This window comes from Burkholderia sp. AU15512 (assembly GCF_002223325.1).
GTDB lineage: Bacteria > Pseudomonadota > Gammaproteobacteria > Burkholderiales > Burkholderiaceae > Burkholderia.
Map to the genome: position 1 here is coordinate 288,358 of NZ_NKEX01000006.1, position 56,431 is coordinate 344,788.

Consider the following 56,431-nt stretch of genomic DNA (forward strand, 5'->3'; position numbering starts at 1 on the left):
TACGCGGACCGCTTCGGCGGCAAGATCTACGGGATCGAGCCCGGCGCGCCCGCGAACCAGAACATCAAGCGGATGCTGTCCGACCATGCACTCGGCGCGGCGAACTGGTCGCTCGTTGAATCGAGCGAGACGGGCATGCTCACGCAGGTCGAGCGCGCGGTGCGCGACAAGCGCTGGATCGTGTTTCTCGCATGGGAGCCGCATCTGATGAACACGAAGTTCCATCTGACGTATCTGTCGGGCGGCGATGCGTACTTCGGTCCGAACTACGGCGGCGCGACGGTCAACACGGTCACGCGTGCCGGGTTCGCCGGCCAGTGCGCGAACCTCGCGCGGCTGTTCCGGCAGATGACGTTCTCGGTCGACGTCGAGAACCGGATGATCGCCGACATGCTCGACCACAAGACGTCGCCCGTGCTCGCGGCGCAGCATGCGCTGAAGGCCGACCCGGCGCTGGTCGCCGGCTGGCTCGACGGCGTGACGACGGCGGCCGGCGCACCGGGCCTGCCGGCCGTGCGCGCGGCCCTCGACGGTCGCTGATTCCCTCCCTTCCGGCGGCCGGTTTTTGCCGTGCCGCCTGTCTACGTGTTTTCCCGATCCGTCGCATCGTGACCATTTAGTGTCGCCTTCAGACGGGTGACCCGAAATATGGGTTTGTATTTTTCGCCAATGGCTGCGTTATTGCGGAAAACGAAATACCAAAGCCAGCGGGCGTACCGAATTCGAATCCACCGGCGCATCGCGGCACGCGCCGGGACGAGATTCTATCCATCGAACGGTTCAGGGAGGGTGGTCGACAATGAAGCAAAAGAAAGTTGCCGTAGCCGCCGCGCTTGCATGCGCGGCCTGTATTCCCGCCATCGGGCATGCGCAAAGCAGCGTGACGCTGTACGGGATTCTCGACGCGGGCATCACGTACGTGAACAACACGGGCGGTTCGCACGTGGTCAAGTTCGATGACGGCGTCGCCTACGGAAACCGCTTCGGCCTCAAGGGCACCGAAGACCTGGGTGGCGGCCTGAAGGCCGTGTTCACCCTCGAGAGCGGCTTCCACCTCGGCAACGGGCAACTCGGCTTCGGCGGCGCGGAGTTCGGCCGCCAGGCGTATGTCGGCCTGCAGAACGACTGGGGCACGCTGTCGTTCGGCAACCAGCTCGACATCACGAACGAGCTCGTATCGATCTACAACATCTCCGCGTGGGGCAGCGGCTATGCGATCCACCAGGGCGACTTCGACCGCTTCAACGGCGACCGCCTGCCGAACTCGGTGAAGTTCCTGTCGAACGACCTGAGCGGCTTCAAGTTCGGCGCGATGTACTCGTTCGGCAACGTCGCAGGCAACTTCCATCGCAACAGCGCCTGGAGCGCGGGCGCGAGCTTCACGAAGGGCGACTTCTCGATCGGCGCCGCGTATACGCGCCTGAACAACCCGAACGGCATCTATGCGTTCGACCCGTACGCGATGATCGGCACGCACACGTTCCTCGGCCAGCAGACCGTCACCGTCGATCCGGCGACCGGTGCCCGCACCGACCTGTTCGCGAACACCGCGATGGACGTCGACAGCCAGGGCACGTTCGGCATCGGCACCAGCTACACGATCGGCAAGCTGACGCTCGACGCCAACTACTCGTACACGACGATCAAGGGCTTCGGCCAGTCGTCGCACATGCAGGTGTACGAAGGCGGCGGCCTGTACCAGTTCACGCCGGCGCTGAGCCTCATCGCGGGCTACCAGCACACGCGCTTCGAAGGCCACCACTGGAACCAGGGCACGGCCGGCCTGCACTACCTGCTGTCGAAGCGCACCGACATCTACATCTCCGGCGATTACCTGCGCGCGTCGCAAGGCGTCGATGCGGTGATCGGCTACAGCTTCACGCCGTCGACGACGCAGACGCAGGCCGACGTGCGGATCGGGATGCGGCATTCGTTCTGAGCGGGATGGGGTGGGGCAGCGACGTCTTCAGCGAGCGGTCTCTCTTTGGCGCGAACCTCGGTTCGCGCTTTTTTTTGCCGGCGTGAGCGGGCACGAAAGCCGTCCGTCCCGTGCCGGCAGCCTGGCCCCCACCGGGGGAGCAGCGCTCAGATGGTATTGACCATTGCCGTCTATAGGCGCTAGCATCGTCCGCATGCTGAATCGCGCCATTTCCCCCTCCTCGTTCATCGGTGCATGTTGTCAGAACATGCCAGGGGGAAGTTGCGTCTAGCGAATTCGCTAAACATTCAAGCAATCGCCTTCCGGCCGCCTGTGATGCAAGACAGGCGGCCTTTTTGTTTTTGGGCCGACACTTTCCAGACGGAGAAACTCGATGCCGCTTGCGCTGTATGACACCTGGTCGCGTACCGTGCGCTCCTTCACGCCTATCCGGGCCGGGCAGGTCGGCATGTATTGCTGCGGCCCGACGGTCTACGACGATGCCCACATCGGCAACCTGAGAACCTACGTGTTCGAGGACCTCCTGCGCCGCGTACTGGAGCGCAACGGCTACGCGGTCCGGCACGTCGTCAATATCACCGACGTCGGCCACCTGACGTCGGATGCGGACGAAGGCGAAGACAAGATGGAGAAGGGCAGCCGTCGGACCGGCGAATCGGCATGGGCCATCGCGCGGCGCTACACCGACGCGTTCGTCCGGGACTGGCACGCGCTCAACCTGCTCGAGCCGACGGTGTGGTGCCGCGCCACCGATCACATCGCCGAACAGATCGCGTTCATCGATACGCTCGACCGGGCCGGCTACGTCTATCGGACGGACGACGGCCTCTACTTCGACACCAGTCGGCAGGACGACTACGGGTATCTCGCGCGGCTGGACCGCGCGGGGTTGCAGGCGGGCAAGCGGGTGGCATTGGGCGGAAAGCGAAGCATCACGGATTTTGCGTTGTGGAAGTTCAGCCCGGCCGGCGTCAAGCGGCAAATGGAATGGGACAGCCCGTGGGGGCGCGGCTTTCCGGGCTGGCATATCGAATGCTCGGCGATGTCGGCGAAGTATCTTGGGACGTTGTTCGATATCCATTGCGGCGGCGAGGATCATATCGCCGTGCATCACAGCAACGAGATCGCGCAGACGCGGGCGGCCCACGGCACGCAGCTCGCGAACTACTGGATGCACGGGCACTTCCTGACGCTCGACGCCGATACGAAGATGTCGAAGTCGAGCGGCGACTTCGTTCGTCTGCAGACCTTGCAGAGCCGCGGTGTCGATCCGCTCGCGTACCGCTACCTGTGCCTGACGGCCCATTATCGAAGCAAGCTGCATTTCACGTGGGCGTCGCTCGACGCGGCGCACACCGCGCTGAATCGACTGCGGCACCTCCATGCCGGCTGGCCGGACGGCGGCCGCGTCGATGCGGATTTCGCCGCGCGCTTCGATGCCGAAGTGAACGAGGACCTGAACCTGCCGAGGGCGCTCGCGGTGCTGTGGGATCTGGTCAGGAGCAACCTGCCGCCTACCACCCTGAAAGCGACCGTCGACAGCTTCGACGCGGTTCTGGGCCTCGGGTTGCGCGAATGGCGGCCGGTTGCGTTCGACGTTCCGGAACATGTCCGCGGGTTGCTCGGTGAGCGCGAGCGCGCGAGGGCGGACAAGGACTGGGCGCAAGCCGACCGGATTCGGGCAGCGTTGAGCGCCGAGGGCTGGAGAGTCGAGGACACGCCGGAAGGGCAACGTCTGTTCGGCATCGCGATGGGTTCGAGCGATACGGGTGGCCTGCCGCGGTAAAGCGCGCGGGCCGCCTTCATCGGAAGATCCTGTAGCCCGGCATCGACCCGGCGGCCGCGATCAGCGTGGCCGCCGGAATCGTCGGCACCCACACCTGCGGCCCGTTTTTCGCGGTTGGCATATCATCGCGCTTTGGCCGCGTCGGCACCGTTGTCGCGCGCACGCGTCGGCGTGCGCCGTCGTTTCTCGAACGGTACCGGCGCGCAGCGCCGCCTGCCGAGACCTCGATGACCGACTCCGTGCCCGACCCCAGCCCTTTATCCCCGTTACCCGCCAACCTGTTCCGCCATGTCCCGTTCCAGCGTTTCTGGGGCACGCGCGTCATGTCTTCCCTGGCTTTCCAGATCCTGTCGGTTGCCATCGGTTGGTACGTCTACGCGCTCACGCACAGCGCATTCGCGCTCGGTCTCGTCGGCCTCGCGCAGTTCGTGCCGATGTTCGCGCTGACGCTCGTCGTCGGGCAGGTGGCCGACCGCTACGATCGCCGGCGCATCGCGACGATCTGCCAGGGCGTCGAGGCGCTGGCCGCCGGCGTGTTCCTGCTCGGTGCCACGCAAGGGTGGCTGGCCGCACCGGCCGTGTATGCGCTCGCGGCGATCGTCGGCACGGCCCGCGCGTTCGAGTCGCCGTCGGTGTCGTCGCTGCTGCCGGCCGTCGTGCCGCGCACCGACCTGCCGCGCGCAACCGCGCTGTCGACGTCCGCGAACCAGGCCGCGCAGATCCTCGGGCCCGCGTTCGGCGGGCTGCTGTATGGCGTGGGCGCGCCCGCCGCGTTCGGCACGAGCGTCGTTGCATTCGCGATCGCGGCGGTGCTGAGCGGCACGATTCCGCTGCGCAGTGCGCCGCCCGCCCGCGAGCCGGTCACGCTGCGCTCGGTGTTTTCGGGGATCGCGTTCATCCGGCGCGAGCCGGCGATTCTCGGCGCGCTGTCGCTCGACCTGTTCGCGGTGCTGTTCGGCGGCGCGACCGCGCTGCTGCCGATCTACGCGCGCGACATCCTGCAGGTCGGCCCGTGGGGGCTCGGCGCGCTGCGTGCGGCGCCTGCGGTCGGCGCGCTCGCGGGCACGCTGTGGCTCACGCGGTTCCCGCTGAAGGGGCGGCCGGGCCGCGCGATGTTCGGCGGCGTAATCGCATTTGGCATCGCGACGATCGTGTTCGGGTTGTCGCGGCACTTCGCGCTGTCGCTCGTGGCGCTGGCCGCGCTCGGCGCGTCGGACGTCGTCAGCGTCGTCGTGCGGCTGTCGCTCGTGCAACTGCGCACGCCCGACGACATGCTCGGGCGCGTGAGCGCGGTCAATTCGCTGTTCATCGGTACGTCGAACCAGCTCGGCGAATTCGAGTCGGGCGTGACGGCCGCATGGTGGGGCGCGCCCGCGGCAATAGTCGTGGGTGGCGCCGCGACGATTGCGGTCGCGCTTACGTGGATGCGGTTGTTTCCCCAGCTCACGAACATGAAGTCGCTCGAGCGCGACGCGTGACGTGGGATGCGTCCTGTGTCACGCGTACGGTCGCGTCGAAGCAATCAGAAGATCCGGTGCCCGAGCCACCATCCGCCGGCCGCGAACAACGCGGCCGCGGGCAGCGTCAGCACCCATGCCCACACGATGTTGCCGGCTACCCCCCAGCGCACGGCCGACAGCTTCTGCGTCGCGCCGACACCGACGATCGCTCCGGTGATCGTGTGCGTGGTCGACACCGGGATGCCGAGGAACGACGCGAGGAACAGCGTCATCGCGCCACCGGTTTCCGCACAGAAGCCGCCGACCGGTTTGAGCTTCGTGATCTTCTGGCCCATCGTGCGCACGATGCGCCAGCCGCCGAACAGCGTGCCGAGGCCCATCGACAGGTAGCACGCGCCGATTACCCACGCCGGCGGCGCATCGGCGGTCGCCGACGCATAGCCCGACGCGATCAGCAGCATCCAGATGATGCCGATCGTCTTCTGCGCGTCGTTGCCGCCGTGGCCAAGGCTGTACAGCCCGGCCGACAGCAATTGCAGCCGGCGGAAGCGCCGGTCGACCTTGCTGGGCGCGGTACGGAAATACAGCCACGACACACCGAGCATGAACAGCGAGCCGAGGATGAAGCCAAGCAGCGGCGAGATGAAGATGAACGCGATCGTCTTCAGCAGCCCGTCGATGTTCAGCGAGCTCCAGCCCGACTTGGCGAGCGCCGCGCCGACGAGGCCGCCGATCAGCGCGTGCGACGAGCTCGACGGAATCCCGTAGTACCACGTGATCACGTTCCAGCCGATCGCACCGACCAGCGCGCCGAAGATGACGTAGTGGTCGACGATCTCGGGGTCGATCGTGCCTTTACCGACGGTCTGGGCGACTTTCAGGTGGAAGATGAAGTACGCGATCACGTTGAACGCGGCCGCGAACACGACGGCCTGCTGGGGCTTCAGCACCCCGGTCGACACGACGGTGGCGATCGAGTTCGCCGCGTCGTGAAAGCCGTTCATGAAGTCGAATAAGAGCGCGACGAGCACGAGTGCCGCGACCATCCATAGGGCGAGTTGTATCGAATGCATCTTGTTGATTCGCTCACGCGTTTTCCAGAACGATGCCTTCGACGATGTTCGCGACATCCTCGAATTTGTCGGTGATCCGTTCGAGCAGGTCGTAGACGCCCTTCAGCTTGATGAGCGTCTTCACGTCGATGTCGTCGCGAAAGAGTTTCGAGATCGCCGATCGCAGCACGCGGTCGGCGCGGGTCTCGAGCGTGTCGATCTCTTCGCATGCCTTGAGGATCTGCGCCGATTCTTTCATGTCGGACAGCAGGTTGACCGCGATCTGCGCCTGCAGCGCCGACTGCACGACGATGTCGGCGAGTTCGCTGGCCTCCTCGGTGACCGACTTCAGGTCGTAGACCACGACGGTGGTCGCGACGTCCTCCATCAGGTCGAGGATGTCGTCCATCGTCGTGACGAGCTTGTGGATCTCGTCGCGATCGAGCGGTGTGATGAACGTCTTGTGCAGCAGGTCGATCGCATCGTGTGCGAGCTTGTCGCCGGTTCGTTCGGTGGTCTGGACGTTGGCCATGGCCAGCTCGGCATCGTCGAGATTGTCGAGGAGCATCTGAACCTCGCACGCGGCGAGGACGATGTGCTGCGCATGCGTGTCGAACAGGTCGAAGAAACGGTTTTCGACGGGGAGGAAACGTCCAAGCATGGATTCTCCGGAGAAAAGATGGGCGGGATGACGCGGGTCAGGCCGCGCACGGGCGGCGCAGCGCGCGGTTGCCGAACGCGACGTGCCGGCCTTCGGCGAGTGAGCGCAAGTCCAGCGGCCGCTGGTTGACGATCGTGCTGGCGTGCCCGGCCGACAGGTCCGGATTGACGAAGTACATCAGCGACTTGCGCGGTGTGCGTGTGCGCGGGCGTTCGACGGCGTGCTGCATCGCCGGCACTTCGCCGTCGGTGAGCGCCTCGAGCAGTGAACCGGCCAGCACGATCATTTCGTCGGGCCGCGGCAGCGCGGAAAGCGGCGACGAGTCGGGGAGCAGGACCAGGCCGGGTGCGGTCGGCCGGATGAACGACAGCAGGTGGCCGTCCTCGTGCGGATCCTGCAGGTACGCGCGGTCGTGGCTGCCGGGATGCCGCTCGTACGCGCAGAACTGCAGGTACGAGCTGTGCCGGACCGGCGGCTGCGGCGTACCGCCGAGGTTGTCGCATACCGCATCGAGCAGGTCTTGCGCGATCGTGTGGATGCAGGCCTCGTAGGCAGCGATCTCGCGGTAGAACGCGGATTTGGCCAGCGCAAAGCCGTGATGCGCGTCGCGCCGTGCAACCCAGTAGCAGAACCGGTCGCACAGATCAGGGCGCTCGGGCGTAAGCGAGTACTCGAGCCCGAACGGCAGGAAGCCGTCGGTCTGGTCGGGAAACGAGAACGCGTGCTTTTGCTTGCGATCCAGCTGGTCATAGGCGGCCGCGAGGCGGTCGAAATGCGTGAGCAGTGCGCGCGGCATCTTGAAGTAGACGTAGCTGTCGCGGATCAGTCGGGTGGCTTGGAGTTTCATACGGTTGTACATGGTGTTCTCCCGGTACATCGGACATGGCGTGGTGCCGAACGGCGGGCATTGCCGCATTGCCGGCGCATGAGAAGGCGGGGCGTGGTGGCGCGACCCGGTCGGCGTCATCGCGTCGTGCGTGACGAAGCCGCCGTGGATCGACGTAAATGACCGGCAGGGTGGCGACGCGGGAGAGTGTCCGGGCGGCCGTCGTGTGCGAACCGGTGCTGTCGGTTCGGCTGAACGGAGAGATCGAGTCGTTTCATGCGTGCTCCAGGCGCCGGACTGCACACGGCGGGAGCGTCATGACGTCAACGACGGACGAGCGCTTCCCGCCGCGCCGCGTCGGGCGCGATCGGCTGATAAGAGGCTGGGAGTCGAGGGTTCGCCGGGAGGGCGTGCGAACGCGTGCCGGCGCAGCTTAATCGGCTAGGGTCGTCGTCCATTTCGAACTCCTGTCTATTGGCGTAGCGCGTGCGTGAACCTGGGCCGTGCACGCGCGGGCATGCAGCCGGACACACGCACGCGACGCGGGTCACGTACGGATGCCGCTCGCGTGTCGAGCGGCGACTGAATTGTCGAGTACGGGAATTTCGGATCGACGGTAGGCCGATCCTGAAAGACGCCGCATCCTGCTATCCCGGGATGCGGCAGAAGACAAGGCTCTGCGAAGCTTCCTCAGGCGGCAGTCAGGTTGGTGCAGGACCAACTACAACTCGCATCGGTAGGCACAGAAGCCTCCATGAATGAAAACGAGTGCGATGGTAAGAGGGAACCGCGCGGCGCGTCAATCGAAAACTTCGCGTGGTTTTCGCGCGGGGTTCGCCTGCCCGTGGCGTCGGCGCGGGCGGGCAGCGTTGCCGATGCACCGGGCCGATTTCGGCATATCGGGCAAGGCCCGTCGGGCCGTGACGGCGGCGCGGTTTTCGTGCTCCGCGCCGGCGCCAGCGCCGGGCCTCACGCGGGTTCGACGATGACGGCCGTGCCGTAGCAAATCACTTCGGTCACACCCGAACCGATCTCGGTCGAGTCGTAGCGCATCGCGACGATCGCATTCGCGCCGAGCTTGCGCGCATCGGCGAGCATCTTGTCGAACGCATGCTCGCGCGCCTTCTCGCACAGCGACGTATAGAGCGTGATGTTGCCGCCGAAGATCGTCTGCAGCGACGCACCGAACGAGCCGACGATCGAGCGCGAGCGCACGATGATGCCTTGCGCGACGCCGAGCGAGCGGACGGTCGTGTGGCCGGGCAGGTCGAACGCCGTCGTCACGCGAGCGGGCGAAAGATCGTCGAGGGAGCGGGGGGTATCGGTCATGGCGGGACGTGGGGAGCGGAGTGGTCGAACGACGATTCTATCCGGACGCGGACGCGAAGCCGGCAGCGAGACGTGAGCGATATCGCGATGTCGCCGGTTGTCCGCTCAGGCGGCGGCATTCTTTAACAAATGTATCGGCGAGCGCCGGCAGCGGCCATTGCAGCTGCGACGAGCATGCGTCGTTACCCGATCCTGACGGCGCGCGTTCGACCGAAGTCGCCGGGAAGGAAGCGCGCATGCCCCACCTTCCCGGCAGCACGCCGTCAGGGCTTCACGGACGTCCCGCCATCGCCACCGAGATCGACCGCGTAGGCGAGCGCCAGCTTGCCGAACTTCAGCGCATGATTCGCCTGCCGATCCGAATTCTCCAGCGTGTCGTTCACGGTATGGATATACGGACTGTCGTTCTGGTCGGCCTCGAACGGGAACGACGCCGGATACCCTTGCGCATTCCACGACGCATGATCCGAGCACGCATACCCGCACTGCGACGTGCCGATCGCGAGTTCCGGCAGGTAGGTCTTCGCCAGGTTCGTCAGGTAGGTGTTCTGCGACGCGTTCGTGTAGTCGGTGATCAGGTAGATATCCTTTGGATCTCCTTTGTAGTTCGTCATGTCGAGCTGCAGCACGCCGACCACGTTCGCATTTTGCGTGCGGAACTGCTTCGCGATCGCTTTCGAGCCGAGCAGCCCGGCTTCCTCGGCTGCGTACCCGACGAACTTGATCGTGCGCTTCGGCTTGTAGTGGTTCGCCAGCAGCACGCGCAGCGCTTCGGTGAGGCTGGCGATGCCCGACGCATCGTCGTCCGCGCCGGGCGAGCGCGTGTTCTCCGTCGTGCGGCCGACCGTCGAATCGAGGTGGCCGCCCAGCACGACGGTACCCGCGGCCGGATCGCTACCGCGAATCGTCAGGATTACGGATTTCTGCGGAAAGCCGGTGTGCGCGAACTGTTCGACGGTGATGTCGGCGCGCGAGCCCGCCAGCTGCTTCCACTGCAGTGCGAGCCAGTCCGATGCGGCGACGCCGTGCGACGTCGTGTAGTAGCGGTTCGTGAAACCGGACAGCGACGTGATGGTGCCGACGATGTTGCTGGCCTGCAGCTGCTGGATCCACGTGCCGATCTGCGGCGCGTTCGATACCTTGTACACGGAGGCGGCGGCCTGTTTCGCGAGCGTCGGCGGCAACGGCTGCAGTGCCTGGCGCGCGTCGTCGAACGAGTCGTGCACGACATAGCCGGGCCCGTGGCCGCGCGTATGGTGGATGGCATGGGCCAGCTCGCCCAGCCGTGAATCGTCGATTTCGACGACGTGAACGACTTCGCGGCGCGCGGCGCCGTCGGCCGTCTTGCCCGCGTCGAGGGTCGTGCTGTACCGCGCGGTGGCGCCGGCGTCGATGCGTTGCAACTGGCGGAACGCCGCGTCGCCGAGTGTGATCCACACCGGCGTCGCATGCGCGGCGGCGGTCAGCAGCATGCCGCCCAGCGCGGCGCTCAGGCGGGTCAGTTTCAGAGTAGGCATGTTCGATCTCGTGAGGATGGCGATGTCGAGGAAAGGGGGCGCACCGCAGGTCGTGCGACACGCCCACGCCTGCTGCGGAATTACGACTTCTTCGGTACGGTCACGCCGTACGTGCAACTCTGGTTGTACGCATTGCCGATCGCGGTGAGCTGCGCGCTGCTGTAGCCGAGCGCGGACGCTGCCGTCAGCACGGCCTGCGCGGCAGCCTTCTGGTTGGTCGAGCTGTTGGTCATCGACAACCCTTTCAGGAACGCCTTGTCCATCGCCTGCGCGCCGATCGCGTCGCGTGCGACGAGGTTGCACGACGCCCAGTACTGGCCGGCCGTATGGATCTCCGCGCCGCGTGCCTGCGCGTAAGTGCGCCCGACATTCCAGTTGGTCACGCGGCCGCCCCAGAACTCGTTGTGGCCGTCCCAGTTGTAGACCCAGTGGTATTGTGCGTCCGACGGGCTCCACTGGTTGAAGTCGCGGCTGTACGCGGCGGCGAGATAGTCGCCGGTGCCTTCCGACAGCCCTTCCTGTTGCGACAGGCCGCCGTTCGTCACCCAGTCATGGATGCCGTGGCCGAGCTCGTGGATCACGACATCCGCATCCTCGGCATCGTCGACGCCGCCTTGCCCGAAGGTCAACCGGCCGCTGCTCGACGAATACGACGAGTTGTCGTCGCCCGATTCGCCGTGCGGGTCGTACTGCACGCCGCCGGTGTACTGGTACGGCAGCGCCTTGATGCCGAGCGTCTGGTTCACGTAACGCAGGAACGTGTCGATGTGGTAGTACGCGTTCACGGCCTCGAAATACAGGTTGCCGCGCGTGAACTCGAACGCGGGCGTCGACTGCACGGGGCACGCCTTGTCGAGCGGCGCGTCGAAATCGATGCACGACGCGTACGGGCCCGACAGCGTGTAGCGCCCGCCCGACTGCGCGAGATCCTTCAGGGTCACGCGCACGCGTGCGGCGGTGAGCTGCGACGAATCGGCGTCGTTGTTGTCCTTGAATCCCGTGCTGCCGTAGCTGCTCTTGGTCGGCGACAGCGGGTCGGGCCGGAATACGAAGCCCGTGCCGTCGGTCGCATAGAACGCCTTGTCCTCGGCGCGCAGCACGTCGCCGCTGCCCGAGTCGATCAGCAGTTCCCAGTCGCCTTTCGGGCCGTCGTTCGGGCGGCCGCGCACTTTCCACACGGTATGCGTGCCGGTCTTGTCGACGAACGCGACGAGCTGCGCATCGAGGTTCGTGAAGCCGCTCACGCCGAGATACGCGCGGGCGCGGTCGAGCGCCTGCTGCTGGTCGACGGCCTGCGACTTGCGCGACGTCGCGACCACGCCGTTGATCGTGTTGCTCGCGACGTACAGGATGCGGCCGTCCTTTGCGACCGTCACCGCGATATCGCTGCCGTACACGGGCAAGCCGGCCGCCTGCTGCTGCAGGCGCACGACGGTGAAGTCGGCATCGCTGCGTTCCGACGTGACGACGAGGCTCGCAAGCGCGGTCGCGTCGAGCCCGAGCTGCGTGGCTTGCGACGCGACGAAGTCGCGCGCGGTGGCGGCGGGCGTCGTGGCGGTTTTCTTCGCGCGATACGCGGGGTTGTAGAGCGTGACGGCGACGCCGTCCGCGCGGAACTGCCCGGCGGCCGTATCGGCCTTGGCGGCCGGCGGCGCGACGCCGCGCGTCAGGCTTTCGCGCAGGCTCGTTGCTTGCGGGTTCGACACTTTCGTATCGGCCGCGGTGCCGCCGACGATGCCGAAACCGAGCGCGAGACCCAGGGCGAGCGGCAGTGCTTTGCGTGATGTCTGCATACGTGATCCTCATCTCAACGGTTGGATACGCCCGCGCGTTCGTGGCGCGCAGGCACGACACGGCCCGCGCGCCGGCGCGATGGCGCCGGTGCGGCGAAGCGGTGTTGGGAGCGTCGACTGACTAAGGAACCCTAAATGTCAGGTCGAAAAGAAACAGGCAGGCGAAGAGGGGGAGAAGCGGGAGAAGAAGCGAACGGCAGGCTGGTGCGGAGACGGCGAAGCGAGCATCGTCATGTCATACCCCTCGGATCGGATCGATATCGGTGGCAGCCCGCGTGGCGCGACGCACGTCGCGATGCGGCATGCATGTCGTTAGGCTGCCTATCTAACTTTTTTTGGTATGTTACAGAATATTTTCAACGACATTCCAATTTATTTTCGACGACCGCTTCGGTCCGTCGATCAATCTCCGGCATTGTTCAGCGAGCGGCGGGAATCGCTGCCCGAACGCGCAATTCCGCGCCGGATTGTGCGTGAAACCGGCGACGATCAGCGCGTCGCGCGCCGGTCGTTGCGCGGGCTCAGCCCGAATCGCGTGCGATACGTGCGCGAGAAATGCGACGGCGATTCGAACCCGCATGCGACGCAAACCGACGTGATGCTCATGTCCGTCTGCTGCAGCAGTTCACGCGCGCGATCGAGGCGCAGGTTCAGGTAGAAGTGCGTCGGCGTGTCGTTCAGCGTCGCGCTGAACAGCCGTTCGAGCTGGCGCCGCGTGATCGACACCTCCTGCGCGAGCGCATCGGAGCCGAGCGGGTTTTCCATGTGCCGCTGCATCGTGCCGATCACCTGGATCAGCTTGCGGTTGTGCACGCCGTAGCGCGCGGCGATCTCGAGCCGCTGGCTGTCGGAGCGCTGCCGGATCCGGCTGACGACGAACTGCTCGGAGATCGCCGCCGCGAGATCGGCGCCGTGCCGCCGCCCGATCAGGTCGAGCATCATGTCGATCGACGCGGTGCCGCCCGCGCACGTGATGCGCCGGTCGTCGATCTCGAACAGCTCCTGCGTCGCGTTCAGCCCGGGGTAGCGTTCGCGGAACGCGGCCAGTGCTTCCCAGTGCAGCGTGAGCGGCTGCGACGCGTCGAACAGCCCGGCTTCCGCGAGCACGAAGCTGCCCGTGTCGATGCCGCCGAGCGTTGCACCATGACGGTGCTGGCGGCGCAGCCAGTCGCCGATCGCGCGGGTGTAGCACACGAGCGGATCGAAACCCGCGACGACGAACACCGTCTCGACCTTGTCGACCTCCGCGCACGCGGCCTCGGCGGCAACCGGAATGCCGTTGCTCGCCGCGACGGGTGCGCCGTCGGCGCTGATCACGTGCCAGCGATAGAGCTCGGTACGAAAGCGGTTCGCGACGCGCAGCGGCTCGACCGCGGACATGAAGCCGAGTGCGGAGAAGCCGGGCAGCAGCAGGAAATGGAAATCCTCGGGCATCGGGGCAGGAGATGGAATCCGGTAGTCGTCGCGCATCGTGCGGGGCGGCGGGCGGCCGGGCAGGCGCCGCGGCCGGTTCGCGCGCGCCGAACGGTCAGCGGGAGATTATCGCGGGTTTTGCGCGGGCTCAGCGCGTTTTTGCGTCGCGCACGGCCCGGCGCGCGGTGGTCGACGGCAACTCGCCGAACTGCGCCTTGTACGCGTTCGCGAAATGCCCGAGATGCATGAAGCCCCAGCGCGCCGCCGCGTCGCTGATCGGCAGGTCGGCCTGCCGTGTATCGAGCAGCATCCGCCGCACTTGCGACAGGCGCAGCGAGCGCACGTAGTTCAACGGGCTGGTCTGCACGACCGACTGGAAGCTGTTCTGCATCGTGCGCCGGCTCACGCGCAATTGCGTGCACAGGCTCAGCACGTCGACCGGCGCTTCGGGATGGCCGATCACGTAGTCGTGCACGCGGCGTACGATGTCGGCGCGACAGGCGTGCGTGAGACGGTTCGAAGGCTCGGGAATCCGGTACGTGAGGAGATCGACGAGCACGTTGCCGATCTCGCCGCGCAGTTCGCGCTGTGCGCGTGCGTCGCGGTAGGCATCGGGCGCCGCCAGCACGCGCTCGAGTTGCGTGGCGACCTGCACGCTCGCGCGCATCAGCACGGCGGTGGGCATGTCGACGACACCGCGCCGCAACGTGGCTTCGTCGACGCGCACATCGGCGGCATCCTCGACCTGCTGCATCAGCGCGCGATCGGCGACGACACCGATCAGCGACATGTCGTCGGGCGAATGCAGCTCGAACGGCGCACCGCCGCGCGCCATCACCATCGTGCCGCGCTCGATGCGCGCACCGCCGAATGCGAATGCACCCGAGCCGGTGAGCGGCATGCCGAACACCGTATGGTCGTGCGGCAGTCTTCCGCGCTGGATGATGCGCACGTTGGCGGTTTCCTGGAACAGCTGCATGCCGTCCAGCACCGCATGCTTGACCGCGCTGCGATACGCGCCGGAGCCGATCTGGTCGTAGCGCTGGTTCCAGCCGCGCAGCGCCTCGGCATGCCGGTCCGCGTCGTCGAACCTCTCGTGAATCACGAACACGGCGCCTCCGGGTGGATCGATCAGGACCGCGCAAGATTAAACCGACCGCGTGGTCGGCGCAATAAGGGGGAGCGCTATTTCGCGCGCATGGGTCAGAGGGTCGGAAGCGTCCGGCCGGCGCGGCTTTCAGGCGGTTTTCCAATATCCCGAATCGGCACGCACGCGGTGCCGGTCCGGGTGCTGACCGGATTTATTGTCGAACTACAGTCGCCCCACATCACGTGATTCCCCAACTGGAGGCGACATGAGGACAAGGCGACGAACCGCGGTGTTCGCGGCGACGCTGGCGTGCGCGGCGGCATGGGCCGGCAGCGCGAACGCGACGGAAAGGCCGGAGGAACTGGTCGTGCAGAAGATGCCGCCATGGCATCCGCACGAGGTCTATATCGTCGACATCTCGATGCCGTCGATGACCGACGGACGCATCTACGTGTACGACGCCGATGCGAAGAAGCTGCTCGGCCAGATCGACGGCGGTTTCGGCCCCGGCTTCGCGATTTCGCCCGACCACAAGACGAGCTTCGTCGCGACGACCTACTTCTCGCGCGGCTCGCACGGCACGCGCACCGACGTCGTCGAGATGACCGACAACACGACGCTCGATCATGCGGGCGAGATCGTGATTCCAGCGAAGCATGCGCAGCATGTGCCGTCGCCGTACAACACCGCGTTTAGCGCGGACGGCAAGCGGCTGTACGTCGCGAACATCACGCCGGCCGCCTCGCTGACGGTGATCGATGCGGTGTCGAAGCAGGTGCTGTCGGAGATCGATACGGCGGCCTGCGTGCTCGCCTATCCGTCGGGCAACGACCGCTTCACCGCGCTGTGCGAAAGCGGCAAGGCACTGACCGTCACGCTCGATGCGAACGGCAAGGAAGCGAAACGCACGATGTCGGAGGCGTTCATCGACGTCGACAAGGATCCGGCGTTCGTGAACGCGTCGCGCTACCACGGCGACTATCTGTTCACGACGTATGGCGGCAACGTGCGCAGCGCGGATTTCAGCGGCGACCAGCCCGCGTTCGGCAAGACGTGGCCGCTCGTGACGGATGCCGAGCGCGCCGAAGGCTGGCGCCCAGGCGGCATGCAGCAGACGGCCGTGCAGGCCCGGCAGAACCGCTACTACGTGCTGATGCACAAGGGCGGCGACGGCTCGCACAAGGATCCCGGCACGCAGGTGTGGGTGGTCGACCTGAAGTCGAAGCAGCGTGTCGCCCGCTGGGATCTCGCGCAGCAGAAGATCGATCCGCTCGTGTCGATCCAGGTCAGCGAGGACGACAAGCCGCTGTTGTACGGGCTGACGGCGACGTCCGACCTCGTCGTGATGGATGCGCGCACCGGCAAGCTGCAGCACGTCGAAAAGCAGATCGGCAACACGTCGTCGCTGCTCGTCAACCCGTGAGGCCGCGATGACACTCGATCCCGTACTTGCCACCAGCGCGCAGGCCGGCGCCGCCGTCGTCGTGCTGCTCGGCGCGTTCGCGAAGATGCGGCGGCCCGTCGCGTTCAGCCAGGCGCTCGCCGGCTACCGGCTGCTGCCCGACGCGCTGACCGCGCCCGTCGCGTTCGCGATTCCGCTCGCGGAAGCGATCGGCGCCGCGGCGTTGCTGTTTCCCGATACGCGCACGGCCGGCGCGATCGGCCTGATCGCGTTGCTCGTGGCCTTCGCCGTCGCGATTGCGATCAATCTCCTGCGCGGCCATACCGACATCGACTGCGGCTGTTCCGGCTTCGCGGCGGCGCGCGCGGATGCGCCGCGCGGCATCGGCTGGCTGCACGTCGGCCGCGCGCTGCTGCTCGCCGCGCTGGCCGCGACCGCGCTCGTCGAACCGGGTGCACGCGCGGTCGTGTGGTTCGACTACCTGACGCTGTTCTTCTCCGTGCTGCTGATCGTCTGCGCGCTGCTCGCCGTCGACGTGCTGCTCGCCAACGCCCCGCGCCTTTCCCACCTGAGGAATTCATGATGCAAACCGCTCTCACCGTTTCCACCGCCCTGCTGTGGGTGGCCGTCCTCGCGCTCGGCGCGATCTGTCTCGCGCTCGTGCGCCAGATCGGCATCCTGTACGAACGCATCATGCCGGCCGGCGCATTGATGATCGACAAGGGGCCGGCGGTCGGCGCGATCGCGCCGACGTTCGAACTGACCGACATTCGCGGCGCGCAGGTGAAGGTCGGCGGCTTCGATGCGTCGGGCAAGGCGACGCTGCTGTTCTTCCTGTCGCCGACGTGCCCCGTCTGCAAGAAGTTGCTGCCGCTGCTGCCGTCGCTGCAGGCAAGCGAAGCGACGCCGGTGAACGTCGTGCTCGCGAGCGACGGCGATATCGACGAACACACGCGCTTCGCGCGCAAGCACGACCTCGGGGGCTTCCCGTACGTGCTGTCGCAGGAGCTCGGCCTCGCGTACCAGATCGGCAAGCTGCCGTACGCGGTGCTGCTCGACGAAACCGGCACGGTGCGCGCGAAGGGGCTCGTCAATACGCGCGAGCATCTCGAGAGCCTGTTCGAAGCGAAGGAGCGCGGCGTCGCATCGCTGCAGCAGTTCGTGCACGGCGATCACGGCCACGACCACGACGCGCACGCGCAGCACGCATGACCGGCCGACCCTCTTTCAAACTCAAGGGAGAACAACGACATGGGCCTGTTTGATTCATGGTTCGAGCGGTCGGCGCGCGGCGTCGCGCAGCACAGTTCGCGGCGCAGCGCGATGGCGAAGCTCGGCAAGGTGCTGGTGGGATCGGCGATGCTGCCGCTGCTGCCCGTCGATCGCACCGCGTATGCGGCCGATGCGGCATCGGGTGCATCGGCCGCGTCCGGCGGCGCCGCATCGGCGGCAAGCGACGACCCGATGAGCTGCGACTACTGGAAATACTGCGCGATCGACGGCTGGCTGTGCAGCTGCTGCGGCGGCACGTCGAGCAGTTGCCCACCGGGCACGACGCCTTCGCCGATCACGTGGATCGGCACCTGCCGCAACCCGCACGACGGTTCGGACTACATCGTGTCGTACAACGATTGCTGCGGCAAGACGTCGTGCGGCAAGTGCTTCTGCAACCGCAACGAGCGCGAGAAGCCGCTGTACAAGCTGTCGCTGAACAACGACATCAACTGGTGCATGGCCAACGGAAATTCGAACTATCACTGTTCGGTTTCGGTTCTGCTGGGAGCGGCAAAGCAATGAAAGGGATGCAAGCAGGAAAGTTCGTCATCGCATGCATGACGGCCGTGACGGCCTTCGCGTTGCCGGCCGCCGCCGGCGCGCAGGAAACCGTGCATTACCCGGCCGGCAAGAGCCTGTTCGACGCGCAGTGCGCGGTATGCCACCAGGCGGGCGGCAAGGGGCAGGACGGCCTCGCGCCGCCGCTGACCGATTATCCGGGCAAGTATGCGACGGCCGAGCCGGGGCGCGCGCAACTGGTCGCAACGCTGCTGCACGGGATGTTCGGCGAGATCAGGGTGCGCGACAAGAGCTACAACTTCAAGATGCCGTCGTTTGCGAGCGCGAGCGATGACGACATCGCGCACGCGCTCAACTACGTCGTGTTCGATCTCAACGCGCAGCATGGTGATGCGAAGCCGTTCATGGCGGCGGATATCCGTGCGGCGCGCGCGAAGGCGATGGACGGCACGGCCGTTCATGCGCAACGCGAAGTGGTCATCAAGGGGCTCGGCCTGTGACGCTCGCGTGCGTGCCCCGTGTTGGCGATGACGCGGCGCGCACGCGCTGCGCGGAGTCGTCGCGGCTCGGCAGCGTGTCGCGTCGGCTGTCGTCGTTGCTGATGCTGGCCGGAGCAGTCGCGGGTTTGACCGCGGCACCGGTGCATGCCGAAGGCGCGGCTGACGCGGCGCTCGCGCGCCAGCACTGGGTGCTCAACTGCATGGGCTGCCACACGGCGACGGGCGGCGGCATCCCCGGCAAGGTGCCGCCGCTCGCCAACTCGCTCGGCTATTTCACGCATCTGCCGGCCGGGCGCGAGTACGTGATGCGCGTGCCCGGCGCGTCGAATTCGGCGCTGTCGGACCAGGATCTCGCCGACGTGCTCAACTGGGTACTCACCACCATGAACCGTGACGCACTGCCGCGCGACTTCAAGCCTTATACGGCCGCCGAAGTCGCCGCGCACCGCCGTCCCGCGTTGTCCGACGTCGCGACCGTGCGCGCCGGCCTCGTGCGCGCGTTGCAGGCGCGCGGGATCGACGGCGTCAACGATCGCTACTGACTGACTCATTCGGGAAATCACGCGCATCCGGCAGCAATCCGCGACGTCGTCACGCCCGAACCAGCACCACCCCGAGAATGAGGCACGCCGCGCCGGCCAGGCGGATCGGGCTGGCCGCATGCTGCTGGATGCCGAGCACGCCGAAGTGGTCGAACACGAGCGCGCCGGTCATCTGCCCGACGACGATCAGCGCGAGCGTCGTCGCGGCGCCCAGTCGCGGCACCATCAGGATCGCGATGCCGACGAACACCGCGCCGAAAATGCCGCTGGTCCAGCTGAACCATGACGCGGCGCCGGTAATGGTGCCGGTGCCGCTCAAGCGCGGATGCGGGGTCAGCAGCGCCACGACGAGCATCGCGGCGAGGCCGACGAGATAACTGACCGACCCGGCCCACCACGGCGAGCCGAGCTGCGCACGGAGGTTGGCGTTGAGCACCTGTTGCAACGCCACGCTGACGCCGGCGGCGACGACCAGCAGATAGGACAGGAGAGTAGTCACGACGAGGCAGGCTCCGGCGAAGTGGCCGTGACGGTGGCTCCGGCACGACAGGCTTCCATTCTGGAAAGCGCGACGGTATAACGCAAATATCAAATCGGGCGCTTATCCATCTCTTTTCGGCATGCCATCCCTGAGGCAAATCCAGTATTTCCTGACCGTGGCCGATCTCGGCGGCTTCACGCCGGCCGCGAGCGCGCTCCACGTCGCGCAGTCGGCGCTCAGCCGGCAGATCGGTCAACTGGAAGACGAGCTGGGGTTTCCGCTATTCGACCGGGAGCCGAGAGGGGTACGGCTCACGCCGGCCGGCGCGCTCTATCGCGATCGCGTGGCGTCGATTCCGGCGACCCTGGCCGCCGCGGCCGACGAGGGCGCGCAGTTGTCGCGCGGCGAAGCGGGCGTCTTGCGGCTCCTGCATTCGAGCACCGTTCCCGTCGGCAGCCTGATGCCGGTGCTCGAGCGCTTCATGCGCGCGTGTCCGGGCGCGCGGATCGATCTCGACCGCGCGTCGTCCGAGGATCAGGTGCTGGAGATCGCGAACGGCAACGCCGATATCGGGATCGTTCGTCTGCCGGTGCTGCGCCGCGATCCGCGCGTGCGCTTCGTCGAGCTCGCGGCCGAGCGTCTGTGCGTGGCGGTGCCGGCCGATCATCCGCTGGCGGGCCGCAAGCGTATGGCGATCTCGCGGCTGCGGCACGAGCCGTTCGCATCGGCCGTGTATCGGGAGCGGGGCGGGCTCGCGCGCGTCGTGATCGATCTTTGCTTGAAGCGCGGCTTCGTGCCGGCGACCGCCCGGATCGTGTCGCCGAAGACGTCGATGCTGAATCTCGTCGCGGCCGGGCACGGCGTCGCGATCGTGCCGGAACGGATGGCGAGTCTCGGGATCGATGGGGTCGTCTTCGTGCCGATTTCGGATGAAGACGCCAGGTCGGTGTGCGCGCTGGTGTTGCCGGTCGCGCCGACGGTGCTGGCGGACGCGTTCGTGCGGGTGATCGGCGAATAAAAAAACGCCGACCCGTAACGTAACGGGTTGGCGTTTCGCGTGGCGATGACCGGTATCAGAACTGGTTCATCGTGTTGTCCTTGCCGGCCGCCTTCAGCGCTGCTTCGCCGCTGAAGTATTCCTTGTGATCGTCACCGATGTCCGAGCCGGACATGTTCTGGTGCTTCACGCAGGCGATACCCTGGCGGATTTCCTTGCGCTGCACGCCGGCCACGTAGCCCAGCATGCCCTGGTCGCCGAAGTATTCCTTGGCCAGGTTGTCGGTCGACAGCGCGGCGGTGTGGTACGTCGGCAGCGTGATCAGGTGATGGAAGATGCCGGCTTCACGCGATGCGTCGGCCTGGAACGTACGGATCTTCTCGTCGGCCAGCGTGGCCAGTTCCGTCTCGTCGTATTCCACGCTCATCAGCTGTGCACGGTCGTAGGCCGACACGTCCTTGCCCTCGGCCTTCAGCGCGTCGTACGCCTGCTGGCGGAAGTTCAGCGTCCAGTTGAACGACGGGCTGTTGTTGTACACCAGCTTCGCGTTCGGGATGACCTTGCGGATCTCGCTGACCATGCCGCCGATCTGGGCGATGTGCGGTTTTTCGGTTTCGATCCACAGCAGGTCGGCGCCGTTCTGCAGCGACGTGATGCAGTCGAGCACGCAGCGCGCTTCGCCCGTGCCGGCGCGGAACTGGAACAGGTTGCTCGGCAGGCGCTTCGGACGCAGCAGCTTGCCGTCGCGCTTGATGACGACGTCACCGTTGCCCAGCTGGTCGGCCGACAGTTCTTCGCAGTCGAGGAAAGCGTTGTACTGGTCGCCCAGGTCGCCCGGCGTATTGGTCACGGCGATCTGCTTGGTCAGGCCGGCGCCCAGTGAGTCGGTACGGGCAACGATGATGCCGTCGTCCACGCCCAGCTCCAGGAACGCGTAGCGGATCGCGCGGATCTTCGCGAGGAAGTCCTCGTGCGGCACCGTGACCTTGCCGTCCTGGTGGCCGCACTGCTTCTCGTCGGACACCTGGTTTTCGATCTGGATGCAGCATGCGCCTGCTTCGATGAACTGCTTGGCCAGCAGGTACGTGGCTTCCGCGTTGCCGAAACCGGCGTCGATGTCGGCGATGATCGGCACGACGTGCGTGACGTGGTTGTCGATCTTCTCCTGGATCGCGGCCTTCGCCGTGGCGTCCTTGGCGGCGTCGAGTTCGCGGAACAGGCCGCCCAGTTCACGGGCGTCGGCCTGGCGCAGGAACGTGTACAGCTCGCGGATCAGCGCGCTGACCGAGGTCTTTTCGTGCATCGACTGGTCCGGCAGCGGGCCGAACTCGGAGCGCAGCGCGGCGACCATCCAGCCGGACAGGTACAGGTAGCGGCGTTCGGTGCTGTTGAAGTGCTTCTTGATGGAGATCATCTTCTGCTGGCCGATGAAGCCGTGCCAGCAACCCAGCGACTGCGTGTACTTGGACGGGTCGGCGTCGTACGCGGCCATGTCGGCGCGCATGATCTTCGCGGTGTACTTGGCGATGTCCAGGCCCGTCTTGAACTTGTTCTGGGCACGCATGCGGGCGGCGTACTCGGGGCTGATCGCATTCCACGCGCTGCCGTGGTTTTCCTTCAAACCGGCAACTGCCTTGATGTCGTCTTGATACTGGGCCATGTCAATCTCCTGGGAGCAAAGCGCGTTTGAGTAACGGGTTGAGCGTGCCCGCTACGTCTGTCGAAGCGGACTGCATGGGATAAATAGTAACGCCGCCCATCGCGCTTTTGGCAATGTCTTATATAAGACATAAGACATTATTTTTGCTTTATCTTCAATGGGTTACGTTGTAGTTTTTGCAATGCAAAACAAGTTTTCAAGCGACGAAAAGGCTGCGGCGCGGGAATTTGGCGTGGATTCCGCAATACGAAATGCGCTTTCGGCTGCTGGAGATCAGGCCAGCTTCACACGTGCCCGTGACACCCGTTCGTCGAGGCGGTGCGAGCGGCGCTGAACCGCAGCCGCGCCGGCATGCCGTTTCGTCCGGGCCGAATCGAAAGCATCGCGCCGCATGTGGACAAACCGGAACCATCGGAAATTCCTGTGAAAACCCCGCCTATCAAGCCTTCCAAGAAATCTAGTGGTTTCCACTCATAGTCGCAAATAGTCAAGAACAGGTCGCCGCCGGTCTTCTCGCGGCCAATATGGCTCGTTACTTTTACTCCCACGATGCAGGCCGGGCACACCCCGCGCACCGGCTGCCGCGAGTCAAACCGGGAGGTAACGAACCATGAAGTCGACGAAGATCGCCGCGCTTGTCGCGGCCGTGCTGGCGACCGGCGCGTTCACGCACGCGGCGCAGGCCGAAACGGATGCCGCGGCCTGCCGCACCGTGCGTTTCGCGGATATCGGCTGGACCGACATCACGTCGACCACGGCGCTCGCGTCGACCGTGTTCGAGGCGCTCGGCTACAAGCCGACCACGACGATCGCGTCGGTGCCGATCTCGTTCGCCGGCCTGAAGAGCAAGCAGCTCGACATATCGCTCGGCTACTGGTGGCCCGTGCAGCAGAAGCAGCTTCAGCCGTTCCTCGACAGCAAGTCGATCAACGTCGTCGAGCCGCCGAACCTGTCGGGCGCGAAGGCGACGCTCGCGGTGCCGAGCTACGAATACCAGGCGGGCCTGAAGACCTTCGAGGACATCGCGAAGCACCGCGCGGAACTCGACGGCAAGATCTACGGGATCGAGCCGGGCAGCAGCGCGAACGCGACGATCCAGAAGATGATCGATACGAACCAGTACGGGCTCGGCGGCTTCAAGCTCGTCGAATCGAGCGAGGCCGGAATGCTGGTGACCGTCGAGCGCGCGATCCGCGAGAAGAAGTGGGTCGTCTTCCTCGGCTGGGAACCGCATCCGATGAACATCCAGATCAGCATGAACTATCTGTCCGGCGGCGATGCGTCGTTCGGGCCGAACTACGGCGAGGCGCGCGTGTACACGCTCACGGCCCCCGACTTCATTTCCCGCTGCCCGAACGCCGGCAAGCTCGTCACGAACCTGCGCTTCTCGACGCAGCTCGAGAACCAGCTGATGCAGTCGGTGATGAACAAGACGAAGCCGGCCGACGCCGCGAAGGCGTACCTGAAGAAGAACCCGCAGGTGCTCGATCCGTGGCTCGCGGGCGTCAAGACGTTCGACGGCAAGGATGGCCTGCCGGCCGTGAAGGCGTATCTCGGCCTGTGATGGATGGCCCGCGCGCCGCACGCGGCGCGCGCCGACGAAACATCCGCATTGCGACACAACCCGATTCAAGCGAGGCAACCAGCATGAACCACGAAGTCATCATCACCTGCGCCGTCACCGGCGCGGGCGATACGGTCGGCAAGCATCCGGCGATTCCGGTCACGCCGAAGGAAATCGCGGCCGCCGCGATCGAGGCCGCGAAGGCCGGCGCAACGGTGGCGCACTGCCACGTGCGCGATCCGCAGACGGGGCGCGGCAGCCGCGACCCGAACCTGTACCGCGAAGTGGTCGACCGCATCCGCTCGGCCGACGTCGACGTGATCATCAACCTGACGGCCGGCATGGGCGGCGATCTCGAGATCGGCCCCGGCGAGGACCCGATGCGTTTCGGCAAGGGCACCGACCTGGTCGGCGGCCTCACGCGGCTCGCCCACGTCGAGGATCTGCTGCCCGAGATCTGCACGCTCGACTGCGGCACGCTGAATTTCGGTGACGGCGATTACATCTACGTATCGACGCCCGCGCAGCTGCGCGCCGGCGCGAAGCGCATCCAGGAACTCGGCGTGAAGCCGGAGCTGGAAATTTTCGACACGGGCCATCTGTGGTTCGCGAAGCAGTTGCTGAAGGAAGGGCTGCTCGACGATCCGCCGCTGTTCCAGCTGTGCCTCGGCATTCCGTGGGGCGCGCCGGCCGATACCGGCACGATGAAGGCGATGGTCGACAACCTGCCGCCGGGCGCGCACTGGGCCGGCTTCGGGATCGGCCGCATGCAGATGCCGATGGTCGCGCAGGCGATGCTGCTCGGCGGCCACGTGCGGGTCGGCCTCGAAGACAACATCTGGCTCGATCGCGGCGTGCATGCGACCAACGGCACGCTCGTCGAGCGCGCGCGCGAGATCATCGAACGGCTCGGTGCCCGCGTGCTGACGCCGGCGGAAGGCCGCCGCAAGCTCGGCTTGCCGGCGCGCGGCGAGCGTCCGCTCGAACGCCGTGCGATCGCCGAGTTCGCGTGAGTTTTTACCAGACTGATTGACATGACGCGGCGGCACGCACAGGCGCGGCCGCCCACCGATTTCCCCTGATTTGAAGGATGCGTTGACATGGCTGTGAAGACCGACATCAAGACGTTCGTCGCCATCGGCACCGGCGTGATCGGCAGCGGATGGATTTCCCGCGCGCTCGCGCACGGTCTCGACGTGGTCGTATGGGACCCGGCGCCGGGCGCGGAAGCGCGGCTGCGCGCGAACGTCGCGAACGCGTGGCCCGCGCTCGAACGCGTCGGCCTTGCGCCGGGCGCCGATCCCGCGCGGCTGCGTTTCGTCTCGACGATCGAGGCCTGCGTCGCCGACGCGGATTTCATCCAGGAAAGTGCGCCCGAGCGCGAGGCGCTGAAGCTCGAGCTGCACGAGCAGATCAGCCGCGCGGCGAAGCCCGACGCGATCATCGCGTCGTCGACGTCGGGGCTGCTGCCGACGGATTTCTACGCGCGGGCGACGCATCCGGAGCGCTGCGTGGTCGGCCATCCGTTCAATCCCGTCTACCTGCTGCCGCTCGTCGAGGTGCTCGGCGGCGCGCGCACGTCGCCGGAAGCGGTCGAAGGCGCGATGGAGGTCTATCGCAAGCTCGGCATGCGGCCGCTGCACGTGCGCAAGGAAGTGCCGGGCTTCATCGCCGACCGGCTGCTCGAAGCGTTGTGGCGCGAGGCGCTGCACCTCGTCAACGAAGGCGTCGCGACGACCGGCGAGATCGACGACGCGATCCGCTTCGGCGCGGGCATCCGCTGGTCGTTCATGGGCACGTTCCTGACCTACACGCTCGCGGGCGGCGATGCGGGCATGCGACACTTCATGCAGCAGTTCGGCCCCGCGCTCGAGTTGCCGTGGACGAAGCTGGTCGCGCCCACGCTGACCGACGCGCTGATCGACAGCGTCGTCGAAGGCACGACCGAACAGCAGGGCTCGCGCAGCATCAAGGAACTCGAACGCTATCGCGACGAGTGCATCACCGAGGTGCTGAAGTCGATCGCCGCGGTAAAGGCGCGGCACGGGATGCGATTCGAAGACTGAGGACGACAGACGATGACCGGCGATACCCCGCTGACGATTTACCGCGACGTGGTGCGGCCCGAATGGGTCGACTACAACGGCCACCTGCGCGATGCGTTCTACCTGCTGATCTTCAGCTTCGCGACCGATGCGCTGCTGGATCGCATCGGCCTCGATGACGCCGCGCGTCGCGAGCGGGGGCGCTCGGTCTACACGCTCGAAGCGCACGTGAACTACCTGCACGAGATCAAGGAGGGCACGCCGGTGCGCGTCGACGCGCGCGTGCTCGCACACGACGCGAAGCGGTTGCACCTGTATCTCGAGCTGTTCGCCGACGGGCACGACGATGCGGTGTCGGCGAGCGAGCAGATGCTGCTGCACGTCGATACGCGCGACGGCGCGAAATCGGCGCCGTTCGACGACGACGTGGCCGCACGCGTGGCCGAGCTGCATGCGTTGCAGCGCGATTGCGCGGCGCCCGCGTATGCGGGCCGCGTGATCGGGCTGCCGCCGCGCCGATAACCTGCGCGAACCTTCGACCTCGGAGCGCACACGATGCTCGAACCGGAAATCGCGACGTTCGTTGCCGCCGTGGACGCGTGGTATCCGGCCGACGCGGCGGCGCGCTCGCCCGCCGAACAGCGCCGCCTGTACGACCGCTTCGCGGCCGAATGGACGCCGGCCGCGCTGCCGGCCGGCATCGTGCAGCAGGACGCCGTCTGGCACGCATCCGACGGCCGTGCGATCGCGCTGCGGCGTTACACGTCCGCGCACCGCACGCCACGCGGCACGGTGCTGTTATTTCATGGCGGCGGTTTCGTCGTCGGCTCGCTCGACAGTCATGCGCTGATCACCGCGCAACTGGCGGCCGATACGGGGCTCGACGTGATCGCGGTCGATTACCGGCTCGCGCCTGAGCATCGCGCACCGGCCGCGCTTGAAGATTGCCTGGCGGTCACGCGCGCTGCACGCGATGCGCGCTGGCCGTTCGGGCCGTGCGCGCATCCGCTGACGCTCGCGGGCGACAGCGCGGGCGGCATGCTCGCGGCGGCGGTGGCCACCGCGCTGCGCGATGCGGACGAAGGCGGTGTCGACGGCATCGCGCTCGTCTATCCGATGCTCGGGTTCGAACCGCAAGCGCCCGCGCGCGAAACGGAAGCGCACGCGCCGATGCTGACGCTCGACGACGTCCATCGCTATCGCGCGCTGTACTGGGAAGGCGGCCTGGCGGATGCGCTGGGAGACGGCGACCCGCTGCTGCGCGCGTCGGTACCGCTCGCGGCTTCGCGTTTCGACGGCCTGCCGCCCGTGCTCGCGATCGGCGCGGAACACGATCCGCTGCGCGACGACGCGCGCGTGTACGTCGAACGGATTCGCGCGGCCGGCGGGGCCGCGCATTACTGGATGGGAGAAGGGCTGGTGCACGGCTGCTGGCGCGCGCTCGGGACGAGCCCGCAGGCGGCGCGGCTGCACCGGACGGTCGGCGGGTTTCTGCTCGCACCACACGCGTAGCGGGCGTTTCCGGGAGGCAACGATGCAGGCAGCGCAACACCGTATCGAGGACTGGCGGACGTTTTCGGCCGACGCAGCCATTGCGGCGGCGACGATTGGCGACGGCGCGGTGGACGTCGAATGGAGCGACACACGACGATCGCCATTTCATTTCGACTGGCTGCGCGACAACTGCGCGTGTTCCGCGTGCGTGCATGCCGTCACGCGTGAACAGGTGTTCGAGATCGCCGATGCGCGCGAGGATCTCTCCGCGCTCACGGTGCACGTCGAAACCGACGGCGCGCTGCATGTCGAGTGGAATGACGGACATCGCAGCGCGTGGTCGCCGGGCTGGTTGCGCGCGCATGCCTACGACGACGCGTCGCGCGCGGAGCGCCAGGCCGCGCACGGGCGGCACGTATGGGCCGGCGACGACGCGACGGCCATCGGCGTGTTCGCGTGGTGCGACGTGATGGAGGACGACGGCGCATTGCTCGCGTGGCTCGCCGCATTGCAACGCACGGGGCTGACGCTCGTCGAAGGCGTGCCGGCCGAGCGCGGGCGTGTCGACGAGATCGCGCGCCGCATCGGCCTGATCCGCGAGAGCAATTTCGGCGTGCTGTTCGACGTCGAATCGAAGCCGCGCCCGGACAGCAATGCGTATACGTCGCTGAACCTGCCGCCGCATACCGACTTGCCGACCCGCGAGCTGCAGCCGGGCGTGCAGTTCCTGCATTGCCTCGCGAACGACGCGACCGGCGGCGATAGTGTGTTCCTCGACGGCTTCGCGCTGGCCGATGCACTGCGGCGCGAGCATCCGGCCGATTTCGAACAGCTCGCGTCGACGCCGTTCGAGTTCTGGAACAAGAGTGCGAACAGCGACTACCGCTGCTCGGCGCCGGTGATCGGGCTCGACGCGCGCGGCAACGTCACCGAGGTGCGTGTCGCGAACTTCCTGCGCGGGCCGCTCGATGCGCCGGCCGGCTCGGTCGCGGCCGTCTATCGCGCGTACCGGCGGTTCCTCGCGCTGGCGCGCGAGCCGCGCTTTCGCGTGCAGCGCCGGCTGCGGGCGGGCGACATGTGGGCGTTCGACAACCGCCGCGTGCTGCATGCGCGCACCGAGTTCGATCCGTCTACCGGACGCCGGCACCTGCAGGGCTGCTACATCGATCGCGACGAACTGCTGTCGCGGTGGCGTGTGCTGTCGCGCTCGGCGCCTGCCGCGGCCGCGTCGCGCTGACAGGCGCGCGCGGTTTCGTCCTGCTCGTACGCATCCCTCGGAAATGAAAAAACACCCGGACGCCAGGCGCCCGGGCGAAGCCTCCCGTTGCCGGGCGGCGGAGGTATGCGTTTCATCAAAAAGGACGAGCCCCGCAAGGGGCTCGTCCTGACTTTCGTGCTTCATCGCGCGATGCGCGGCGCCCGCCGAGGGCGCATCGGCTTACTGGCCGAAGAAGATCGAGTCGCGAGCGTTCGACGATGCGGCCGGGGCGCCCGAGTGGACGGCCGGAGCCGGTTGTGCGCCGTAGCCGCTGGTGTCGGCACCATGAACACGCGCTTCGGCGCTCTGGATGTCGTTCGGGTAGTACGGGCTCGCCACGCCCGGCTTGTAGCCGGCTTGTTCGAGCTGGACCAGTTCGTTGCGCACTTGAGCGCGGGTCACGGTGCTTTGAGCGAATGCGCCAAACGAAGCGGACAGGGCGGCAGCGGCAACGACTGCGGAAACGAGCGATTTCATGATGACCTCCGGTGTTTTATTGAGTTCGCTCTCGACACCATGTCTTAAGCGATTGATCAAATCTTAGTCATCGGAGGGTTGAGGGTAAACGCTGATTTTGACGATAAATTGTTTCCTGGGTGGTAACAGTCGCGCGTCGAATCAGGCTTTCAACCGGCTTTCTTTTCGGTCGGTGCAACAAGTATCGCGAATCTTGCGGACGGCGAAGCGCGGTTCAGCGCACCTCGGCCGCCGTGTCGAACGGCCGGCCCGGCGCGCGTCCGGCCGGTGCGCCCGAACTGAGGAAACGCACGCCCGTCGCGGCTTCCGAGGCCTCCCACAGCAGCGCCGCGGAGGCCACGTCGCGCGCCGCGCGGGGCACGCTCGCGGGCGCCGGCAACCCGCGCGACTCGAACCAGCCGGACGGCCCGATGTACGCGCCGCCGGCGAGATCGGGCGAGGTTGCCGCATGAATCGCGGGCAGCGCGCCCTGGTCGGCCGGCTGCGCGAGATAACGGTTCGCGGCGCGCATCAGCGCGGCACGGGCGGGCGAGCGGTCCATCGCCGGGCCCGCGAACTGCAGGTTGGTCGCCGCGTAGCCCGGGTGCGCGGCCACGCTGATCCCGGCGAACGCCGCGCGCTCGAAACGGCGCTGCAACTCGATCGCGAACACGAGATTCGCGAGCTTGCTGTCGCAATAGGCGAGATAACGGTTGTAGCGGTGTTCGGCGCGCAGGTCGTCGACGCGGATCCGGCCGCCGCGGTTGAGGCCGCTCGACATCGTCACGACCCGCGCCCGGCGCGCGGCACGCAGCGCGGGCAGCAGATGGCCGGTCAGCGCGAAATGGCCGAGGTGGTTGGTGCCGAACTGCATCTCGAAGCCGTCGTGCGTATGACGCAGCGGCAGGAACATCACGCCGGCGTTGTTGCAGAGGATATCGACGCGCCCATGGCGTTCGGCCACATCGGCCGCGAAGCGCGCGATCGACGCGAGATCGGCGAGGTCGAGCGCGTCGACTTCGACGCGGGCATCGGGATGGAGCCGGCGGATCGCGTCGGCCGCCTGCGCGGCGCGGGCCGCGTCGCGGCAGCCCATCACGACCGTCGCGCCTTTCGCGGCCAGCGTTTCCGCCAGTTGCCAGCCGAGCCCGCTGTTGGCGCCGGTCACGACCGCGACCTTGCCGCCTTGCGCCGGGACGTGGCGCGCGCTCCATGCATGCATGTCTGCCTCCATCGGCGCGGCCGGGCGGCCGCGGCGCGTAATCGTTACATTGAGTGGTGTAACGATAGTGCGCGCGGGCGTGGCAGACAAGCGAGGGAACTAGACCGGCGCTTCTAGGGCCGGCGCATCGGATGGCGCCGCGTGCGGTGACGTATGGCCGGCAGGATTTACCTGCCGCCGGCCAGTGCGAGCACTTCGGCGGCGGAGATCATCGCGGCCGCGTTCGCGGGCGCCGGGCGTTCGGCCGGGCGGAAGACTTCGTCGCCGCGGTGGATCACCTGGCGCGACAGCGCGCAGGTGCCGGTGCGTTGCGCGAAGCGGCGGCGCCAGCGCTGTTCACCGTAGTGACAGCGGCCGGGCTCGACCCAGCGGACGACGAGCAGCGTATCGGAACGTTCGAGGATTTCGACGTGAACGTCGGCGGGATCGAGCGCAGGCAGGGATTTGGAGGCCTTCATTTGCCGTTTCCTAAAGCTCGTGCGGTTCGGTCATGGCAGTGGATGTCACTACCCGATGGCGAATCCGTAGCGGTTTCCATGAGTGGTGCGCTAAATGTAAGCGTCTGTGACCGGAAAAAACATCCTGTCTGGCTCAAATTACCTTTTGCCGATTTAGAAACAATCCAGGCTTATTTTCTTGGAAACCACAGACAAAAACGCCCCGGACACGAAGCCCGGGGCGGAAAATCGGCCTGCGCGCCGTGTCTGCTCGCCCAGTCACGGAGCCCATCGCCGGGGGGACGGAGGTGCCCGCAGGGATCGAACGCGGGCGGGGTGGCGATGGACCGGATGCGCAGTCCGGTACGTCATGATGGCGCGCGCATCCCGTTGAGACCCTGACGTGAACATGACTTTTTCGTCAGTTTGGCCGGATGTCGTGCCCCGCTTGTGCGAAAGAATCGACTGGAAGACCCGCTGGTATTGGATTTGTCCGAATCCCGGGACGTGCTCCCGGGCGCTGTCGAACGCCGAATGCTTGCTCAACAGCCCGATTTCCCCACCTGGGTAAATACTGAATCCCGATTCCGTGACAAACGCGGAATCACTTCCTATGATTGGTTGGACCTTTAGTCCTTTGTGCCAATCGGCCGACGGGTGGCCGGCTTCTTCGGGAGGTGCTCATGAGATTGCAGGGCAAATGCGCGCTGGTGACGGCGGCCGGGCAGGGCATCGGCCGCGCGACCGCGCTGCGCTTCGCGAGCGAGGGCGCCGACGTGCTGGCGACCGACATCAACGAAGCCGCGCTCGTGCGGCTCGAGGCCGACGCCGAGCGCGCGGGCGGTCGGCTGGCCACGCGTCGGCTCGACGTGACCGATGCGCGGGACGTCGCGGCGCTCGCCGCGAGCGAACGCGCATTCGACGTGCTGTTCAACTGCGCGGGCTTCGTGCACCACGGCTCGATCCTCGATTGCGACGACGAAGCATGGGCGTTCTCGCTGAACCTGAACGTCACGTCGATGTACCGGCTGATCCGCGCGCTGCTGCCCGCGATGCTCGAAGCCGGCGGCGCGTCGATCATCAACATGGCGTCGGCCGCGTCGAGCGTGAAGGGCGTGCCCAACCGCTTCGTGTACGGCACGACCAAGGCGGCCGTGATCGGCCTGACCAAGGCGGTGGCCGCCGATTTCGTCGAGCGGGGCATCCGCTGCAACGCGATCTGCCCGGGCACGATCGAATCGCCGTCGCTGGCGCAACGCATCGCGGACCAGGCGCGCACGCGCCACGTGTCGACCGACGAAGTGCGCCAGGCATTCGTCGCGCGCCAGCCGATCGGACGCATCGGCACCGCGGAGGAAGTGGCCGCGCTCGCGCTGTACCTCGCGTCCGACGAAGCGTCGTTCACGACCGGCGCGATCCACCTGATCGACGGCGGCTGGTCGAACTGACCGCGCCTAACCGGCCGTGCCTAACCGGCCGTGCCTAACCGGCCGTGTCGAACTAACCGCGCCCTCCCATTCACTTTCCGTATCGGCTCAACACGACATGAAACTGCTGAGATTTGGCGACAAACACCATGAAAAGCCGGGCCTGCTCGATGCGCAGGGCCATATCCGCGACCTGTCCGGCGTGATCGACGACATCGCCGGCGACGTGCTGGCGCCGGCGTCGCTCGCGCGACTGCGCGACATTCCGCCGTCGTCGCTGCCGCTGGTCGAAGGCACGCCGCGGCTCGGCGCGTGCGTGGGCCGCGTCGGCAAATTCATCTGCATCGGGCTCAACTATTCCGACCACGCGGCCGAATCGGGGATGGAGGTGCCGAAGGAGCCCGTCGTGTTCGGCAAGTGGACGAGCGCGATCTCCGGCCCGAACGACGACGTCGAGATTCCGCGCGGCTCGGAGAAAACCGACTGGGAAGTCGAGCTCGGCGTGGTGATCGGCCAGGGCGGCCGCTACATCGCGGAAGCCGACGCGCTGTCGCACGTCGCCGGCTATTGCGTCGTGAACGACGTGTCGGAGCGCGAATTCCAGCTCGAACGCGGCGGCACGTGGGACAAGGGCAAGGGCAACGACACGTTCGGGCCGCTCGGCCCGTGGCTCGTGACGGCCGACGAAGTGCCCGATCCGCACGCGCTGCGGCTGTGGCTCGACGTCGACGGCCATCGCTACCAGAACGGCACGACCGCGACGATGGTGTTCCGCGTGCCGCACCTGATCAGCTACCTGAGCCGCTTCATGAGCCTGCAGCCGGGCGACGTGATCTCGACCGGCACGCCGCCGGGTGTCGGCCTCGGGCAGAAGCCGCCCGTCTACCTGCGCGCCGGACAGGTGATCACGCTCGGCATCGACGGGCTCGGCGAGCAACGCCAGCGCACCGTGCAGGCCTGATTTCCTTTAACGGACGGTTCGTCATGCCTATCATTCGATCGATGCGCGTCCTCGACGTGCGCTTCCCGACCTCGCGCCAGCTCGACGGCTCCGATGCGATGAATCCGGACCCCGATTATTCGGCGGCCTACGTCGTGCTCGAAACCGACCAAGACGGGCTCGAAGGTCACGGGCTCACGTTCACCATCGGGCGCGGCAACGAAATCTGCTGCGCGGCGATCGACGCGATGCGGCACCTCGTCGTCGGCCTCGACCTCGACTGGATTCGCGAAGACATGGGCCGCTTCTGGCGGCACGTGACGTCGGACAGCCAGCTGCGCTGGATCGGCCCCGACAAGGGCGCGATCCACCTGGCGACGGGCGCGGTCGTCAACGCGGTGTGGGATCTGTGGGCGAAAGCCGAACGCAAGCCGCTGTGGCGGCTCGTGGCCGACATGCGCCCCGAGGAACTGGTGCGCGCGATCGACTTCCGCTACCTGACCGACTGCCTGACGCCGGACGAAGCGCTCGACCTGCTGCGCCGGCAGGCGCCGGCCAAGGCCGACCGGATCGCACTGCTCGAGCGCGACGGCTACCCGTGCTACACGACGTCGGCCGGCTGGCTCGGCTACAGCGACGACAAGCTGCGGCGGCTGTGCCGCGAAGCCGTCGACGCCGGGTTCGAGTACGTGAAGCTGAAGGTCGGCGCGAACCTGGAGGACGACATCCGCCGCGTGACGATCGCGCGCGAGGTGATCGGCCCGGACCGCAAGCTGATGATCGACGCGAACCAGGTGTGGGAAGTGGACGAGGCGATCGACTGGGTGCGCGAGCTGGCGTTCGCGCGGCCGTGGTTCATCGAGGAGCCGACCAGCCCCGACGACGTCGAAGGGCATCGCAAGATCCGCGAGGCGATCGCGCCCGTGCAGGTCGCGACCGGCGAGATGTGCCAGAACCGCGTGCTGTTCAAGCAGTTCATCGCGCGCGGCGCGATCGACGTCGTGCAGATCGATGCGTGCCGGCTCGGCGGCGTGAACGAGATTCTCGCGGTGATGCTGATGGCCGCGAAGTACGGGCTGCCCGTGTGCCCGCATGCGGGCGGCGTCGGGTTGTGCGAGTACGTGCAGCATCTGTCGATGATCGATTACGTCTGCATTGCCGGCACGAAGGAAGGGCGCGTGACGGAGTACGTCGATCACCTGCACGAGCATTTCGTCGAACCGTGCGTGGTGCGCGGCGCGGCCTACATGCCGCCGACGGCGCCCGGTTTCTCGATCGAGATGAAGCCCGAATCGCTGGAGCAGTACCGGTTCCGCGGCTGACACGCGTCGAGCGTGCCGACAACATGAACGACGGAGACGCGAAGTGGATTTGAATCTGCAACACAAGGTCGTGATCGTGACCGGCGGCGCGTCGGGCATCGGCGCCGCGATTTCGATGCGGCTGGCCGAGGAAGGCGCGATTCCGGTGGTGTTCGCGCGCCACGCGCCCGACGATGCGTTCTGGCGCGCCGTCGTGCAGAAGCAGCCGCAGGCCGCGTGCTTCACGGTCGAATTGCAGGACGATGCGCGGTGCCGCGATGCCGTTGCGGAAACGGTCACGCGCTTCGGTCGACTCGACGGCCTGGTCAACAACGCGGGCGTCAACGACAACATCGGGCTCGATGCCGGGCGCGACGCATTCGTCGCGTCGCTCGAACGCAACCTGATCCACTACTACGTGATGGCGCACTACTGCGTGCCGCATCTGAAGGCGTCGCACGGCGCGATCGTCAATATCTCGTCGAAGACGGCCGTCACCGGGCAGGGCAACACGAGCGGCTATTGCGCGTCGAAGGGCGCGCAGCTCGCGTTGACGCGCGAATGGGCCGTCGCATTGCGCGACGACGGCGTGCGCGTGAACGCGGTGATTCCGGCCGAGGTGATGACGCCGCTGTATCGGAACTGGCTCGCCGGCTTCGACGACCCCGACGCGAAGCTGGCCGGCATCGCGGGCAAGGTGCCGCTCGGCCAACGCTTCACGACGGCCGACGAAATCGCCGATACGGCCGTGTTCCTGCTGTCGGAACGTGCCTCGCATACGACGGGCCAGTGGCTGTTCGTCGACGGCGGCTATACGCATCTCGACCGTGCGATCAGCTGAGGGCGTCGATCCATGCAACCTGACCCGACTCCGAACGCCGCGCCACCATTGATCGCATTGACCGGCATCGGCAAGCGCTTTCCCGGCGTGCAGGCGCTCGACGACTGCCATTTCGACCTGCGTGCCGGCGAAGTGCATGCGCTGATGGGCGAGAACGGCGCCGGCAAGTCGACGCTGATGAAGATCCTGGCGGGCGTCTACCCGCGCGACGAAGGCGAGATCCGGATGGACGGCCGCGCGGTGGAGATCGCCGATCCGCGCGCCGCGCAGGCGCTCGGGATCGGCATCATCCATCAGGAACTGAACCTGATGAACCACCTGAGCGTCGCGCAGAACATCTTCATCGGCCGCGAGCCGCGCGGCCGCTTCGGCGTGTTCGTCGACGAAGACAAGCTGAATCGCGACGCGGCCGCGATCTTCGCGCGGATGCGGCTCGATCTCGACCCGCGTACGCCGGTCGGCCGGCTGACGGTGGCCAAGCAGCAGATGGTCGAGATCGCGAAGGCGCTGTCGTTCGACTCGCGCGTGCTGATCATGGACGAGCCGACCGCTGCGCTCAACAACGCGGAGATCGCCGAGCTGTTCCGCATCATCGGCGACCTGCGCGCGCATGGTGTCGGCATCGTCTACATCTCGCACAAGATGGACGAGCTGCGCCAGATCGCCGATCGCGTGACCGTGATGCGCGACGGCAAGTACGTGGCGACCGTGCCGATGGCGGACACGTCGATGGACACGATCATCGCGATGATGGTCGGCCGTCAGCTCGCGACCGAATTCCGCACGCCGCCCGATACGTCCGCGAACGACGTCGCGCTCGAAGTGCGCGGGCTGTCGCGCGGCCGCGCGATCCGCGATGTCGGCTTCACGCTGCGGCGCGGCGAGATTCTCGGCTTCGCCGGGTTGATGGGCGCGGGCCGCACCGAGGTCGCGCGCGCGGTGTTCGGCGCGGACCCGGTCGATGCGGGCGAGATCCGCGTGCATGGCAAGCCCGTGACGATCCGCACGCCGGCCGATGCGGTGAAGCACGGCATCGGCTACCTGTCCGAGGATCGCAAGCATTTCGGGCTCGCGGTCGGGATGGACGTGCAGAACAACATCGCGCTGTCGAGCATGCGCCGCTTCGTGCGCCGCGGCGTGTTTCTCGATGCGCGTGCGCTGCGCGACACCGCGCAGTCGTACGTGCGGCAGCTCGCGATCCGCACGCCGTCGGTCGCGCAGCCGGCGCGGCTGCTGTCGGGCGGCAACCAGCAGAAGATCGTGATCGCGAAGTGGCTGCTGCGCGACTGCGACATCCTGTTCTTCGACGAACCGACGCGCGGCATCGACGTCGGCGCGAAAAGCGAGATCTACAAGCTGCTCGACGCGCTCGCCGCCGACGGCAAGGCGATCGTGATGATCTCGTCGGAGTTGCCCGAGGTGCTGCGCATGAGCCACCGGATTCTCGTGATGTGCGAAGGGCGCGTGACCGGCGAATTGCGCGCGGCCGACGCCACGCAGGAAAAGATCATGCAGCTCGCGACACAGCGCGAGTCGACCGTATTGTCCTGAATCAGACGCCGAGACGCTTACCCGATCATGTCCAACGATACGCATCCCGTTCCGCCCCTCGCGTCCGGCGACACGCCGGCCGGCGCATCGAGCGTGAAGTCGCGCTTCTTCAATCCGGCCGCGCGGCAGAAGCTGCTCGCGTTCGCGAGCCTCGTGCTGCTGATCGTGTTCTTCAGCGTCGCGTCGCCGAACTTCCTCGAAGTCGACAACCTCGTCGCGATCCTGCAGGCCACCGCGGTGAACGGCGTGCTGGCCGTCGCCTGTACCTACGTGATCATCACGTCGGGCATCGACCTGTCGGTCGGCACGCTGATGACGTTCTGCGCAGTGATGGCCGGCGTCGTGCTGACGAAATGGGGGATGCCGCTGCCGCTCGGGATCCTGGCCGCGCTGTGTTTCGGCGCGTTGTCGGGCAGCGTATCGGGCTTCGTGATCGCGAAGATGAAGGTGCCGCCGTTCATCGCGACGCTCGGCATGATGATGCTGCTCAAGGGGCTGTCGCTCGTGATCTCGGGCACGCGGCCGATCTACTTCAACGACACGCCGGGCTTCACGTCGATCGCGCAGGATTCATTGATCGGCAATCTGATTCCCGCGCTGCCGATTCCGAACGCGGTGCTGATCCTGTTCCTCGTCGCGATCGGCGCGTCGATCGTGCTGAACCGCACGATCTTCGGCCGCTACACCTTCGCGCTCGGCAGCAACGAGGAAGCGCTGCGGCTGTCGGGCGTGAACGTCGACGCGTGGAAGATCGCGGTCTACACGTTCAGCGGCGCGGTGTGCGGGATCGCAGGGCTCTTGATCGCGTCGCGGCTGAATTCCGCGCAGCCGGCGCTCGGGCAGGGCTACGAGCTCGATGCGATCGCGGCCGTCGTGATCGGCGGCACGTCGCTGTCGGGCGGCGCGGGCAGCATCGTCGGCACGATCATCGGCGCGTTCATCATGAGCGTGCTGACGAACGGCCTGCGCATCATGTCGGTCGCGCAGGAATGGCAGACGGTCGTGACGGGCGTGATCATCATTCTCGCCGTCTACGTCGATATCCTGCGCCGGCGGCGCCGCTGACGGTCGCATTCACGCAGGCAGGTGCTTCATCGCCGGTTCCGGCCGGCGTCCCAGTCGTTCCAGTCGGTTGAGTCGATACGAAAAAAGGAGACGCGAAGTGATCAGGAGCAAGGTGTTGAACGCGATCGTCGGGCTGACGTTCGCCGTCGGCGTCACGGCCGGCGCGCAGGCGCAGGAAACCTACATCCCGCTGATCTCGAAGGGCTTCCAGCATCAGTTCTGGCAGGCCGTGAAAGCGGGCGCGACGCAGGCCGCGAAGGACTACAAGGTGAAGGTGACGTTCGAAGGGCCGGAGACCGAGGCGATGGTCGACAAGCAGATCGACATGCTGTCGGCCGCGATCGCGAAGAAGCCGGCCGCGCTCGGCTTCGCGGCGCTCGACAGCAAGGCCGCGCTGCCGCTGCTCAAGAAGGCGCAGGCCGAGAAGATCCCGGTGATCGCGTTCGACTCGGGCGTGGACAGCGACATCCCGGTGACGACGGCCGCGACCAACAACAAGGCCGCCGCGTCGCTCGCCGCCGACAAGCTCGCCGCGCTGATCGGCGACGAGGGCGAGGTGGCCGTGGTCGCGCACGACCAGACGAGCCGCACCGGCATCGACCGCCGCGACGGCTTCCTCGAACGGATGAAGTCGGCGCACCCGAAGGTGCGGGTCGTGACCGTGCAGTACGGCGAAGGCGACCAGCTGAAGTCGACCGAGGTGACGAAGTCGATCCTGCAGGCGTATCCGAAGCTCAAGGGGCTGTTCGGCACCAACGAAGGCTCGGCGATCGGCGTGGTCAACGGCGTGCGCGAGATGAAGCGCAAGGTCGTGATCGTCGGGTACGATTCCGGCAAGCAGCAGAAGGACGCGATCCGCAGCGGGCTGATGGCCGGCGCGATCACGCAGAATCCGATCGGGATCGGCTACAAGACGGTCGAGGCGGCCGTGAAGGCGATCAAGGGCGAGAAGCTGCCGAAGGTCATCGATACCGGTTTCTATTGGTACGACAAGACCAATATCGACGATCCGAAGATCGCGGCGGTGTTGTACGACTGAACGTTGCGTCGCGCGGCGGTGGCGCGCGACGCCGCCGCGGCGACCGGACACGAGGGCATCATGGGCGCAGTGCGTATCGATTCGCATCAGCACTTCTGGCGCTACCGCGCCGCCGATTACCCGTGGATCGGCCCCGGCATGGGCGTGCTCGCGCGCGACTACCTGCCCGATGCGCTGTGGCCGCTGATGCACGCGCAGGCGCTCGGCGCGTCGATCGCGGTGCAGGCGCGCGCCGGGCGCGACGAGACGGCATTCCTGCTCGATCTCGCGCGCGACGATGCGCGCATCGCGGCGGTGGTCGGCTGGGAGGATCTCGCCGCGCCGCAGCTCGCGGATCGCATTGCAGAATGGCGCAGCCCGAAGCTGCGCGGCTTTCGCCACCAGGTGCAGGACGAAGCCGATGCCGGCGCGTTCGTCGCGGAGCCGGGCTTCAACCGCGGCATCGCGTGGCTGCAGGCGAACGGCTACGTGTACGACGTGCTCGTGTTCGAGCGCCAGTTGCGCGACGTGTGGGCGTTTTGTGCGCGGCACGACGCGCACTGGCTCGTGCTCGATCACGTCGGCAAGCCCGCACTCGCCGACTTCGAGCGCGACGACACGGCGCTCGCGCGCTGGCGCGCCGCGTTGCGCGAGCTGGGCGCGCTGCCGCATGTCGTGTGCAAGCTGTCGGGGCTCGTGACCGAGGCCGACTGGAAGCGCGGGCTGCGCGGGAAGGACGTCCGGCGCATCGAGCAGTGTCTCGACGCGGCGCTCGACGCGTTCGGCCCGCAGCGGCTGATGTTCGGGTCGGACTGGCCCGTGTGCTTGCTCGCGGCGTCGTATGACGAAGTGGCGTCGATCATCGAGCGCTGGGCCGAATCGCGGCTGTCGGCGGCCGAGCGCACCGCGCTGTGGGGCGGCACTGCCGCGCGTTGCTATGCGGTGCCGACGTGAGCGCGCGGGCATGCCCGTTGGGGCGTGACTTCGTCGGACGAATGACGAAGGGTGCCGCGGTGTGTCGATGGTTGCGGTCGCATCGATGCTGCGCCCGATGCTCGGGGCCGAACCTTTAGAATATGCGCAAACGGTTGCGTGCGATGCGCGCGCGGCCGTCCGGAACGAAACCGATCACCAGTCCCGACGTATGTCCATCCAGCCGATTCAGAACCGCCGCCTCTACCAGCAGATCGCCGACAAGCTCAGTGCGATGATCGAGTCCGGCGATTTTCCGCCGGGCAGCTACCTGCCGCCCGAGCGCGAACTGGCCGAACAGTTCGGCGTGTCGCGCACCTCGGTGCGCGAGGCACTGATCGCGCTCGAAGTGAGCGGACTCGTGAGCGTGCGCGTCGGCGACGGCGTGAAGGTGCGCCATCCCGAAACGGCCGCCCCGCCTGAACCCGCGCCTGTCCCTGCGGAGAAGGCCGCGCCGTTCACGATCGTCGAGATCGATCCCGAACTCGGCATCGCACTCGACCTCGATACCGAAATCCCGCCGTTCGCGTTGCTGCAGGCGCGCCGGCTGATCGAGCCGGAAGCGGCGTCGCTGGCCGCGAAGCACGGCTCGGACGAGCAGATCGAAGGGATCCACGAGGCGTTCCTGCGCAACCAGGCAGACAACCTCAGTGGCTCGCTCACGCATCCGGGCGACCGGCTGTTTCATATCCGCATCGCGGAGGCGAGCGACAACGCCGCGTATGCGCTGATGATCAAGCAGTTGCTCGCGCACAAGTACGACCTGATGTTCCAGCGGCTGCAGTCGCTGTACATGCCGAACGACATGCCGCACCGGTCGGAACTCGAACACCGCGCGATCCTCGATGCGATCCGCGCACGCGACCCGGACGCCGCGCGTCGCGCGATGGCCGAGCATCTCGACGAAGTGATCCGCATCTTCGGCCGCGCGCTCGATTGAGCGCGCGTCGAAGCATGGCCGGCTGCCCGTTCAGAAGCGATCCGCGCGATACGGCGCCGGATCGGTGAACGGCGCTTCGCCCGTCATCATCTCGGCCAGCAGGCGGCCGGTGACGGGGCCGAGCGTCAGCCCGTGATGGTTGTGGCCGAACGCGAACCACAGCCCGCGATGCGCGGGCGCGGGGCCGATCACCGGGCGCATGTCGGGCGTGCACGGCCGGAAGCCGAGCCACGGTTGCGGGTCGAGCCGCTCGCCGAAACCGAACACGGGCCGCGCGACGCGTTCCGCGCGCTCGAGCTGCACGCCGGTGGGCGGCACGCCGCGCCGCGCGATCTCGACGCCGGTCGTCAGCCGCAGCCCGCGCTTCATCGGCGCGATCACGTAACCGTATTCGCGATCGACGATCGGCGCCGACGGCACGCCGCGCGTGGAAGGTGCGTAGTGCATGTGATAGCCGCGCTTTTCGCGCAGCGGGATCGTGTAGCCGAACTTGCCGAACACCGTGTCGGACCACGGGCCGAGCGCGACGACCACGGCCGGCGCGGCCGCCATGCCGTCCTGCGTCCTGACCTGCCAGCCCGGCGACAGCGCGTCGAGGCTCGCGGCGTCGCCCGTCAGCAGCGTGCCGCCGCCCTGCACGAAGAGTTGCGCGTACGCTTTGACGAGCGCGGACGGGTCGACGACGCTTTTCGGATCGAGCCAGTGCAGCGCGCCGCAGAAGCCGGGCGCGAGGCTCGGTTCGTGCGCGCGCAGCGCGGCGGCATCGAGCGGCGTGATGCCGAGCCCGTGACGGCGCGCGGTGAGTCCGGCCTCGGTCACGCCGCGTTCGAATGCGGCGGGCGTGCGGAACGCTTCCAGCCAGCCGTTCGCGCGGATGAGCTCGCCGGCGCCGGCCCGCGCGATCAGCGCGTCGTGCTCGACGATGCAGCGCTCGATCAGCGGCAGCATGTCGCGCGACGCCGCCGCGTGACGCAGCGGCGCCGATTCCCACCAGAAACGCGCGAGCCAGGGCGCGAATGCGGGCAGCGACGCGCTGTGCCAGTAGAGATCGGTCGAGCGGTTCAGCGCATAGCGCATCAGCGTGAACGGGCTGCGCGGGAACGGATACGGTTCGACCGACGAGCGCTCGATCAGCCCCGCGTTGCCGAAGCTCGTGCCTTCGCCGGGCGCGCCGCGATCGGCGAGGGCGACCTTGCGCCCGCGATCCTGCAGGTGGAGTGCCGCGGAGACGCCGACGATGCCTGCGCCGAGAACGATGACGTCGAAATCCATGGATGACGGTGACAGAGTAGGGTTAGCGGATGGACCGCTTGCGTGAAGATGCATGGTCCGTTCAGAACCCGAGGATACCTCCGGAGCGCACGGGTGCGTCGCGCGATGCCCGACGGTTGGGCGCGCATCGGGTTTCATGTGCGTCATGCCACGAAGCGACACGTTCGCTCGCCGGCGACAATCCGTTGGCGTTTCGTCCGGAAATGCGTCAATCTCATGCGGGCGCGCAATACGCCAGCGAAAGTCGATTGCGTGATCGACAGGTGTGCGGCTCCAGTCATTTCGGAATGACTGACCATGCCGGAAAACCGCGTTGCGGTGCGATTCGCCGGGACTCATTTGTTTTTGAATTGCCGACTTGTGGTTATTTACCGTATCGGTAAATTATCCCGTGCTGCATCGCGGAAATGTCAAAGTTACCCGTCCCGTGAAATGAAGGTCGGCTGCATAATCAGCTGGCTGCCGGAATTCGAGGGGACTACTTAATTGAAAGGTATGGACTCGCCCGAGACGGGCCGTTATGATGGCGCCGCTTGTCGTGAGAGACAGCCGATCCCCGCCAAGAAAAAGACATAAGCGTGGGAGAAAATGCCGATTTTCTCGAATGTTTGCCTGCTGGCGAATGCGATTGCATTGATTGCCTGAAAGCCGCGAATCGCATTCCGTCGAAGATGCATTCGGAAATTAATATTTCGGACATCGACATGTAGTAATGCCGCGTCGCCTGCGTCGCGGCAATCAGAAAAGAAAGCGAGAGGGCCCATGAAAGAGTTGCCAGGAATCGCCGGATTGGCCGAGTCCGCGGGATCGTCCCCGCTTGCCGGCGCGCTGCAGTCGGGCGCGATGCAAATGGCCGCGGCGGCGAATCCCGTCGTCGGCAAGATCGCGCCGACCGCATCGGCCGTCATGCAGGCCCTGGCCGCCGGCGGGAATCCGGCGCAGATTGCGGCGTCGATGGCCGCACCGGCGGCCGGCATGCTGAATCCGCTTGCCGGGCAACTCGCTTCCGGCGCGATGGCCGGCATGCGCGGCGCGGGCGCCTCGGCGATGCCGATGGCGGCTGCCGACGCGCCGCCGGCTGTCGACGATCACCCGCTCGCCGGGCAGCCGCTTTCCGATCTCGCTTCCGCACCGCAATTCTTCGTTCCGGGCCAGACGGCCGCGCAGCCCGGCGCCTCTGCCGCGTCGTTGCCGTTCAGCGAGACGACGCGCCTGCTGCGTTTCCAGTCGTCGCTGACCGGCAACCGCGCGCTGTCGATCGCGGCGATCACCGGCGGCGACGCGCTGTCCGAAATGCCCGGCTACACGCTCGACCTGATCACGCAGAATCCGTCGATCGACCTCAAGGACGTGCTGAACCAGGCGGTCGCCGTGAACATCACGCTCCAGGACGGATCGGAGCGGCAGATTCACGGCTATCTGGTCCGGTTCGGCTTCGAGCGCAACGACGGCGGCATCGCGCACTATCGCGGCGACCTGGCACCGTGGCTCTGGTATCTCGGCAAGCGGGTCAACAGCCGGATCTATCAGCAGGTCACGGTGCTCGACGTGCTGCGCAAGGTCTTCGCCGATTATGGCGCGCTGGTCGATTACCAGACGCACATCAAGCAGGAACTGAAGCCCGAGGATTACGTCGTCCAGTTCCAGGAAAGCGACCTGAATTTCGTCAGCCGGCTGCTCGAGCGGCACGGGCTGTTCTACTACTTCGAATACCGGCAGGACGGCCACACGCTCGTGATCGCCGACGATTCGGCGTCCTGTCCCGACCAGGCGCACGATCCCGTCGTGACCTACAACGCGGCGAGCGGCGTGCAGCAGGCGGACCGCCTGACCGCGCTATCGGCGAGCCGCGAAACCCAGCCCGGCGTGGTGGCGCTGCATACGTTCGACTACAAGCACCCGAAGGGCCGGCCTTACGTCGAACTGCCGACGCTGGCCGATCAGGGCAATGCACCGAAGCTCGAGGTGTACGACGGCAGTTCGGCATTCGCCTACAAGGACACCCGCGCGGGCGAGGCGGAAGCCAAGCGCCGGCTCGAGGTGTACGAGTGGCAGGCCAAGGTATTTCGCGGCGAATCCGGTTGCCGCGGGCTCACGGTCGGCCGCAAGTTCAAGATCGACGGGCACTTCTGGTTCGACCCGGCCAAGCAGGACGACAACACGTTCCTGGTCGTCGGGATCCGGATCGACGCGAAGAACAACTTCGACGATGCCTCGGCGCAGCCCGGCAGTTTCCGCAACGAACTGACGCTGATCCGCAGCAAGATTCCGTATCGTCCGGTGCGGCAACATGACAAGCCGGTGATGCCCGGCCCGCAGAGCGCGATCGTGGTGGGCCCGAAGGGGCAGGAGATTCATACCGACGGCATGGGCCGGATCAAGGTGCAGTTCCCGTGGGATCGCTACGGCAAGAACGACCAGGACAGCTCCTGCTGGATCCGCGTGTCGCAGCCGTGGGCAGGGCGCGGCTGGGGCACCGTTGCGATTCCGCGCGTGAACCAGGAGGTCATCGTCGATTTCCTCAACGGCGATCCCGACCGGCCGATCATCGTCGGCCGCATGTTCAACGCGGAACAGACGCCGCCCTACGGCCTGCCCGACGGCGCGCACCAGATGGGTTTTCACAGCAACTCCACGCCCGGCGGCGGCGGGTTCTGCGAAGTCGTGATCCACGACAAGAAAGGCGAGGAACTGGTCAATATCCACAGCCAGAAGGATATGGCCACGACGGTCCAGAACAATCACGTGACGGTCGTGAACGGCCCGAACCAGACCAACGTCGTCACGCAGGGCCAGCACGCGAGCATCGTGCGCAAGGCGATTTCCGTGCAGTCGCAGGACGAGCACATCCAGCACACGGCGAAGACGGCGGTGATCCTGCATGCGCAGGAACAGCATATGGCGCTCAAGGCGAAGGGCCCCGTGCAGATCGAATCCGATACCGAGCACGTGCACGTCAAGGGCTCCCAGTCGATCGTGCTCGAATGCGGGAAGGCGAAGATCACGCTGTCGGCCGACGGGCAGATCGTGCTCGACGGCACGCGCGTGGTCGTGCTGGGCTCACAAAGTGTCGACCTGAATCCCGATGGCGCGACCGGGCCCGCGGCGCCGCCGCTCGTGCCGGTGAACGATCCGACCGATCCCGAGCCGAACGCCGCCGCGCCGGCGGCAGGGGGGGGCGGAGGAGGAGGCGGCGGCGGTGGCGGCGGGGCAGCCGCTGCTGCGCCGGCGCACGGGAAAAAGCAGGCGAAAGGCGCGCCGAAGAAAGCCGTGGCGACCGGGCTCGGCGCCGACGTCGACAAGCTCGCCGCGAAGTCGCCGACGCTCGAACACGACATCGCCAAGTTGCAGAAGGACGGCTGGCATATCCAGTACGGTCCGGCGAATCAGGGGTCGTCCACGAACAAGCACGGCCAGCCGCCGACGATCGTGATCGACGGCAACGACCGCGGCAATCCGCAGGCCGTCGTCCAGGGGCTCGCGCATGAAACCGGACACGCGCTGTACCCGGGCGCGCCGGATTTATCGAGCAAGACCAATTACGTCAACAGCGAACTGGCGGACGAAGGCGCGGCGACGATGAACAACATCAAGGTGCAGCGCGAAATCCTCGCGCACGGCGGCCCGGACATCCAGATCGCCGGCAATCCGGCCAATTCGCCGGCCTACAATGCCGCGTACAACCAGTTCGTGAAGAACGGCGACGCGAACGCGGCACGGGCCGCCATCGGCCACGTCTATGGCACGGGCGAATACGCGTCGGTGCCCGTCAACGGCCAGTATGTCAATTATCAAACGTACTACGGAAGCTGGTATGACCGTACTTACCCCCCGTCCCACTAAGCGCGGCCGCGGCGCGGCGATCGCCGCCTCGCTGCTGCTCGCATTGTCGCTGGGCGTGACACCGGCGTGTTCGCAAGGATCGAAGAAGATGCACACAACCGTTCAACTCAGTCTCTGGCAAGTGATCGACCAGATCGGCGCGCATCAGCCGATCCGGCGCGAACCCGTCGAGCACCTGCTGCACGCGAAGCTCGCGCGCAGCGAATCGAGCAACGAATACTTCACGTTCTGGAGCAACGACGATGGCGCGCCGATCAAGCTCGACGACGGCACGCAGATCGAGCGCGTCGTGCTGCGCACGAGCAATGAAGGCGGCGCGCAGGGTGCGCTGACGTTGACGCTGTCCGGCCGTTGCGTCGGCCGCGACGACGTGAAGGCGCATTTCGCCGGGATGCGGATCGCCGGTACGCCGACGGGCCGCTCGCCGAACGAGGAGACGACGTTCCGCTCGGAGACACCGTGGGGCGAACTCGTGTTCGGGTTCGCGGAGCGCAACCCCGATTGCCTGTCGAGCGTCGGTTTCGGCGAGAAGGCGAAGTAACGCGCGCCCCTCACGCATGTGCGTGGATCGATAAAAGGAAAAACGGAATGGCGGCTTACCGATTGCACGAGGGGCGCATGACGTTGCCCGACGGCTGGCGCGACCAGACCATGAATGTGTTCCATTTGCCGGATGCGTCCGGTCGCAAGGACGTCGCATTCGTGGTGACGCGCGACTACGACACGCCGCTCGACGACGCCGGCGCGTACGCGGATGTGCAGCAGACGGCGTTCAAGCGCCAGTTTCCGGGCTACAAGCCGCTCGCGCGGGAGGCCGTCACGATCGGCGGACTGCCGGGCATCATGCTCGACTACCAGTGGCGCAGCGACAAGACGGTGCTGCGGCAGCGGCAGGCGATGGTCCGGCTCGACGACGCGATGCTGGTGTTCACGCTCAATGCACGCGTGGAGGATTTCGAGCGGCACGTGCCCGCGTGGACGTCGATCCTGGCGTCGTTCGTCCTGATGCCGCCGGTGCCGGATGAAGCCGATACGCCGGCGGCCGCGCACGACAGCCTGCCGCACGTGTTCGCGCTGTCGGCCAGGACGCGCGTGCTGCGCGTCTATCCGGATCTGCGCACGGTGTGCGAGCGCATCAGCACGCGCGAAGTCGAAGGTCACGACTGGGTGTTCTTCGCGAGCGACGGCTCGCCGCTCGAACCGAGCATTGTCCAGCACAGCCGCCAGGGGTTGTTCAAGGCGGAAGGGCGCTACGAGTTGCGGCCCAGCCGGGGCTATTCGGGGCTCCCGCTGCTGCGCCGGCTCGACGCGGTCACGGCCGTGGAGGGGGTGCCGCCGCTGGTCTCGCTGCAGGACATCGAAGCGCACCTGCGTCAGCAGGCCGCCGCGCGGCCGGACGGCGCGTCGTCATGAGCGGTGCCGAGGCCGCCCTGCGCGCGGCCCGCATGGGCGACGAGATCGGGCATGGCTTCGGGCTGCTCGGCATGATCGCGGGCGCGGTGGTCGGCGCGGTGGTCGCGGCGGCCATCGTGACGGCGACCGCGGCCACCGGCGGCCTCGCGCTCGTCGCGATCATCGGCGGCTGCGTGGCGGGTGGCGGCCTCGCCGGCGGCGCGCTGGTCCGCGGCATCCAGAAAGCGGCCAACCTGCCCGGTCCAACCACCGGCATGCTGCATCAGGGATCGCCGAACGTCACGGTCAACAGTCGCTCCGCGCTGCGCGCCGGCGTCGACTATGCGGACGAATGCAACGGCCTGCCGTTCAATCATTTTCCGCAGACGCGGTTGCTGGTCGCGCAGGGGTCGCGCACCGTGACCGTCAACGGCAAGCCGATGGCGCGCCTGTCGATGAAGATGGAATGCGGCGCCGCCATCAAGACGGCGAGCGACAACGTGACGGTCGGCGGCGAGACCGTCACCGTCGTGGAGATTCACGACACGGAAGCGATGTTCGAGACGGCCCTCGAAGTGCTCGGCTTCGTCGCGCTCGGCGCGGCCGGGCTGGGCGCGCTCGCGGCCGGCCTGGGCGCCACCGCACTGTTCGCGGGCACCGTGATCGGCGCCAACGTCGGCCTGAATGCGCTCCATTCATGGGGCGAGTCGCTGGGCCCCGGCTACGGCGACATCATGGTCGGCGTCGCCGGGTTCGCGCTGCTCGGCCTGGGCGCGAAGGGCGCCGACACGGAAGCCGCGAAGAACGCGGTCGATGTGTTGAACCGCACCAAGGTGGAGATCGAGCCGAACACGCTCGGCGCGAACGGCGGCAACGTCCGCGTCACGACCAAGGGCGTGCCGCGCACGCTGTACGATCAGCTGCGCGCCAAGACGCCGAGCTCGAAGATCCAGAAGATGGTCAACGAGAACTACGAGCCGGGCATGGACGATCCCGCGCTGCCGGGCCTGACGATCGACAAGCCGCTGCATGCGGACCACATCGTATCGATGAAGGAGATCACCGAGATGCCCGGGTTCAAGGATCTGTCCTTCGACAACCAGGTCAAGGTCCTGAACAACCCCGACAACTTCACGGGCCTGAGCGAGACGGCGAACACGTCGAAGGGGTCGAAGTCCTATGCCGACTGGACCGAATACAAGAAGGGCGGCATCAAGGTGGACGAAGGATTCAGGCAGCAGATGATGCAGCGCGAGGCCGACAACCGGACGATGCTGCAGCAGCAGATCAAGGATTTGCTTGGCGATCAGCCCAAGTAGAATGTGTCGACGACGAATTCAAGGGTGAGTGGCAATGATTGAGCTATCCGCAACGACTTACACGGCCGAACTGAAGCGCTTCAAGCTGCGCGGCCAGGTCTGGCTTGCAGCGAACGAGATTCCCGCCGACGTGCAGGTGCCGACCGCATGGCGCGTGCTGCTGGATACGCCCGACGCCGCGCTGGGCAACTGGCTCGCGAAGATGTGGGCGGGCGTCGCCGGCCGCTTGCCGGCGGTCGAGCAGTTCTTCGCGGAGAAGCTGCGGCGCCCCGCCGTGTTCCAGAAGGAGAGCGACGATCTGTGCCTGCTCTATCCGTACACGGTCGAACAGGACGACCTGAACTTCTTCATCGGCCATCCGCCGCTCGGCGATCTCGTATCGGATGACATGCCGCTGTGGCGCGCATTGCCCGACGATCTGCGCAGCTTCTACCAGTTCACGCACAACGGCTGGACGTTCTTCCCCGCGAACTCGATGGGCCCGTTGCCGATCGGCGACCAGACCGCGCTGACGGACAAGCTCGACCTGACGCCCGACGAGACGCGCCAGCTCGGCGTGAATCCTGATCTCGTGTGGACGGTGTTCCAGAATGGCGGCGGCGACTATCTGTGCCTCGACCTGCGCGACAGCGCCGGCGACGGCAGCGACGCAGGGCGGATCTGGTGGCACGAGAATCCGACCGAACTCGAGCCGGTGGATTTCTGGGCCGTGATGAACGCGTGGTTCGAGATTTTCGTCGAGGAAGCCGACAAGCGATGATGAGACACGCCCGGCGCCTTTCGGGCGCCGGGCGTGTCGGATCTCGGTCACGGTGAAGCGCGCGAAATGCACGCTGACGTTCGGCAGCCCGGCGACGATCGCGGTCGTCAGCGGTTCGAGCGCGGTGTTCGACGACGGCGTCAGGTGCCGATGCGGATGCGCGGATTCATCGCGGGGCGTCCGTTCAATCGAGCAACTGCCGCACGGCGTCGACGGCCTCGCGGCGCAGCGCGGCCAGGTCGAGGCCCGGAATCTCGCCGTTGTCCACCACGACGCGGCCGTTCACGACGTTGTACTTCACCGGCGCAGGCTCGCCGGCCGCAACCGGGGCGATTGCGTAATCGTGGAAGCCGTTGAAGCGCGGCCCGCTCACGTCGTACAGCACGAGATCGGCGGCCTGGCCCGCTTCCAGCGTGCCGACCGCGTTCAGCCCGAGCACGCGCGCGCCGGCTTGCGTGCCCCAGTGCAGCACCTCCTCGGCGGTGGTGGCCGCCGCACCGTGCGCCGCACGATGTACGAGCCAGGCGAAATTCGCTTCGTGCGTCATGCTGCCGGATTCGTTCGACGCGACACCGTCGACGCCGAGCGACACCGGCACGCCGGCCGCTGCCATGCGCGGCGCGGGCGCGATGCCGCTGCCGAGCCGCGCGTTGCTGACGGGGCAGTGCGAGCAGCCGGTGCCCGTTTCGGCGAGCAGCGCGATTTCGTTCTCCTCGAGATGGACGAGGTGCGCGAACCACACGTCGGGACCGAGCCATTCGTGTTCGGCGACGAATTCGACCGGAAGCTTGCCGTAGCGCTCGCGACAGAAGTCGACGTAACGCGTCGTCTCCGACAGGTGCGAATGCAGCCGCAGGCCCATCCCGCGCGCGGCGCGCGCGACTTCGGGCAGCAGGTCGGGCGGCAGCGAGAAGGTCGGTGTCGTCGGGGCGACGACCACGCGCCGCATCGATGCCGTGCCCGCGTCGTGATAGCGCGCCTTCAGCCGCTCGATGTCGGCAAGCATCCGGTCGAGCGTCTCGGGCTGCAACGCCGTGCCGGCGAAGCCCGGATGATCGCCGGCCGCCTGCAATGCGCCGCCGCGGCACAATACGAAGCGCATCCCGAAGGCGGCCGCTTCGTCGAACAGCAGGTCGCCGGTCTCGGTCGTGCCGCCCGCGTGATACAGGTAGTGATGATCGGCGCAGGTCGTCACGCCGGACAGCAGCAGCTCCGCGAAGCCGAGCCGTGCGGCGATGCGCGCGAGTGCCGGCGTGAAGCGCGCGACGCGCGGATACGGCACGGCCGCGAGCCATTCCTGCAGGCCGGCGTTGATCCCGGCCGGCACGGCCTTCAGCAGGTTCTGGAACAGGTGGTGATGCGTGTTGACCCAGCCCGGGTAGACGACGCAGTCGGTCGCGTCGATCACGCGTTCGCCGGGTAGCGGTGCGAGATCGGGCGCAATCGTGTCGATCCGGCCGTCGCGGATGCGCAGGTCGGCCTGGCCGAACCGCGCGGCGTCGCCGGTGCGGCCGCTCATGACCGCGATCGGGTTGCGGATCAGCAGCGAAGAAGAAGGAACGCTCATGGTCGGGTCTCCTCGGATACGGATAGTCGGGTTGTGGTTCGTCAGGCGCCGCGCGGGCTCGATGCCGCGCGCGGCATGCGGCCCGTCAGTCGCACTCGCGCGCCATCGGGCTGCCGTGCGCGGCGTCGGCGTGGACGTGCGATTCAACGGGGGCGGCCGCCGGCACACCGTTGAGCAGCGCGTTGAGCAGCACCGACACGAGGCACGCGAGCACGACGCCGCTGTGCAGGAACGGCTGCGTCCAGTCGGGCATGTGCGCGAACACCTTCGGCGCCATCACCGGAATCAGCGCGGTTGCGATCGTGAAGCCGACGATCAGCACGTTGTAGCGGTTGCCTTCGAAGTCGACTTTCGCGAGCGTCTGCACGCCGGCGGCGACCACCACGCCGAACATCGCGATACCGGCACCGCCGAGCGCGGCCGACGGCGTCGACGCGACGATCGCGCCGATCTTCGGCACCAGCGCGACGACGCACATCAGCACGCCGCTGACCGCGACGATCCAGCGGCTGCGCACGCCGGTCAGGATCACGAGCCCGACGTTCTCCATGAACGCGATGAACGGGAACGCGGCGAACGTGCCGGCGATCGCGCTCGCGACGCCGTTCGCCCGCAGCCCGCGCACGACGTCCTCCTCGCTCACCTGCTTCTCGACGATGTCGCCGATCGCGACGAACAGGCCCATCGACTCGACCATCTGCACGATCATCACGACGACCATCGTCAGCACCGGCACGATCGCGAACACCGGCGTGCCGAAGTGGAACGGGTAGGGCACGGTGAACCACGGCGCGGCGGCGACGTTCGTGAAGTTGCCCATCCCGAGCGCGATCGCGAGCAGGCTGCCCGCGACGAGCCCGATCAGCACCGACAGGTTGCGCAGGAACGCGTTCGCGAAGCGGTTGACCGCGAGGATCACGACCGCGACGACGAGCGCGACGGCGAGAAACGACAGCTCGCCGAACTGCAGCTTCGCCGCGTCGCCGCCGCCGGCCCACTGGTACGCGACCGGAAACAGCTGCAGCCCGATCACGGTGACGATGCAGCCGGTCACGACCGGCGGGAACAGGCGGCGCAGCCGGCCGACCAGCGGCGCGGCGAAGGTCGTGACGATGCCCGCGCCGATCACCGCGCCGCACACGCCGGCGAACCCCACGCCCGGCGTCAGGCCGATCGCGATCACGGGGCCGACGCTGCTGAACGCGACGCCCTGCAGGATCGGCAGGCGCACGCCGAGTTTCCAGACGCCGACCGTTTGCAGGATCGTCGAGATGCCTGAACAGAACAGCGCGGTGCTGATCAGCACGGTCGTATCGGCGGGCGACATCTTCAGCGCCGATGCGACGATCAGCGGCACCGCGATCGCGCCGATATAGGCGACGAGCATGTGTTGCAGGCCGAGCGTCAGCATCTGGCGGCGCGGCAGGACCCGATCGACGGGATGTGAAGCAGCGTTCATGGGCGAGTCTCCTGAGGTTCGTTTGCGGGCGGGCGCGCGATGCGCCCGCCTGGCGTGCCCGTCAGGCCGCGACCGCCGCGGCGAGACAGGCATGGAAACGGTCGGTCAGCGCGGCGCGATCGAGATCGCGGCCGATGAAAACGATGCGTGACGAGCGCGGCTCGCACCCCCAGGCTTGAGCGGCGCGCAGCTCGATCACGCCGTGCACGCCCTGCAGCACGTAGCGCTGCGCGCGGCCCTGCACGGCCAGGATGCCCTTCATCCGGAACAGGTTCGCGGTATCGGCGCGGCGCAGCTCGCCGAGCCACGTTTCGAGCGCGTCGAGATCGACGTCCGCGTCGACTTCGATGCCGACCGACGACACGCTGGCGTCGTGTTCGTGGTGGTCGTGATCGTCATCGTGTGCGTGGGCTTCATGTGCGTGGTCGTCGTGCTCATGCTCGTGCGCGTGTTCGTCCGCATGCGGCGCATCGGCCTGCAGCCCGTCGCTCTCGACGAGGATCTGCGCGAATTCGTTCGCGCCGATGCCGAGGATGCGATCGAGATCGACCTGCGCGTAGCTCGACGTGACGATCTCGGCCGTCGTGTTCAGCGCACGCAGCCGAGCGGTCAGCGCATCGACGTCCGGTGCGTCGACGAGGTCGACCTTGTTGATCACGATCCGGTCCGCGCAGACGATCTGGTCGACCGCCTGGTTGTCGCGGCCGTCGAGCACCAGATCGTCGAGATGCGCGCGGATATGCTTCGCGTCGACCATCGTGACGACCGCGTCGAGCGCGACTTCCTTCGCGATCGGATCGTCGAGGAAGAAGGTCTGCGCGACCGGATACGGATCGGCGAGGCCGCTCGTCTCGACGATGATGTGATCGAGCCGGTCGGGGCGCGCGACGAGCATCCGCACGATCCGCACGAGATCCTCGCGCACCGCGCCGACGCAGCACACGCAGCCGTTCGTCATCTCGTAGATTTCCTCGGTCGATTCGAGCACGAGGCCGCCGTCGATGCCGATCTCGCCGAACTCGTTCTCGATCACCGCGATCTTGCGGCCGTGCTTCTCGCGCAGGATGTAGTTCAGCAGCGTGGTCTTGCCCGCGCCGAGAAAGCCCGTGAGCACGGTGACCGGAATCTTCTCGACGTCGCTGTGGGTGGTGTGGATGTGGGTCATGATGCATCTCCGTTGAGTCGGTTGGGCTGCGGATTCGGCTGTGATGCGTTGTCTTTCCAGCGATGGACGGTGCGGGAATCGAGGTCGAACAGGTCGAGCACGCGGCCGAGCGTGTGGTCGATCATCTGGTCGAGCGAAGCGGGGCGCGCGTAGAACGCCGGCACCGGCGGCGCGACGATCGCGCCCATCTCCGTGACGGTGGCCATGTTGCGCAGGTGCGTGAGCGTGTATGGCGTCTCGCGTGCGAGCAGCACGAGCCGGCGGCGCTCCTTCAGCACGACGTCGGCCGCGCGCGAGATCAGGCCGGATGAAAGACCGCTCGCGATCTCGGCGAGCGTCTTCATCGAGCACGGCGCGACGATCATCCCGAGCGTGCGGAACGATCCGCTCGAAATCGGCGCCGCGATGTCGTCGCTGCGGTACAGCACGCTCGCGAGCGCGGTGATGTCGGACAGCCGGAAGTCGGTCTCGTGCGCCATCGTCAGCGCGGCGGCGCGCGACACGACCACGTGCGTCTCGATGTCGAGGTCGCGCAGCAGCGCGAGCAGCCGCATTCCGTACACGAAGCCGGATGCGCCGCTGATGCCGACCACGAGCCGCCGCGCGCTCATCGCGACGCTCCGCCGAGTTGCGCGATCACGTGCGCGGCGCGCTGCATCGCGGCGTCGCCGACGCGTGCGCGCACGCCGTCGAAACGCGAGCCGCGCGTCGCGTCGATCCCCATCCGCGACGTCGTGCCGTCGGCCGACGACGACGGATCGAGCGGGCTGCCGGGCAGGCCGTCGACGACGAACAGGTCGCGGTGCGGCTGGAAGTGCGTCGCGATCGCCCACAGCACCTGCGCGTCGTCGGTGATGTCGACGTCGCTGTCGACCGCGACGACGTTCTTCAGGTACGGGTCCCAGCCGAGCAGCGCGAGCATGATCTGGCGCGCCTCGCCGTCGCGCGACTGCTTCAGCGCGACATAGCAGTGGAAGTGCGTACCGGAATTCGGATAGTGGATCGCGGTGACGGAAGGAAAGCGCGCCTTCAGCTTTTCGCTCATCTCGGCTTCGCGCGGCAGCCGCGCGAGCGTCAGGTGCTCCGCGTACGGGCCGCCGACCACGTCGACGAGCCATGCATCCTTGCGCCGCATCATCGCGTCGATGCGCAGCACGTTGTTGGTCGAGCGGTCCGACGAGTAGCCGGTGAATTCGCCGAACGGGCCTTCTTCCGCATGCGCGTCGGGATCGATCGTGCCTTCGAGCACGAACTCGGCGGCGGCCGGCACGCCGATGCCGTGGCGCGGCGTGCGCACGAGCTGCAGCGGCGCGCCGAACAGTCCGCCGGCAATCGCGCGCTCATCCGCGCCGAACGGCACGCGCGCGGCGGCCGCGAGCATGAACAGCGGATGCGCGCCGATCACCATCGCGACCTTGAGCGTGTCGCCGCGCGCCTTCGCGGTCTGCAGCATCCGCCACAGATGGCCGCGCGAATGCAGGCTCGTCGCCAGCGCGTTGCGCGCATGCGGCATCGAGCGGTGGTAGCTGAGGTTCGCGACGCCCGTCACCGGATCTTCGGCGACGATCACCGCATTGGTCACGTAGGGCCCGCGATCGGTTTCGAAGTGGCGGATCATCGGCAGCTGCGCGAGATCGACCGCGTCGCCTTCGGTTACCTGATCGAGTACGGGGCCGTGCGGCACGACGACCGGCGCGACGGGTGCGTTCGCATGCTGCTGCCACGCATCGAACAGGCCGTTCGCATCGACGCCGAACAGCCGGCCGATGCGCGTGCGGGACGCGAATACGTTGGTGACGAGCGGTGTCGACAGACCGTCGACGCGCTCGCAGACGAGCATCTCGTGCCGCCCGCGCGCGGCGAGCGACGCGACGACGGCCGTGACGTCCTGGTCGGCGGACAGCGGCTGCGCGAGCGTCAGCACGTCGTCCGGAAAGCGTTCGCGATAGGCGTTCGCGAAGTGATGAAAATCCTGCTGCTCGGCAAAAAGGCTGGACGCCATGATGCACTCCGTCGGATGCGGAAGGGGAAAGGCCGGATCGCGCGCGTGTTCGATGCGACACGCGATCCGGCTGCCGGCGCGTTACAGGTAGGTCGACGTGAGGCGCTTCTGCGCTTCGTCGAGATCCTTCGGCGGCTTGGTCGGCTCGATGCCGACGAGGCGGGCGATGTTGTTGCCCATGTAGTCCTCGAGGCCGTCCTCGTCGAGATCCATCCCCTGCGGCGCGGGCCCGCACAGCATTTCCAGCTCGCGCAGCCACATGCCGGGTTCGTTCGGCGGCGAATCGGTGCCGAACACGATCTTGTTGCGCGGCAGCTCGCGGGCGAACTCGACGATCCGCGACTGGTAGCACCAGCCCGATTCGCAGTACACGTTCGGCGTATCCATCGCCATCCAGAACGCTTCGAACGAGTAGTTGCCACCCGTCTGGATCCCGAAGTGACCGATGATGAAGTTCACCATCGGAAACTCGCGGATGATCGGATAGAACTGCGTCGGGATCGTGTACGGGCCGTCGCCCGTGTGGATCAGCACGACGATGTTGTACTTCGCGCAGACCTTCATCGCGGGGCGCAGCCAGTCGAGCGCGCGATCGGGCCGGTAGCCGTGCATGTTCGCGTGCAGCTTCACCATCTTGAAGCCGTACTCCCTGATGTGGAATTCGAGCTCCGCCGCGCCGTTCTCCGGGCCCCAGCGCGGGTTGTACGTGAAGTTGCCGATGAAGCGGTCGGGGTATTTCTGCGTGAGTTCGGCGATATACGCCATGTAGTCGCGAATGCCGTCACGGCCGCGGCGGTTGCCGTCGCGATAGCCGGTGTTGCCGGGCGGCGGCTGGATGAAGCCCATGTCGATGCGGCGCGGCTTGCCGTTGATGATGTA

The 56,431-nt window shown here is 66.9% G+C and carries 52 protein-coding genes and 1 pseudogene (2 of these 53 running past the window's edge); 31 read left to right on the plus strand and 22 right to left on the minus strand.

Going from position 1 to position 56,431, the window contains the following annotated elements; translation table 11 throughout:
* The 4 genes from choX to CFB43_RS20640 form a co-directional block, all read left to right on the plus strand.
* Positions 1–540, plus strand: partial view of a choline ABC transporter substrate-binding protein gene (gene choX, locus CFB43_RS20625; RefSeq protein WP_089496358.1) — the 3' portion only. 429 nt of this gene lie to the left of the window's left edge; only the last 540 of its 969 coding nucleotides appear in the window; its start codon lies beyond the left edge, outside the window; it ends in the stop codon at positions 538–540.
* Positions 541–799: 259 nt separating this feature from the next.
* Complete coding sequence (locus CFB43_RS20630) at positions 800–1,939, plus strand: porin (protein ID WP_089496359.1); 1,140 nt, start codon at positions 800–802, stop codon at positions 1,937–1,939.
* A 373-nt stretch (positions 1,940–2,312) separates the two neighbouring features.
* Positions 2,313–3,725 carry a cysteine--tRNA ligase gene (cysS, locus tag CFB43_RS20635; protein ID WP_089496360.1) on the plus strand — a complete coding sequence of 471 codons (1,413 nt, stop codon included), beginning with the start codon at positions 2,313–2,315 and terminating at the stop codon, positions 3,723–3,725.
* A 227-nt stretch (positions 3,726–3,952) separates the two neighbouring features.
* Positions 3,953–5,203 (plus strand): MFS transporter, encoded by a 1,251-nt coding sequence (locus tag CFB43_RS20640; protein ID WP_089458739.1) that lies wholly within the window; start codon positions 3,953–3,955, stop codon positions 5,201–5,203.
* A gap of 44 nt (positions 5,204–5,247) precedes the next feature.
* Here the strand turns inward: CFB43_RS20640 and CFB43_RS20645 are convergent, their stop codons facing one another.
* From CFB43_RS20645 to CFB43_RS20680, 8 genes are all read right to left on the minus strand, one after another.
* Positions 5,248–6,258, minus strand: coding sequence for an inorganic phosphate transporter (locus tag CFB43_RS20645; RefSeq protein WP_089496361.1), 1,011 nt, complete (start codon positions 6,256–6,258; stop codon positions 5,248–5,250).
* 13 nt (positions 6,259–6,271) lie between these two features.
* Positions 6,272–6,898, minus strand: coding sequence for a DUF47 domain-containing protein (locus CFB43_RS20650; RefSeq protein WP_089496362.1), 627 nt, complete (start codon positions 6,896–6,898; stop codon positions 6,272–6,274).
* Positions 6,899–6,935: 37 nt separating this feature from the next.
* Positions 6,936–7,757 carry a 2OG-Fe(II) oxygenase family protein gene (locus CFB43_RS20655; RefSeq protein WP_179254874.1) on the minus strand — a complete coding sequence of 274 codons (822 nt, stop codon included), beginning with the start codon at positions 7,755–7,757 and terminating at the stop codon, positions 6,936–6,938.
* Between the two features lie 936 nt (positions 7,758–8,693).
* Positions 8,694–9,053: a YbjQ family protein gene (locus CFB43_RS20660; protein WP_089458737.1), complete on the minus strand. Its 360-nt coding sequence runs from the start codon at positions 9,051–9,053 to the stop codon at positions 8,694–8,696.
* Between the two features lie 263 nt (positions 9,054–9,316).
* On the minus strand, positions 9,317–10,570 hold the full coding sequence (locus tag CFB43_RS20665; protein ID WP_089496364.1) for a M20/M25/M40 family metallo-hydrolase: 1,254 nt from the start codon (positions 10,568–10,570) through the stop codon (positions 9,317–9,319).
* An 80-nt stretch (positions 10,571–10,650) separates the two neighbouring features.
* Complete coding sequence (locus CFB43_RS20670; RefSeq protein WP_089496365.1) at positions 10,651–12,363, minus strand: M36 family metallopeptidase; 1,713 nt, start codon at positions 12,361–12,363, stop codon at positions 10,651–10,653.
* Between the two features lie 489 nt (positions 12,364–12,852).
* Positions 12,853–13,797: a GlxA family transcriptional regulator gene (locus tag CFB43_RS20675; protein WP_089441811.1), complete on the minus strand. Its 945-nt coding sequence runs from the start codon at positions 13,795–13,797 to the stop codon at positions 12,853–12,855.
* A gap of 127 nt (positions 13,798–13,924) precedes the next feature.
* Complete coding sequence (locus CFB43_RS20680) at positions 13,925–14,887, minus strand: helix-turn-helix domain-containing protein (RefSeq protein WP_089496366.1); 963 nt, start codon at positions 14,885–14,887, stop codon at positions 13,925–13,927.
* A gap of 244 nt (positions 14,888–15,131) precedes the next feature.
* On the opposite strand from CFB43_RS20680, the gene CFB43_RS20685 reads away from it, so the two are divergent.
* From CFB43_RS20685 to CFB43_RS20710, 6 genes are all read left to right on the plus strand, one after another.
* Positions 15,132–16,289: an amine dehydrogenase large subunit gene (locus tag CFB43_RS20685; RefSeq protein ID WP_089496367.1), complete on the plus strand. Its 1,158-nt coding sequence runs from the start codon at positions 15,132–15,134 to the stop codon at positions 16,287–16,289.
* A gap of 7 nt (positions 16,290–16,296) precedes the next feature.
* Positions 16,297–16,851: a MauE/DoxX family redox-associated membrane protein gene (locus CFB43_RS20690; RefSeq protein ID WP_089496368.1), complete on the plus strand. Its 555-nt coding sequence runs from the start codon at positions 16,297–16,299 to the stop codon at positions 16,849–16,851.
* Positions 16,848–17,480: a methylamine dehydrogenase accessory protein MauD gene (gene mauD, locus CFB43_RS20695; RefSeq protein ID WP_089496369.1), complete on the plus strand. Its 633-nt coding sequence runs from the start codon at positions 16,848–16,850 to the stop codon at positions 17,478–17,480. Before CFB43_RS20690 ends, mauD begins: the two co-directional genes overlap by 4 nt.
* A 39-nt stretch (positions 17,481–17,519) precedes the next feature.
* Positions 17,520–18,065 (plus strand): methylamine dehydrogenase light chain, encoded by a 546-nt coding sequence (locus CFB43_RS20700; RefSeq protein WP_089485178.1) that lies wholly within the window; start codon positions 17,520–17,522, stop codon positions 18,063–18,065.
* The gene (locus CFB43_RS20705; RefSeq protein ID WP_089496370.1) at positions 18,062–18,562 is read left to right on the plus strand and encodes a c-type cytochrome; all 501 of its coding nucleotides are present in this window, start codon (positions 18,062–18,064) and stop codon (positions 18,560–18,562) included. Before CFB43_RS20700 ends, CFB43_RS20705 begins: the two co-directional genes overlap by 4 nt.
* Before the next feature lie 101 nt (positions 18,563–18,663).
* On the plus strand, positions 18,664–19,104 hold the full coding sequence (locus CFB43_RS20710; protein WP_226203222.1) for a c-type cytochrome: 441 nt from the start codon (positions 18,664–18,666) through the stop codon (positions 19,102–19,104).
* A gap of 49 nt (positions 19,105–19,153) precedes the next feature.
* Here the strand turns inward: CFB43_RS20710 and CFB43_RS20715 are convergent, their stop codons facing one another.
* On the minus strand, positions 19,154–19,603 hold the full coding sequence (locus CFB43_RS20715; RefSeq protein WP_089496372.1) for a DMT family transporter: 450 nt from the start codon (positions 19,601–19,603) through the stop codon (positions 19,154–19,156).
* Between the two features lie 121 nt (positions 19,604–19,724).
* On the opposite strand from CFB43_RS20715, the gene CFB43_RS20720 reads away from it, so the two are divergent.
* The gene (locus CFB43_RS20720) at positions 19,725–20,603 is read left to right on the plus strand and encodes a LysR family transcriptional regulator (protein WP_089496373.1); all 879 of its coding nucleotides are present in this window, start codon (positions 19,725–19,727) and stop codon (positions 20,601–20,603) included.
* A 55-nt stretch (positions 20,604–20,658) separates the two neighbouring features.
* Here CFB43_RS20720 and CFB43_RS20725 read toward each other — a convergent pair whose 3' ends face one another.
* A complete protein-coding gene (locus tag CFB43_RS20725) occupies positions 20,659–22,242 on the minus strand; it encodes an isocitrate lyase (protein WP_089496374.1) in 1,584 nt (527 codons plus the stop codon).
* 610 nt (positions 22,243–22,852) lie between these two features.
* Here CFB43_RS20725 and CFB43_RS20730 point away from each other — a divergent pair.
* From CFB43_RS20730 to CFB43_RS20755, 6 genes are all read left to right on the plus strand, one after another.
* On the plus strand, positions 22,853–23,806 hold the full coding sequence (locus tag CFB43_RS20730; protein ID WP_089496375.1) for a choline ABC transporter substrate-binding protein: 954 nt from the start codon (positions 22,853–22,855) through the stop codon (positions 23,804–23,806).
* Between the two features lie 83 nt (positions 23,807–23,889).
* On the plus strand, positions 23,890–24,819 hold the full coding sequence (locus CFB43_RS20735; RefSeq protein ID WP_039366557.1) for a 3-keto-5-aminohexanoate cleavage protein: 930 nt from the start codon (positions 23,890–23,892) through the stop codon (positions 24,817–24,819).
* 87 nt (positions 24,820–24,906) lie between these two features.
* Positions 24,907–25,872 (plus strand): L-carnitine dehydrogenase, encoded by a 966-nt coding sequence (locus CFB43_RS20740; RefSeq protein ID WP_089496376.1) that lies wholly within the window; start codon positions 24,907–24,909, stop codon positions 25,870–25,872.
* A gap of 12 nt (positions 25,873–25,884) precedes the next feature.
* On the plus strand, positions 25,885–26,373 hold the full coding sequence (locus CFB43_RS20745) for a thioesterase family protein (protein ID WP_048243371.1): 489 nt from the start codon (positions 25,885–25,887) through the stop codon (positions 26,371–26,373).
* A 33-nt stretch (positions 26,374–26,406) separates the two neighbouring features.
* Complete coding sequence (locus CFB43_RS20750) at positions 26,407–27,363, plus strand: alpha/beta hydrolase (RefSeq protein WP_089496377.1); 957 nt, start codon at positions 26,407–26,409, stop codon at positions 27,361–27,363.
* A 22-nt stretch (positions 27,364–27,385) separates the two neighbouring features.
* Positions 27,386–28,582 carry a TauD/TfdA family dioxygenase gene (locus CFB43_RS20755; protein ID WP_089496378.1) on the plus strand — a complete coding sequence of 399 codons (1,197 nt, stop codon included), beginning with the start codon at positions 27,386–27,388 and terminating at the stop codon, positions 28,580–28,582.
* A 201-nt stretch (positions 28,583–28,783) separates the two neighbouring features.
* Here the strand turns inward: CFB43_RS20755 and CFB43_RS20760 are convergent, their stop codons facing one another.
* The 3 genes from CFB43_RS20760 to CFB43_RS20770 all read right to left on the minus strand — a co-directional run bounded on the left by CFB43_RS20760 (position 28,784) and on the right by CFB43_RS20770 (position 30,739).
* Complete coding sequence (locus CFB43_RS20760; protein ID WP_089426868.1) at positions 28,784–29,080, minus strand: DUF4148 domain-containing protein; 297 nt, start codon at positions 29,078–29,080, stop codon at positions 28,784–28,786.
* 214 nt (positions 29,081–29,294) lie between these two features.
* Positions 29,295–30,281 carry an oxidoreductase gene (locus tag CFB43_RS20765; protein WP_089496379.1) on the minus strand — a complete coding sequence of 329 codons (987 nt, stop codon included), beginning with the start codon at positions 30,279–30,281 and terminating at the stop codon, positions 29,295–29,297.
* A 167-nt stretch (positions 30,282–30,448) separates the two neighbouring features.
* Positions 30,449–30,739, minus strand: a complete 291-nt coding sequence (locus CFB43_RS20770) for a DUF3331 domain-containing protein (RefSeq protein ID WP_039366241.1) — start codon at positions 30,737–30,739, stop codon at positions 30,449–30,451.
* Positions 30,740–31,401: 662 nt separating this feature from the next.
* On the opposite strand from CFB43_RS20770, the gene CFB43_RS20775 reads away from it, so the two are divergent.
* The 9 genes from CFB43_RS20775 (at position 31,402) to CFB43_RS20815 (ending at position 40,773) form a co-directional block, all read left to right on the plus strand.
* Positions 31,402–32,166 (plus strand): SDR family oxidoreductase, encoded by a 765-nt coding sequence (locus tag CFB43_RS20775; protein ID WP_089496380.1) that lies wholly within the window; start codon positions 31,402–31,404, stop codon positions 32,164–32,166.
* A gap of 97 nt (positions 32,167–32,263) precedes the next feature.
* Positions 32,264–33,106, plus strand: a complete 843-nt coding sequence (locus tag CFB43_RS20780; RefSeq protein WP_069252330.1) for an ureidoglycolate lyase — start codon at positions 32,264–32,266, stop codon at positions 33,104–33,106.
* A gap of 23 nt (positions 33,107–33,129) precedes the next feature.
* Entirely contained in the window at positions 33,130–34,407 is a 1,278-nt protein-coding gene (locus CFB43_RS20785; RefSeq protein WP_089496381.1) for an L-fuconate dehydratase, read from the plus strand.
* A gap of 43 nt (positions 34,408–34,450) precedes the next feature.
* Positions 34,451–35,227, plus strand: coding sequence for an SDR family oxidoreductase (locus tag CFB43_RS20790; RefSeq protein ID WP_089496382.1), 777 nt, complete (start codon positions 34,451–34,453; stop codon positions 35,225–35,227).
* 12 nt (positions 35,228–35,239) lie between these two features.
* Positions 35,240–36,778, plus strand: a complete 1,539-nt coding sequence (locus tag CFB43_RS20795; protein WP_089496383.1) for a sugar ABC transporter ATP-binding protein — start codon at positions 35,240–35,242, stop codon at positions 36,776–36,778.
* A 27-nt stretch (positions 36,779–36,805) separates the two neighbouring features.
* Entirely contained in the window at positions 36,806–37,843 is a 1,038-nt protein-coding gene (locus CFB43_RS20800; RefSeq protein ID WP_089496384.1) for an ABC transporter permease, read from the plus strand.
* A gap of 97 nt (positions 37,844–37,940) precedes the next feature.
* Positions 37,941–38,882 (plus strand): ABC transporter substrate-binding protein, encoded by a 942-nt coding sequence (locus CFB43_RS20805; RefSeq protein WP_089496385.1) that lies wholly within the window; start codon positions 37,941–37,943, stop codon positions 38,880–38,882.
* A 60-nt stretch (positions 38,883–38,942) separates the two neighbouring features.
* Positions 38,943–39,815: an amidohydrolase family protein gene (locus tag CFB43_RS20810; protein ID WP_089498088.1), complete on the plus strand. Its 873-nt coding sequence runs from the start codon at positions 38,943–38,945 to the stop codon at positions 39,813–39,815.
* A 190-nt stretch (positions 39,816–40,005) separates the two neighbouring features.
* Entirely contained in the window at positions 40,006–40,773 is a 768-nt protein-coding gene (locus tag CFB43_RS20815; protein ID WP_089498089.1) for a FadR/GntR family transcriptional regulator, read from the plus strand.
* A 30-nt stretch (positions 40,774–40,803) separates the two neighbouring features.
* Here CFB43_RS20815 and CFB43_RS20820 read toward each other — a convergent pair whose 3' ends face one another.
* Both CFB43_RS20820 and CFB43_RS38450 read right to left on the minus strand, forming a co-directional pair.
* On the minus strand, positions 40,804–42,045 hold the full coding sequence (locus tag CFB43_RS20820) for an NAD(P)/FAD-dependent oxidoreductase (protein WP_089496386.1): 1,242 nt from the start codon (positions 42,043–42,045) through the stop codon (positions 40,804–40,806).
* A 518-nt stretch (positions 42,046–42,563) separates the two neighbouring features.
* Complete coding sequence (locus CFB43_RS38450; protein ID WP_174973743.1) at positions 42,564–43,022, minus strand: hypothetical protein; 459 nt, start codon at positions 43,020–43,022, stop codon at positions 42,564–42,566.
* Here CFB43_RS38450 and CFB43_RS20825 point away from each other — a divergent pair.
* From CFB43_RS20825 to CFB43_RS20845, 5 genes are all read left to right on the plus strand, one after another.
* Positions 43,021–45,888 (plus strand): type VI secretion system Vgr family protein, encoded by a 2,868-nt coding sequence (locus CFB43_RS20825; RefSeq protein ID WP_179254875.1) that lies wholly within the window; start codon positions 43,021–43,023, stop codon positions 45,886–45,888. The genes CFB43_RS38450 and CFB43_RS20825 overlap by 2 nt on opposite strands.
* Before the next feature lie 88 nt (positions 45,889–45,976).
* Positions 45,977–46,429, plus strand: a complete 453-nt coding sequence (locus tag CFB43_RS20830) for a hypothetical protein (RefSeq protein ID WP_089496388.1) — start codon at positions 45,977–45,979, stop codon at positions 46,427–46,429.
* A gap of 77 nt (positions 46,430–46,506) precedes the next feature.
* Positions 46,507–47,301 (plus strand): DUF1795 domain-containing protein, encoded by a 795-nt coding sequence (locus CFB43_RS20835; protein WP_179254876.1) that lies wholly within the window; start codon positions 46,507–46,509, stop codon positions 47,299–47,301.
* Positions 47,298–48,599: a PAAR domain-containing protein gene (locus tag CFB43_RS20840; RefSeq protein ID WP_089496390.1), complete on the plus strand. Its 1,302-nt coding sequence runs from the start codon at positions 47,298–47,300 to the stop codon at positions 48,597–48,599. The genes CFB43_RS20835 and CFB43_RS20840 overlap by 4 nt, the downstream gene beginning before the upstream one ends.
* 34 nt (positions 48,600–48,633) lie before the next feature.
* The gene (locus CFB43_RS20845; RefSeq protein WP_089496391.1) at positions 48,634–49,359 is read left to right on the plus strand and encodes an SMI1/KNR4 family protein; all 726 of its coding nucleotides are present in this window, start codon (positions 48,634–48,636) and stop codon (positions 49,357–49,359) included.
* Between the two features lie 39 nt (positions 49,360–49,398).
* On the opposite strand, the pseudogene CFB43_RS38880 reads toward CFB43_RS20845, so the two are convergent.
* From CFB43_RS38880 to CFB43_RS20875, 7 genes and pseudogenes are all read right to left on the minus strand, one after another.
* Positions 49,399–49,529 (minus strand): annotated as a pseudogene (locus CFB43_RS38880) (Asp/Glu/hydantoin racemase); the annotation flags it as partial.
* Positions 49,530–49,543: 14 nt separating this feature from the next.
* Entirely contained in the window at positions 49,544–50,926 is a 1,383-nt protein-coding gene (locus CFB43_RS20850; RefSeq protein ID WP_089496392.1) for an amidohydrolase family protein, read from the minus strand.
* Between the two features lie 85 nt (positions 50,927–51,011).
* Entirely contained in the window at positions 51,012–52,385 is a 1,374-nt protein-coding gene (locus tag CFB43_RS20855; protein ID WP_089496393.1) for a nucleobase:cation symporter-2 family protein, read from the minus strand.
* 61 nt (positions 52,386–52,446) lie between these two features.
* On the minus strand, positions 52,447–53,550 hold the full coding sequence (locus CFB43_RS20860) for a CobW family GTP-binding protein (RefSeq protein WP_089496394.1): 1,104 nt from the start codon (positions 53,548–53,550) through the stop codon (positions 52,447–52,449).
* Positions 53,547–54,161, minus strand: coding sequence for a UbiX family flavin prenyltransferase (locus CFB43_RS20865; RefSeq protein WP_089475404.1), 615 nt, complete (start codon positions 54,159–54,161; stop codon positions 53,547–53,549). Before CFB43_RS20865 ends, CFB43_RS20860 begins: the two co-directional genes overlap by 4 nt.
* Positions 54,158–55,552 (minus strand): UbiD family decarboxylase, encoded by a 1,395-nt coding sequence (locus CFB43_RS20870; protein ID WP_089496395.1) that lies wholly within the window; start codon positions 55,550–55,552, stop codon positions 54,158–54,160. Before CFB43_RS20870 ends, CFB43_RS20865 begins: the two co-directional genes overlap by 4 nt.
* 81 nt (positions 55,553–55,633) lie before the next feature.
* Positions 55,634–56,431 carry the 3' portion of an amidohydrolase family protein gene (locus CFB43_RS20875; protein WP_059239348.1) on the minus strand. It continues 108 nt past the right edge of the window, so 798 of the gene's 906 nt are visible here — the last part of the coding sequence; its start codon lies beyond the right edge, outside the window; the stop codon is at positions 55,634–55,636.

Excerpts from the sequence above, each read along its gene's own strand:
- CFB43_RS20735 (WP_039366557.1), top strand. The coding sequence starts at position 23,890 with ATGAACCACGAAGTCATCATCACCTGCGCCGTCACCGGCGCGGGCGAT.
- mauD (WP_089496369.1), top strand. The coding sequence starts at position 16,848 with ATGATGCAAACCGCTCTCACCGTTTCCACCGCCCTGCTGTGGGTGGCC.
- CFB43_RS20860 (WP_089496394.1), bottom strand. The coding sequence starts at position 53,550 with ATGACCCACATCCACACCACCCACAGCGACGTCGAGAAGATTCCGGTC.
- CFB43_RS20775 (WP_089496380.1), top strand. The coding sequence starts at position 31,402 with ATGAGATTGCAGGGCAAATGCGCGCTGGTGACGGCGGCCGGGCAGGGC.
- CFB43_RS20815 (WP_089498089.1), top strand. The coding sequence starts at position 40,006 with ATGTCCATCCAGCCGATTCAGAACCGCCGCCTCTACCAGCAGATCGCC.
- CFB43_RS20795 (WP_089496383.1), top strand. The coding sequence starts at position 35,240 with ATGCAACCTGACCCGACTCCGAACGCCGCGCCACCATTGATCGCATTG.
- CFB43_RS20640 (WP_089458739.1), top strand. The coding sequence starts at position 3,953 with ATGACCGACTCCGTGCCCGACCCCAGCCCTTTATCCCCGTTACCCGCC.
- CFB43_RS20730 (WP_089496375.1), top strand. The coding sequence starts at position 22,853 with ATGAAGTCGACGAAGATCGCCGCGCTTGTCGCGGCCGTGCTGGCGACC.
- CFB43_RS20825 (WP_179254875.1), top strand. The coding sequence starts at position 43,021 with ATGCTGAATCCGCTTGCCGGGCAACTCGCTTCCGGCGCGATGGCCGGC.
- CFB43_RS20690 (WP_089496368.1), top strand. The coding sequence starts at position 16,297 with ATGACACTCGATCCCGTACTTGCCACCAGCGCGCAGGCCGGCGCCGCC.
- CFB43_RS20710 (WP_226203222.1), top strand. The coding sequence starts at position 18,664 with ATGCTGGCCGGAGCAGTCGCGGGTTTGACCGCGGCACCGGTGCATGCC.
- CFB43_RS20630 (WP_089496359.1), top strand. The coding sequence starts at position 800 with ATGAAGCAAAAGAAAGTTGCCGTAGCCGCCGCGCTTGCATGCGCGGCC.
- CFB43_RS20720 (WP_089496373.1), top strand. The coding sequence starts at position 19,725 with ATGCCATCCCTGAGGCAAATCCAGTATTTCCTGACCGTGGCCGATCTC.
- CFB43_RS20670 (WP_089496365.1), bottom strand. The coding sequence starts at position 12,363 with ATGCAGACATCACGCAAAGCACTGCCGCTCGCCCTGGGTCTCGCGCTC.
- CFB43_RS20660 (WP_089458737.1), bottom strand. The coding sequence starts at position 9,053 with ATGACCGATACCCCCCGCTCCCTCGACGATCTTTCGCCCGCTCGCGTG.
- CFB43_RS20650 (WP_089496362.1), bottom strand. The coding sequence starts at position 6,898 with ATGCTTGGACGTTTCCTCCCCGTCGAAAACCGTTTCTTCGACCTGTTC.
- CFB43_RS20760 (WP_089426868.1), bottom strand. The coding sequence starts at position 29,080 with ATGAAATCGCTCGTTTCCGCAGTCGTTGCCGCTGCCGCCCTGTCCGCT.
- CFB43_RS20675 (WP_089441811.1), bottom strand. The coding sequence starts at position 13,797 with ATGCCCGAGGATTTCCATTTCCTGCTGCTGCCCGGCTTCTCCGCACTC.
- CFB43_RS20645 (WP_089496361.1), bottom strand. The coding sequence starts at position 6,258 with ATGCATTCGATACAACTCGCCCTATGGATGGTCGCGGCACTCGTGCTC.
- CFB43_RS20830 (WP_089496388.1), top strand. The coding sequence starts at position 45,977 with ATGCACACAACCGTTCAACTCAGTCTCTGGCAAGTGATCGACCAGATC.
- CFB43_RS20705 (WP_089496370.1), top strand. The coding sequence starts at position 18,062 with ATGAAAGGGATGCAAGCAGGAAAGTTCGTCATCGCATGCATGACGGCC.
- CFB43_RS20665 (WP_089496364.1), bottom strand. The coding sequence starts at position 10,570 with ATGCCTACTCTGAAACTGACCCGCCTGAGCGCCGCGCTGGGCGGCATG.
- CFB43_RS20845 (WP_089496391.1), top strand. The coding sequence starts at position 48,634 with ATGATTGAGCTATCCGCAACGACTTACACGGCCGAACTGAAGCGCTTC.
- CFB43_RS20740 (WP_089496376.1), top strand. The coding sequence starts at position 24,907 with ATGGCTGTGAAGACCGACATCAAGACGTTCGTCGCCATCGGCACCGGC.
- CFB43_RS20685 (WP_089496367.1), top strand. The coding sequence starts at position 15,132 with ATGAGGACAAGGCGACGAACCGCGGTGTTCGCGGCGACGCTGGCGTGC.
- CFB43_RS20745 (WP_048243371.1), top strand. The coding sequence starts at position 25,885 with ATGACCGGCGATACCCCGCTGACGATTTACCGCGACGTGGTGCGGCCC.
- CFB43_RS20755 (WP_089496378.1), top strand. The coding sequence starts at position 27,386 with ATGCAGGCAGCGCAACACCGTATCGAGGACTGGCGGACGTTTTCGGCC.
- CFB43_RS20750 (WP_089496377.1), top strand. The coding sequence starts at position 26,407 with ATGCTCGAACCGGAAATCGCGACGTTCGTTGCCGCCGTGGACGCGTGG.
- CFB43_RS20855 (WP_089496393.1), bottom strand. The coding sequence starts at position 52,385 with ATGAACGCTGCTTCACATCCCGTCGATCGGGTCCTGCCGCGCCGCCAG.
- CFB43_RS20765 (WP_089496379.1), bottom strand. The coding sequence starts at position 30,281 with ATGCATGCATGGAGCGCGCGCCACGTCCCGGCGCAAGGCGGCAAGGTC.
- cysS (WP_089496360.1), top strand. The coding sequence starts at position 2,313 with ATGCCGCTTGCGCTGTATGACACCTGGTCGCGTACCGTGCGCTCCTTC.
- CFB43_RS20725 (WP_089496374.1), bottom strand. The coding sequence starts at position 22,242 with ATGGCCCAGTATCAAGACGACATCAAGGCAGTTGCCGGTTTGAAGGAA.
- CFB43_RS20655 (WP_179254874.1), bottom strand. The coding sequence starts at position 7,757 with ATGTACAACCGTATGAAACTCCAAGCCACCCGACTGATCCGCGACAGC.
- CFB43_RS20820 (WP_089496386.1), bottom strand. The coding sequence starts at position 42,045 with ATGGATTTCGACGTCATCGTTCTCGGCGCAGGCATCGTCGGCGTCTCC.
- CFB43_RS38450 (WP_174973743.1), bottom strand. The coding sequence starts at position 43,022 with ATGCCGGCCGCCGGTGCGGCCATCGACGCCGCAATCTGCGCCGGATTC.
- CFB43_RS20865 (WP_089475404.1), bottom strand. The coding sequence starts at position 54,161 with ATGAGCGCGCGGCGGCTCGTGGTCGGCATCAGCGGCGCATCCGGCTTC.
- CFB43_RS20850 (WP_089496392.1), bottom strand. The coding sequence starts at position 50,926 with ATGAGCGTTCCTTCTTCTTCGCTGCTGATCCGCAACCCGATCGCGGTC.
- CFB43_RS20835 (WP_179254876.1), top strand. The coding sequence starts at position 46,507 with ATGACGTTGCCCGACGGCTGGCGCGACCAGACCATGAATGTGTTCCAT.
- CFB43_RS20840 (WP_089496390.1), top strand. The coding sequence starts at position 47,298 with ATGAGCGGTGCCGAGGCCGCCCTGCGCGCGGCCCGCATGGGCGACGAG.
- CFB43_RS20700 (WP_089485178.1), top strand. The coding sequence starts at position 17,520 with ATGGGCCTGTTTGATTCATGGTTCGAGCGGTCGGCGCGCGGCGTCGCG.
- CFB43_RS20785 (WP_089496381.1), top strand. The coding sequence starts at position 33,130 with ATGCCTATCATTCGATCGATGCGCGTCCTCGACGTGCGCTTCCCGACC.
- CFB43_RS20780 (WP_069252330.1), top strand. The coding sequence starts at position 32,264 with ATGAAACTGCTGAGATTTGGCGACAAACACCATGAAAAGCCGGGCCTG.
- CFB43_RS20870 (WP_089496395.1), bottom strand. The coding sequence starts at position 55,552 with ATGGCGTCCAGCCTTTTTGCCGAGCAGCAGGATTTTCATCACTTCGCG.
- CFB43_RS20770 (WP_039366241.1), bottom strand. The coding sequence starts at position 30,739 with ATGAAGGCCTCCAAATCCCTGCCTGCGCTCGATCCCGCCGACGTTCAC.
- CFB43_RS20810 (WP_089498088.1), top strand. The coding sequence starts at position 38,943 with ATGGGCGCAGTGCGTATCGATTCGCATCAGCACTTCTGGCGCTACCGC.
- CFB43_RS20800 (WP_089496384.1), top strand. The coding sequence starts at position 36,806 with ATGTCCAACGATACGCATCCCGTTCCGCCCCTCGCGTCCGGCGACACG.